The following is a 54,234-nucleotide window of genomic DNA, read 5'->3' on the forward strand; positions in this document are numbered from 1 at the left end:
CCCCCTCGACCTGGCTGCTGCTGAGTCCACTCCTGTGGCTCTGCAGGCACCTGCCATCGGTTGATCTGGAATCAACCTGTTCCTTCTGGAACAGAACAAACGATTCAGATCAACTGAATCGGAAAGCCCCCGCCTCACGGCGGGGGCTTTTTGTTGGGCACTGATCAGCGCTATGCCCTAATTCCCTAGCGTTGATGGGTTCCCGAGCTGAGCATGCAGCAGGCGATCGACAGCAGCATCGACGCACAGATGGCCGCTGCCATCGCAGCGAACAACTGGGAGCGGCTGCGCTACATCGGCAACCGCTTTGAACGGGCCGGCTGCTATCGCGAGGCCTGGTCCGTGCTCGCCCAGTCCGTCGAAGCCACCAACCCGCACCGCCTTTCAATCTGGCCGGGCCCCCATCAGAACAGCAGCGGTGTGCTCGTGCTGCCGCGGTCCCGTGACCTGGGTGATGAGCTCAGAGTTCTGCGTTTCATCGGGTCTCTGCAACGCCATGTCAGCCACGTCTGTGCCTTGGTTGAACCACGGCTCGCCCCGCTTGTGCAGCGCAGTTTTCCTGGCGTGAGCTGCTGTGATCCAGACCAGCCGCCACCACTGAATGGGATCAGCCATAGGGCCGCACAGGAACGATTGGCACTTTGGTTTGGTGCGGATGCCGATCAACTCCAAACCAACTTTCAGGCCCTAACGGCGCCACCCCTCGATGGGAACCCACCGCCCCGGGGCATTGGCATCAGCTGGTTTTCCAAATCGAAAAACAAGACACTTCCCTCCGTCGAAGACTGGGTCGATGTGATCCAAGCCATCAAACAACCGATTCAGTCGCTGCAATACCTCGAAAAGCCGGCAAAGATCAGAGCACTCCGCGAACTCAGTGGACAGCGCATTCGGTCATCACAGCCCATTGATCAAATGGAAGATCTGGATGGATTCGCCGGACAGATTCGGTCGGTTCGGGGGGTCATCACCATCAGCAACACCACGGCCCATCTGGCAGGTGCCCTGGGCGTGCCCTGTGTCGTCATCCTCGACAACGGCAGCATCACCAACTGGCCTGATCAGGGCGAACGCACACCGCTCTACCCGCAGACCCGTTTGATTCGTCGTGGCGACGATGACTGGAGCACCACCCTCCGACGCGGCTGGAGAACCTTGAGAAGCATGCTGAAGGAGTCGTGACTCCACAGCCATGCAAAGCTCCTGGACTCCCTCCGACAGGTGATGGCCACCGGCAAACGTGCAACGAGAACGCTGCCCCAACGCATCATCCGCTGGGGACCCTGGAACTATCGCTTCTGGCGGGAGATCGCACGGTGGTGCTACGAGCGCTCTCTACACAACCCGGCCGTCGTTGATCCGGACCAGTTCTTTCCCGCCCATCGGGAACTCCTGGAGAACTACACCGCCATTCGCAGGGAAACCCTGGAGATCGCTCTCTCGGGCCGGCTCCCCGCCAATCACGAGATCATGCAGCAACAGCGAACGCTGTATGAATTCGATCGCAAAATCTGGGGAATGCTCCCCCTGCGCGGTTATGGCTTCAATTACCCGGAGAACCAGCGACAGATCCCAACGCTCAAAGCCTTCCTGACACGTCACCCCGATGTGGTGTCCGCTGCGGTGAGTCTGTTCCCACCAGGCAAGGTTCTGCGTCCACACAAAGGACCGTTTAAGGGGGTCTGGCGGTATCACTTGCCGCTTTACGTCCAGCAGCTCGGCAACGGCAGAACGTCCTGTGAACTCAAGATCAATGGCACCCGCTACGACCTGCAAGAGGGCGAAGGATTCCTCTGGGACGACACCTTCATGCACTCCGCAGTCAACCGTTCCGATCAACCGCGGGTGGTGCTGTTGTTTGACGTGTTTCGAGACGATCAGCCGTTCTGGCTGATCGGTATGAGTTGGCTCTTCCTCTGGGTCGCCCAGCTCTGGCAACGCCTCCAAAACATGCGCGCACGCGCGCTGATGCAGCCATGAATGCCACGGCGCGTGAGCTGATCCAACGGCATCAACTTCAGCCCCATCCAGAAGGAGGTTGGTATCGGGAACTGCACCGGAGTCCGGTTGAGATTGAGCGGGGTGATGGACATCGACGCGCTGCGCTCACCGCCATTGTGTTTCTGCTCTGCGATGGGGAACGAAGCCGCTGGCATCGCGTGAGACAGGCTGATGAAGTGTGGGTGCATTGCACAGGGGCCCCTCTGGCGCTCTGGTCCTGCCACCCGGACACGCTCCAGGTTGAGCACCATCAACTCAGTGGCATGGATCCTGTGCGCATCATTCCAGCTGGCCACTGGCAAGCCGCCCGAAGCAGTGGCGCTTACAGCTTCGTGAGTTGCTGCGTCGGACCAGGCTTTGACTTTGCGGACTTTGACCTGCTGCGCGACCTACCGGACTCCCAGCGGCCGGTGCTTCCCTACCCCGAGTTGGTCTGATCCAGACCAGACGACGGCTTCGTAGCCTCTCTGGCAACGAACGTGGACCATGGGCAGCAGCTTCGGGGATCTTTTTCGCATCAGCACCTTCGGCGAATCCCATGGAGGCGGCGTCGGTGTGATCGTTGAAGGTTGTCCACCGCGCCTGGATCTCGACCTGAACGAAATCCAGAGAGAACTGGATCGACGCCGACCGGGACAAAGTCACATCACCACACCCCGGAAAGAAGCGGATCAGGTGGAAATCCTGAGCGGCCTCCTCGATGGCACGACCACCCTCGGCACGCCCATCGCCATGCTGGTGCGCAACAAAGACCAGCGTCCTGGCGATTACAAGGACATGGCTGTGGCCTTCCGCCCATCCCATGCCGATGCCACATATCAGGCGAAATACGGAGTCCAGGCCAGAAGCGGTGGCGGCCGTGCCTCCGCACGGGAAACCATTGGACGGGTCGCAGCGGGTGCGGTTGCCAAACAACTGCTGTACAAAGCCGCCAAGACCGAAGTCCTCGCCTGGGTCAAGCGCATTCACACCATCGAAGCGGATGGCATCAACCCAAACGAGGTGAGCCTGGAGGACGTCGAAGCGAACATTGTGCGTTGCCCAGACCCAACCGTCGCCGCGGCGATGGTTGAGCGGATCGAGGCCATCGGTCGGGAGGGTGATTCCTGTGGTGGCGTCATTGAGTGTGTGGTGCGCCATCCAGCGATGGGGCTTGGAATGCCCGTCTTCGACAAGCTGGAGGCTGATCTCGCCAAAGCCGTGATGTCGCTTCCCGCCACCAAGGGATTTGAAATCGGCTCAGGGTTCGCCGGAACGCTGCAGAAAGGCAGCGAACACAACGATGCCTTCGTGCCCAGCAGCGATGGACGCCTGCACACCACCACCAACAACTCCGGCGGCATTCAAGGCGGCATCAGCAACGGAGAAGCCATCGTGATCCGCGTCGCGTTCAAACCGACGGCCACCATCCGTAAAGAACAGCAGACCATCGATTCCGAGGGGAAAGCCACCACACTCGCCGGCAAAGGACGCCATGACCCCTGCGTTCTGCCCCGGGCGGTGCCCATGGTCGAAGCCATGGTTGCGCTTGTTCTTGCCGACCATCTCTTGCGGCAACAGGGACAGTGCAGCCTCTGGTGAAGGGAGTCCCCCTTTCAGGACGTCACCGGCTGTTCTGCACCTGCATCGATCGTCGCACTCCTGGTGCGAGAGCGCCGCGTTGATGCAGTCGCTGGCGATGCCTTCTTCACCCTGCGCCGGGGACGATCACTGGCGCTGCGGCTTCGATGGTTCAGGACCAACGTCCATTCCTCATCCGTGAGGCTCGACGGCTTACTGCCGTGGGCATAGGCCAGCTTGGCGGCCTTCTCGATGTCTTTGATCAGGTTGACCCAGGAGGTCGCAAATCGCTTGTCGGACTGCGACTTGGCACCGCTTTCCACCAGGGTCTCAACCACCCCTGCCGCCGTGACCTTCTTGCGGCGCCGATTGAAGATCTCCTTCTGCAACTGAGCGATCAAGGCATCAGCTTTGTCGCTCAGCTTGATGGTGAGCTGCGACATCCCTCAGGGCATAGCTGTCTCATCTGTAGCAGTTCGGACCCAGTTCAACCAGGCCATGGCCTCAGCGGCCGGGGGCCTGCGACTGCTGGAGCAGCTCCAGCAACTCCGGCCGCACACCGGAAGACTGAACCACCGAACGCCCCAGGGCGACAGCGTCATGCCCGGCCTTCAACCAATCCTGGAGATCAGCCGGAGCCAGGCCACCTGCTGCAATCACAAACGGCAAGGGGCCAAGCGGTGATCGCAGACGCGACCAGTATTCCCGCCCAAGGGTCGCCGCAGGGAACAGCTTGACCAGTCGACATCCCACCTGAATCGCCTGAATCACCTCCGTGGGAGAGAACACACCGGGAACCACAAGCACCCCTCGGGATCTCGCTTCCGCCTGGAGATCAGGGTCCCAGCAAGGGGACATGGCATAGGGCAGATCAAGCTGCTCGAGATCATCAAGGGCGCGACGATCCACCACCGAGGCAGCACCCAGCGATAAGGACGGACAGCGGTCGCGGATGGAGACCAAAAGATGGCACCAACCTGGGTGAGGGGACCAGGCGAGTTCCAGGTGGCGCAGCCCTGCCGCTTCAAGGGTGGCCAACTGATCCAAAAGAGCAGATCTGAGCGCAGGATCCGACTGGTCGAGGTCAACCGGGCTTGGGCGAACGACCAAAAGAAATGGCTGGACCCTCAGGGAGGCAATCAACCTCTCCTGACGATCCAGCCAACGATCTCGTGCTGATTCAGATTCAGACGTATTCGGCAACGCGGGCGTCACGCTTAATCAGAAGCTCCTGGAACTCCTCTGCATCCACCGTCTCACGCTCGACGAGCATCTCGGCGAGTTCATCGAGAACACCACGGTTGTCCTGAAGAACTTTGGTGGCACGCTTGTAGGCCACATCAACCAGATCAGAGACTTCCTGATCGATGGTGGCAGCCGTGTCTTCGGAGAAGTCGCGCTCAGCCGCGATGTCACGGCCCAGGAACATTCCCCCTTGAGCACGGCCAAGGGCCACGGGTCCAAGGACGTCGCTCATCCCGAAACGCGTGATCATCTGCCGGGCCGTCGACGCCACCTGCTGCAGATCATTGGACGCACCGGTGGTGACTTCGTCTTCTCCGTAGATGATTTCCTCAGCAACGCGACCGCCGAGGGCAACGGCCATCTGGTTTTGGAGGTAGGCCCTGGAGTACAGCCCAGACTCCATCCGTTCCTCACTCGGTGTGAAGAAGGTCAGACCACCGGCATTGCCGCGGGGAATGATTGAAATCTTCTGAACAGGGTCGTAGTCAGGCATCAGCGCTCCAACGATGGCGTGGCCAGCCTCGTGGTAGGCGACAAGGCGCTTGCGCCGCTCGCTCATGACCCGATCCTTCTTCTCGGGACCCACCATGATCCGCTCGATCGCATCGCTGATTTCGTCGTTGCTGACCTCAGTCAGTTCGCGACGTGCCGCCAGGATGGCGGCTTCGTTGAGAAGGTTGGCCAGATCGGCACCGGTGTAGCCAGGGGTGCGACGGGCCACTTTGTCGAGGTCGACATCCTTGGCCAGGGTCTTGCCACGGGCATGGACACCAAGGATCTGAAGACGACCGGCGTAGTCGGGACGATCGACCGTGACTTGGCGGTCAAAACGGCCCGGGCGCATCAGTGCAGCGTCCAGAACATCAGGACGGTTGGTGGCCGCAATGATGATGATGCCGGTGTTGCCCTCGAAACCATCCATCTCGGTGAGGAGCTGGTTCAAGGTCTGCTCCCGCTCGTCATTGCCGCCGCCTAGACCAGCACCACGCTGCCGACCAACCGCATCGATCTCGTCAATGAAAACGATGCAGGGGGAATTCTTTTTGGCTTGTTCGAACAGGTCGCGGACACGGCTTGCGCCGACACCGACGAACATCTCGACAAATTCAGAACCGGAGATCGAGAAGAAGGGAACCCCTGCTTCTCCTGCCACGGCCTTCGCCAGCAGGGTTTTACCGGTTCCAGGAGGACCAACCAGCAAACAACCCTTGGGAATCTTGGCGCCAACGGCCGTGAAACGGTCTGGGTTTTTGAGGAAGTCGACGACCTCAGTGAGCTCAAGCTTGGCGCCTTCGATTCCAGCCACATCCGAGAAGGTGACTTGGGTCGACGGCTCCATTTGAACCCGAGCTTTGCTCTTGCCAAACTGCATGGCGGGATTACCACCACCGCCACCCTGGGCGCGCCTGAACAAAAAGAACAGACCGCCGAGGAGAAGCAGCGGGAAGATCAAGCTGCCAGCAGCCTGTTGCCAGGCCGGGGTCTGACGTGTGGGCTGAACAGCGATGTCCACGTTGTGCTCGGTCAGCATGCCGAGCAGTTCCTTATCAGGAGCAAGGTTGACATCGGCCCGTCGGCCGTCGTTCTCCACCACCTTGGCGGTACCGCTGTCGGGGGAGATCACCACACGACTGATCTGGTCATCCTGAACGGCTTCGATGAAGTCGCTGTACCGCATCGTGCGGACTTCAGGCTGTGAGCCAGAACCACCCCCGATGAAGGCGGGGGCGATCACAGCGATCGCCAAAACCAACAGGGCGGTTAGGCCGATGTTGCGCCAACGCTTGTTCAAGAGTCGCCTCGCTAGATGAAGGAATGTTAAACCGATCGTCCGGGATCAGGCGGCCCGGAGCACGTCAACAACGCTCTTGAAGGCGAACCACTCAGGAATCTCCTCACCGTTGCGCAGCATTTTGCGGAACTGGGTACCGCTCAGCTTCCGGACGTGCAGTCCGCGGGCCTCGGCATGCTCGGCGGTCACATAGCCCTCTTCCTCCGTGTACACGAGGTTGAGGGAGGGAACGGTCTCCATGGTCAGTTCCGGAGCACATTCCTTGGCGAAGTTCTGGGCGTCATAGGGGCCGTAGAAGTCTTCACCGCTGAGGGAGGACTTACAACCCGCCATGTCCCGGCCGATGATGAAGTGCGTGCATCCGTAATTCCGACGGATGATCATGTGCTGCAACGCCTCACGGGGTCCGGCCATGTGCATGGCATAGGGGAGGTAGGCCCAGCGAATGCTGTCGTTGTTGACCTCCGCTGCCAGGCGTTCATAGGTCTGGAAACGAACCTCTCCGGGAATGTCGTCCTGCTGGGTGGGACCGCAGGTGGGGTGCACCAGCACCACAGCGTTTTCACTCACGTTCTGGGCATGCAGAGCACGCGTGAACAGTTCGTAGTGAGCGCGGTGGATCGGATTACGGCATTGGAATGCCACCACATCTTCACCGGCGGGGAGACCGGCACGAACCTCGGCGGGTGTCTTGCAAGGGAACACACGGTTGGGGAGTTCAAGGCCCTGCAGAGCGCCCCCGAGATAGAAGCGCTTGCGCTCCATCGAAATCATTCGAACCGCAGGATGCTCGAGTGACGTGGTGCCGTAGCAGCCCTTGGCTTCCACAACCTTGTTGGGTTCCCACTTGTCTTCAACCGTGAGCACGGCCAGATCCTGACCGTTGTAGGTGAGCAGAACCTTGTCGCCGACTGCGACGTTGTCCTGATCCGTATCCATCACGATCGGCAGACCGAAGAGATGACCGGCAGCGGTGCGATGACCGCTCACAACCGCGTCGTAGTCCTCTTGATGCATGAAGCCACGGAGGGGTGAGAAACCACCCACCACCAGCAGCTCAACGTCGCAGGCGTTGCGATCGGAACATTCGAGTGTCTTTGTGGCACTGGCCTTGACCGCAGCACGGTCAGCCTCGGGGACCATCAGGTCCACCAGGGTTCCGCCATAAGGCGCAATCACACCGGATCGCTGGGCAGGAGCGGAAACGCTGGCGGACATAGCGCTGCGTGCAAACGGAGAACCGCGCGATTCTCCCAGATGATCTCGCGATCGAAACATCCGGACGCAAAAAAAGAGGGCCCTCAGGCCCTCGTTGAACAATGTCACGACCTCTTCAGAGGCTCTGATTTCAGAGCTCTTCCAGGCGTCCGTACAGGTCACCACTGATCTTGATGTCGATGACCTCGCGACCACCCATGTCGGAGTCGGAGGGCTGAACGGCACTGAAGACGCCGGCGAATTCACCGGTTTCAGGATCAACCTTGGTGATCGACATGCTCATGGTGCCGACACCGTCGATGTAGCGCTTGTTGTTGTCCTTCTCCAGATCTTTCTCATCGCCACCAAGGGCAATCAGACCCTGGGCGTACTGCACACCAGTGGTGAGAGCGCGGCCTTTGGGATCAATGAAGTTGCTGGTGCGGTAGCTGGGGGTCCGGTAGGTGCCTTCGAAGTCGGTGCTCGTCGAAATGGCTGCACCGTCAGCCGTGGCATCAAGGGACTTGCTGGAGAAGGTGAAGGGGAACTCCTCACCACCAGGCACCAGAACAGTGATGGGCTGGAAATCGATTCCACCCTTCTCCTGGAATGCCAGACCGCCATCGGTGACGGTGAGATCTCCGAAGACCTCGTCAAGGCTGGAGGTATAGCGGGTGAGGATTTTGCCCTCGACGAACTGAGCCACCTGACGGCTGTTCTTGGGCTCTTCCTTGGCGTACACCTGGACAGGGTGCATGCAGATGTCGCGGAGCTCGTACTTGCCGCCGACCGTCAGAGGGATCGAGCCGCGAGCCGAGTCGCCCAGGGTCGGGCAATCATTGGCTTTACCGGTGTTCCGAATGTCGTCGTACGTGGTGTTAGCCGCCGCACGCTGCACGGCCTGACTGTCGCCGCTGCAGGCTGTTGTGACCAGGGAAAGACAGAGCGCCAGCACGACGGCCAGCAGGGGACGAATGCGCATGGATAGAGCCGGAAGGCTGGATGAGGTGCGGCAGACAACCGCCCGGTTCGGATCTTACAGGGGGTAAACCGCACCACCGGCTTGCCTTTTGCAGGTCTCAACAACTTGTCGAATCACAGAAGACGATCGGCGCAGGGTCACCACGATCGCCAGCTGCCATCAGCTCCTCGGCATGCCTCCAGGATCAGGATTCCGCCGAGACGGCTGCCGGCACCGGTTGCACGGCCTCCAAAAGGCGGTCGAGCAAACGGTGAGCCATCGCCAGCTTTGGCATCGACTCAATCGCTGTGCAGCCGCTTTCGTCCAACAGCCACCCCCCGTTGTTGATCGAACCGAAACCCTGATCAGAACGGTCGATCGGATTCACCATCAACAGGTCACACCCTTTGGCGACCCGTTTCTGCTCGCCACGGCGAAGCATCTGGGTCTCCTCCCCCGCCAGCGCGGCGAATCCAAGCAGCACCTGACCGGATGGCCGCCGACGGGCCAGTCCCTCCAGCAGATCCGGAACCAGCGTCCAGCCGCTCCCGATGCTGTCGATCAACTGTTGTTTGGGCTGCTTTCCCTGGCCTCCTCCATCGACGCGACGCAGATCCGACACGGCCGCAACCATGGCCACGGCATCGACATCACCCTGGCGTGCCTCCAGGGCCCGTTGCATCTCGGCCGCCGACCGAACGGACTCGCACTCCAGCCCCTCCAACCAGGCCTCCGGACACTGCAGAGGGCCATGAACCAACGCCACCTCAGCGCCACGCATGGCCGCGGCCTGGGCCAGAAGGACGCCCATCAGACCGCTGCTGAGATTGGTGATCAAGCGAGCCGCATCCAAGGCTTCAACCGTTGGGCCTGCACTCACCAGCAGGCGGCGGCCCACACAATCACGCACGATCGATGACGGAGGCTCCCCACGGCTGAACAGGCTGGCGGCGGCGAGAACAATCCGCTCCGGTTCTGCCATCCGACCGGACCCGATGCGGTCACAGGCGAGCAGACCTGAGCTGGGGGCCAGGGGCAAGACACGCGGCCAGCGCTGAATTGTGGCCCAGTTCTGACGAACGGCAGGGTGAGACCACATTCCTGTGTTCATCGCCGCTGCCGCCAGCACAGGTGCTTCGGTTGCCAGGAGCAGGCTGGCCAGGAGACCATCCGCCAGACCCGCACACCAACGGCCGAGGCTGGTGGCACTCAGCGGGGCAACAATCACGATCTCGGCCCACTCCGCCAGCTCGATATGAAGGGGGCGAGGACAGGCCGCTGACCATTCATCGCCGTTTTGATAGCAACGGTGACGACTCAGGCTGGCCAGAGCCACAGGGCTGACCAAACGCGCAGCACTCGGTGTGACCACACAGCGGACCTCCGCACCCGCCTTCACCAGGGCACTGACCAGCAGAGGCGTCTTCACGGCCGCGATGCTGCCGCAGCAGGCGACGAGACAACGCCGTCCTTTCAACGGCGCCGCGACATCAATCCTCATCAAATGGTTCCTGGTCGACCAGGTGCACGTACGGCGCCGTCAGGTCGGGTCGATGGATCGCCAGCGCTCTGAGCAGATGCCAGTCGGACAGGCTGTCGAAGGGGGTGGGGTAATCGTCATCATCCAGTCGACTCGCCAGGACAGCGATGGAGTCCTCGTCGAATTCAGCCAGGCGTTCAGGAGTGATCGACATCGACAGCGACAGCTCAGGTGACTGATCTCTTCCAGTGTGTCCCAATCACAGACCGCTAGCGTTTCCTGCCTGGGGAATTAGCTCAGCTGGTAGAGCGCTGCGATCGCACCGCAGAGGTCAGGGGTTCAAATCCCCTATTCTCCATCGATCCAAGGGGTCTGATGCAGATGCAGGTCAGCCGCAGACGATCGGCCCTGCTCATCAGCCTCGGCATCGTGGTGATCCTTGCAGTGATTGCCAGACCCTCGGCCCTGGTGACCTTCAGTCTTCTGACCCTCGCGAGCGGCTTCAGTGAACGCCGTTCACAACGCCTTTGACACATCATGAGGTAAAAGGGAAGAGTGATTTTTCCTGTTGTCGATGTCGCAATCGAAACGCGAGCAGGTCGTCAGCCACCTGCGTTACATCCGTCAGGAACTTCGCGAGATGCACCAAGGCGTGATGGAAGACGGCCTGCTGCCTGAAGCCGGTGAAGTCCGAGGCGTTATGGCCCAGATGGAAGCCTTGCTGGAACTTCTGGAAGGGAAGTCCTCCCGGAAAAAGGCCGAAGCCAAGTAAGTGCTGCGCTGAACCGACTAGCCAAATCAAGGGGTCCGAGCTTTGCTTCGAGCATCCCCATCACCCAGCCCGGGAGACCCCGGGTTTTTTTATTGTTGTGATCCTGTTCTGATGGCGCGTCGACGTCAGGCCACACGTCTGCAGCGGTCGCTGGGCGAGATCGGAGAACGTCTCGAGCGATGGGCGGACAATCCCTGGCGTCGGCTGTCCGTGTTCACCATCACGCCACTGCTTGGCTTCTTGTTGGGCACGGCGGTGTCCTCCGTGGCGGGCGTTCTCGGCCAGCTGGATCCGGTCATGGCGCTGGTCGTGGTGTTGGGAAGCGAATCGATGATCCGGCTGCGACGCCGACTCAACAGGTCGGTACAGCGGCACCCATCGATCTTGATGATCGGCCTTGACTTCGTCCGCATTGGCTTCCTCTATGGCCTGTTTCTGGAGGCCTTCAAGCTGTTTTAAAACCAGATCAACGCGGGAAGGCAGGTCCTCGAAATCTCCATACCCTGCAAGAAGAGGTCTGCGTTCGAAACGATGGCTCGTGATCATTTCTTTCTGGAACTCGAGCCGCCTTCCGAACAACTACGACACGCCGCCCACGTCGTCATCGTGGGAGGAGGCTTTGCCGGCATCCATGCCTGCAAAGCCCTGGCATCAGCGAATGTCCGGATCACCTTGATCGACAAACGCAACTTCAATCTGTTCCAGCCCCTGCTGTATCAGGTCTCAACCGGTTTGGTGTCCCGCGGTGATGTTGCAACCCCACTCCGGGAACTCGTTGGTCAGCAGCACAACGTGCAAGTTCTGCTGGGTGAGGTGACACAAATCAACCCAGAAGGGAAGCAAATTGTCTTCAACGGCAAGGCTTACAGCTACGACCACCTGGTGCTGGCCACGGGCTCGGGCAGCACGTTTTTCGGCCATGAAAAATGGCGCACATTCGCCCCACCAATGAAGATCCTCGAGCACGCCGAGGAGATTCGTCGACGCCTGTTGATGGCCATTGAACAGGCGGAACAGACCCCGGATCCGCATGCACGTCAGTTTTTGCAGACGGTTGTGATCGTTGGCGCCGGACCCAGTGGTTGCGAAATGGCTGGGGCCGTATCGGAACTGATGCGCTGGGCGCTCAACAATGACTTCAAGCAGCTCGATCCGAGCAAAACGAGAATCGTCCTGGTCGATCCGGGCGATCGCGTGCTGCGGGCCATGCCGGAAGCCCTCTCCAAACAAGCGATGGAGTCGCTCGCGGCAGATGGCATTGAATTTCTGGCGAATGGTCGCGTCCAAACGATGCGACCCGGGGAAGTGATCGTCGGCACTCCGGATGGCGACGTTCGGCTTCAGGCCGCGACCGTGATCTGGACCGCTGGGGTGCGGGCGTCGCATCTGGGCCAGAAGTTGGCCGACACCACAGCCTGCGAGGTGGATCGAGGGGGTCGTGTCGTGGTCAACGACGATTTCTCAATTCCGGGACATCCAGAGATCCGGATTGCAGGAGATCTCTGCAGCTACCGCCACACCAAAGACGGATCTCCCCTCCCGGGCATGGCAGCCCCGGCCAAGCAGGCCGGGACCTTCATCGGCAAGGATCTCGCGGCCATCGTCGCCGGTCGGGCACGGCCGCGGTTTCACTACTTTGATTTCGGCAGCATGGCCGTTCTGGATCGGGCCACAGCGGTTGCTGATCTGCGAGGCCTCAAAGTCTCCGGGGGGGCAGGCTGGTTGCTGTGGGCGGTGGTGCATCTCGTCCTGATCCCCGGCTGGGAAAACAGAATCTCCCTGTCGATCAAATGGTTGTTTGCCCTGTTGTCACAGCGGCGTGCTGCCCTCCTGCTCACGGGCATGCCCAGCCAGCACATTGCCCTGAACGCCGCGGATGCCCATTTCCCGATGCAGAGCGGACGGGGACCCTCGATTGCAGCACCAGACGCCGCCCTGAAGGCAGCGATGAACTACTACTCCCATCAGATGACCGGGCTGCCCCAGACTCAGGAATTGCTGGACACCACTGAGGATTCAGCGGCAGATTCGGCAGCGGCCATCAAATAAAGCAGGGCCATCCGCGTCGGCACACCGTTGCGGACCTGCTCCTCCACCAGGCAAATCTTCAGATCGTCCAACAACTCACCGGTCATTTCGACACCGCGATTGACCGGGCCCGGATGCAGAACAGGAACCGATTTGCCGCAGAGCAGCAAGCGTTGGTGGCTCAGACCGTAATCCCGGTGGTAGCGATCGAGGTCCGTCAGCAGTTGCTGTCCCATCCGTTCTTTCTGCAGGCGCAGTGTCATCACCGCATCCGCTCCGTCAAGGGCTCTTTCCAAGCGTCGCTCGACGGTGATGCGCCCGCGGTGAGGCACAGGATCCACCGACAAACCGGGAGGGGGGGCATCCACAAATGCGGCAAAGGCATCCGGCAGGAGACTGGGGGGACCGCAAAGCACCACCTCAGCCCCGCAGGCCGTAAGGGCCCAGAGGTTGGAGCGTGCGACCCGGGAATGAAGAATGTCCCCGACGATCACGATGCGCTTGCCCTGCAACGCCTCGGGCATGGGGTGCTGAGGCGCGAAATGCCGAGCCAGCGTGAGCAGATCCAGCAATCCCTGACTGGGGTGACTGTGCAGTCCATCGCCGCCATTGAGAACGACGGTGCGCTCTCCCGCCCGCTCGAGATCTTCGGCGAGTTGTTGGGGCACCGCTGTGGAGCGATGACGCACCACCAGCACATCGGCCCCCATGGCGACGTAGGTGCGGGCAGTATCCAAAACGCTTTCGCCCTTGCTCAACGAGCTACTCGACGGCGAAAAACTCATCACATCCGCCGACAGCCGTTTCGCCGCCAGTTCGAAGCTGCTGCGCGTGCGGGTGCTGGGCTCAAAAAACAAGGTGGCAACAAGCCGACCCTGCAGCGCAGGAATCTTGCGAGCACCCGTCACAGGCAGGGCACGAAAGCGCTCAGCCATCTCGAGCACAGCGGCATAGTCCTCGCGAGAAAACGATGCGAGATCCAAGATGTGGCGGTGGGTCCACCCGCTCATGCTGCCGTCCTCTCCTGTGGGAACCATGCCTGAGTGCGAGGAGGCATTCGATCACCGGATGCCCGCCGACTCACACTCCGACTGGATCGCAGATACCAGCGCCAGGGCCTGTCCTGCGCCTTGGTGATGCCGATCCGTGTGGTTGTCACAAGCGTGGGGCAAGCCAAGGTTGCCGGCCGAGGAGCCAGCCACACCTCATGTTCGCCTGTCGTCAGACAACTGTCATCACGGCGATTGAGATCAAAACGCCGGGCCAACAAGCCTGGACCGGCCGCGACGCGCTCAGGCTCACCCGGGAGCGCCACGGCCCTAAGCAACACACCATTGGCCCACTCCGCACGATCGGTCACCACATTCACGCAGTGGTGGATGCCGTAGCTGACATACACGTAAAAGCGACCAGGTTCACCGAACAGCGTTTCGTTCTGCGGCGTCCTGCGCCGATAGCCATGGCAGGCGGGCTCGTCCTGGGAATACGCCTCCGTTTCCACAATCACGCCCCAGAGCAAGTTTCCGTTGGCTTGGCGTTTCACCAAGCGGCAGCCCACCAACTCAGGCCCTACGACCTCGGCAGGGCGACAGAAAAACGAGTGGGGTAGGACGTCAAGACCCGTGGCAGACAATGAGCGCGGCACAACAACGCAACGGGATGGGGAACAGCGAAGAACCAGTCCTGACCCGTCAGGCCCTTCAGGCGAGACGCGATCTGGTCTTTCTCATCCTGGCGGGGCTGTTTCTGGGAACCCTGGGGATGCTGAACATCCTCGGGCTGACCCGCTTCCTCCAGTTGGGTCAGATCGGATCCTGGCCCATCGTGGTGGCGGTGGGAGCCCTGCCTTATCCGATCACCTTTCTCTGCACCGACCTGATCAGTGAACTCTGGGGCGAACGCCGGGCCAACCAACTGGTCTGGATCGGTTTGCTGCTGAACGGCTGGGTGCTGTTGATCCTGTGGTTGGGAGGGATCCTGCCTGGCTTGCCCGGCAGCAGTGATGCCACCTTCCGCACGATTCAGCAACTCAGCTTTGGCTCGATTGGAGCCTCAATGGTGGCGTATCTCACGGCCCAATTCGTCGATGTGCGGGTGTTTCATTTCTGGAAACGTCGCACCAAGGGCAAAGCGCTCTGGTTGCGCAACAACGGTTCAACCCTGGTGAGTCAGCTGGTCGACACCAGCTCCGTGGTGTTAATCAGCCACTACGCCGCCCATGTGCTCCCCGTGAATCCCGACGAAGCCCTGCTTCCTCAGCTCGGGAGCTTCATCGCAGGCGGTTATCTGTTCAAACTGTTGGCGGCCCTGGCTGACACCCTCCCCTTCATCTGGCTCACGGGCTGGCTGCGGCGTTGGCTGGAGGTCCCTGGCGACGGCAGCGAACTTGCGACGGATGGTCTCTGATGAACGGCAGGCAGGGACAGAGCCCGCCATGCTGTCGTCATCCAGCCCCAACCCATGGATCTCGCTCTTTCAGGGTTCAACCTCGGCACCGTTCTGCTCGCCAGCATCGTGTTGTTTCCCCTCGCCTGCCTGTTCTTCGGAACCCGCGGCGGCTACTACAACACCGACCAGTACGACGGCAACGGCACAGCCCATTGAGTTGAAATGAGCGCTTCCGTTCCCGGCCCCGTCGACTCGATTGAATCCATCCGACTCGCCCTACGCAGCTGGCCGGAGGTTGAGACCTATCTGAAGCACTGCAAAGGCGTGATCGTGCCGTTGGGCTCCACGGAGCAGCACGGCCCCACCGGAGCGATCGGTACCGATGCACTCACCGCTGAAGCGGTGGCCCTGGAGGTTGGCAAACGCACGGGAGTGCTGGTGACACCGGCTCAAGCCTTCGGCATGGCCGAACACCACCTCGGCTTCGCCGGAACGATGAGCCTCCAGCCAGCCACCTTGATGGCGGTCATGCATGACCTGGTGCTTTCACTCGCCCGCCATGGATTCGAGCGGGTGTTCGTGATCAACGGCCACGGCGGCAACATCGCCACCACGAAGGCGGCCTTCGCCCAGGCCCATGGGACTGCCGCCAGCCGAGGCTTGCCCGTTGCTCCCCGGCTGCGCTGTCGCCTGTCCAACTGGTTCATGGCCGGGCCCGTGATGCAGCAAGCCCGTGAGCTCTACGGCAACAAAGAGGGGCATCACGCCACCCCCAGCGAAATTGCCGTCACCCTCTGCATGGAACCAAGCCTTCAGAGCAAGCAACGGCCTCTGCCCGACCCAGCACCGGCAGGCCCCATCCACGGACCTGAGGATTTCCGGCAACGCCACCCGGATGGACGGATGGGGTCCCATCCGTCTTTAGCCACAGCCGCCCATGGAGCCAGCCTGCTGGAAACAGCCGCGACCGCTCTAAGCGAAGATCTATCCAGTTTCCTCAAAGCGGCATGAGCCGGATTTCCGCCGACGACGTACGCAAAGTCGCCAAGTTGGCCCGCCTCGACCTCCCTGAGGACAAGATCTCGACCTACACCGGTCAACTGGAATCGATCCTCGAGTACGTCAGTCACCTCGAACAAGTCGACACCGAGGGAGTTCCTGAAACAACACGTGCTGTGGAGGTCACCAACGTCACCAGAGCCGACGGGGTGACGCCCACACCGGTGCGCGAGGACATTCTCAGCCAAGCGCCACAACGGGAAGGTGATTTTTATCGCGTCCCGAAAATCCTGGCTGAGTGATCCGCAAGGAATGACCTAGTGCGGCGTCCAGCGTTTGGGTTCGGTCTTGATGGCCAGTCGGTCCACAAAACCGAGCCAGCGGCGCTGTTGCCAGCGGAATGGCATAAAGCGAGCAACACGGCGCATCTTTCCCCGGCGGCGCTTGTGACTGCGGACGCCAACAAAAATGTCGTAGAGGAAATTGAAACCATCTTTCTGCGTCTCAAAAATTCCCAACCTCTGGGGTGATCCCTTGGCATCCAGCAAAGGCTTGGTGGCTTCGTAGGCCGGCTTGTATTCAAACCAGGGAATCGACGGCCAGAGGTGGTGAACCAGGTGATAGTTCTGGCCCATGATCAGCCAGTTCATCAAACGCCCTGGATAAATCCTGGCGTTTGTCCAACGGTTGCGGGATGCGAAAGGGCGGTGGGGCAAATAGTCGAAGAACAGACCCAACGTCACACCGACCATCAACGCCGGGGCGAACCAGCAATTGAAGATGAACGGCAAAAATTCATAGCGTGCCGCCGCAACAACGGCCAAGACAAACAGACTTCGTTCCAACCCCCACTGCATCAATTCCCAGCGTCTCCAGAGGCGACGCTGAAAGAAAAACCACTCGTGATAGAAAAATCTTGGAGCAATCAGCCACAACGGCCCGAAGGTGCTAACGATGTGATCCGGATCATTCTTCGGATCATTCACATGGGCGTGGTGCTCCAGGTGCACCCGTGTGAACACTGGAAAACTGAACCCCAACAGCAGGGCGGAGCCATGGCCCATGGCCTGGTTGATCCAACGGTTGGGATGGGCGGCGTTGTGGCAGGCGTCGTGAATCACGGTGCCTTCCAGGTGTAAGGCAAGAAAGCCGGTCATCAGCAGAACCGGCAGTGGCCACCCGGCCTGGAACCATCCCCAGATGGTCACCCCCGCCAAAACGTATCCACCCAGGAACAGTCCCACCGTGGGATTCCATGGAGAAGGGGGATCCACGAACTCCCGTGGCACAGATTTCAATCGGGGCTGCCGTACCGGAGCAGAGGCCTGAATCATCTGGGCGATCGGCAGTGCGTACGCAATGGTCCGAAACCAAGGTAAGGAAGGGAATGCCCACCGGGGGACTTGAACCCCCACGACCGAAGCCACTGGTACCTAAAACCAGCGCGTCTACCAATTCCGCCAGGTGGGCTGGCTGCCAGACAACTCTAAAGAGCGATACAGAATGCTGGGAGTGGATGGTTCCAGATGCTGGCAACCCTGAGCGGTGATCTCTGCCTGCTGGTTGGACTCGGGCTGTTGCTGCTGCCTCTTCTGGCGGTGCCCTTGAGCCGCCCACGGGATGGTGTCTGGGGGGCCGTGGTCCTGGTGCTTGGCCTGGTCCTGGTGACCACCAGCGACCGACTGCGGGGTGCCCCCATGCTTGCGGTGCTCTGCAGCGCACTTCTGATTGGACGCCTCGGCGTGGAGGTCAGCCAGTCCCGCTGGAGGGCCCTCAGCGTTGAAGAGCAGCAACAACTGGCCTCGAAGGAGTACTGGACCACCAGCATTCAGCAGCTGATTGCCGCCATCGCCACGCTTGGGGGAGGCGTCAGCTCCGTCGTTCAGCAGCTGAAGCCAGCCAAACCAGCCACGGGCACTGGCAAGAAGTGGGTCCGTCCAGACGACGCAGCGGAGAACAGCACTGAAACACCATTGGCCGAGGCGGAATCCATCACGACGCCGAGCGATCCATCCCCCGATCCCCCGGAAGCAGAGCCCGAAGACTGATAATCCCCAACTGCAGCAGGGAATCCCTTGGCCAAGGAGACGCGCGACGCCGGCGCTGAGCAGCGCCCCTCCTACAAGGAGACACTCAACCTGTTGCAGACCGGCTTCGGGATGCGGGCCAACGCTGTTCAGCGGGAACCGGAGCTGCAATCGTTCTGGGCCGAACAGGGCATCGATCTGAAGCTGGGTCTGGACAACTCCGGACCTGTCTTCACCCTCCACGACGGACCGCCCTACGCCAACGGCGCCCTGCACATGGGCCACGCCCTGAACAAGGTGCTCAAGGACGTCATCAACAAGTACCAGGTGCTGCGCGGCCGACGCGTCCGCTTCGTTCCGGGCTGGGATTGCCACGGCCTGCCGATCGAGCTGAAAGTGCTGCAGTCGATGGATCAGGACCAGCGCAAGGCACTGACGCCGATCAAGCTGCGCAAGAAGGCGGCCGCCTACGCCCGGAAGCAGGTGGATGGCCAGATGAAAGGCTTCCAGCGTTGGGGAATCTGGGCGGACTGGGAGCAGCCATACCTCACCCTTCAGAAGAGCTACGAAGCCGCCCAGATCCGGGTGTTCGGCGAGATGGTGCTCAAGGGCCACATCTATCGGGGCCTGAAGCCGGTGCACTGGAGCCCCAGTTCCCGCACCGCCCTGGCGGAAGCCGAACTCGAGTATCCCGATGGCCACACCAGCCCCAGCGTCTACGCCGCCTTCCCTGCGGTGGAGCTGCCCGTTGGCCTTCGCGACGCCCTCAGCGCCGCGGGACTCGACCTGCCAACGGACGCCTCCGCCCTTGGCAACAGCCTGCAGGTGGCGATCTGGACCACCACCCCCTGGACCCTGCCCGCCAACCTGGCGGTGTCGGTGAATGAGCGGCTGGATTATGCGCTGGCCGATGACGGCACAGGCCGACTGCTGCTCGTGGCCTCCGACTTGGTCGACAGCCTGTCCACAACCCTGGGACTGCCGCTCACAAGCAGGCTGACCGTGAAAGGGGCCGCGCTCACGGGGCTGATCTACCGGCACCCCCTGCTCGACCGCTCCAGTCCGGTCGTGATCGGTGGCGACTACATCACCACCGAATCCGGCACCGGTCTGGTCCACACGGCCCCCGGCCACGGCGTGGATGACTTCCACACCGGTCAGAAGAACGGTTTGCCCGTGCTTTGCCCGGTGGATGAAGCCGGCACGTTGACCGCTGAAGCCGGGCCCTTCGCCGGCCTGAACGTGCTCAAGGACGCCAACCCGGCGATCATCACGGCCCTCGAGGAGGCCGGTGCACTGCTCAAGCAAGAGGCCTATGGCCACCGTTACCCCTACGACTGGCGCACCAAAAAGCCGACCATCTTCCGGGCAACCGAACAGTGGTTCGCCTCCGTGGAAGGGTTCCGGGAGCAGGCCCTGGACGCCATCGACCAAGTGGAGTGGACCCCTGCCTCCGGCCGCAACCGCATTGAAGCGATGGTGAAGGAACGAGGCGACTGGTGCATCTCGCGCCAACGCACCTGGGGGGTGCCGATTCCGGTGTTCTACAACCGCAGCAATGGCGATGTGTTGCTCAACGCCGACACCCTCAGCCACATCCAAGGGCTGATTGCTGAACACGGTGCTGACGTGTGGTGGGAGAAAGACGAAGCCGACCTGCTCCCGCCGGCCTTCGCCGACCAGGCCGCGCAGTGGCGCAAAGGCACCGACACCATGGATGTGTGGTTTGACTCCGGCTCCAGCTGGGCCGCCGTGGCCAGCCAACGGGACAACCTGAGCTATCCAGCGGATCTCTATCTCGAAGGTTCAGATCAGCACCGCGGCTGGTTCCAAAGCTCCTTGCTCACCTCCGTTGCCGTGAACGGCCATGCGCCCTACAAGCGGGTGCTCACCCACGGATTCGCCCTCGACGAAAAGGGCCGAAAGATGAGCAAATCCCTCGGCAATGTCGTCGATCCGATGGTGATCATCGAAGGGGGCAAAAATCAAAAGCAGGAGCCCGCCTACGGCGCCGATGTGCTGCGCCTTTGGGTGAGTTCCGTGGACTATTCCGCCGATGTGCCGATTGGAGCCGGCATCCTGCGACAACTCGCTGACGTCTATCGCAAGGTGCGCAACACCAGCCGCTATCTGCTCGGCAACCTGCACGACTTCAATCCAGCGACGGATGCCATCCCCGTCGCCGACCTCCCACTGCTCGATCGCTGGATGCTGCAGCGCAGTGCCGAGGTGATGGATGAGATCACGGCCGCCTTCGAGAGCTATGAATTTTTCCGTTTTTTCCAGCTGCTGCAGAACTTCTGCGTCACCGACCTCTCGAACTTCTATCTCGACATCGCCAAGGACCGCTTGTATGTGAGCGCTCCCGCGGATCGCCGCCGGCGCAGCTGCCAGACGGTGATGGCTCTCATCATCGAACGGCTGGCGGGGCTGATTGCACCGGTGCTGTGTCACATGGCCGAAGACATCTGGCAAAACCTTCCCTACGCGGTACCCGAGCACTCGGTGTTTCACCGCGGCTGGCCCGACGTTCCGCAGGACTGGCGGGATCCCAGCCTGTCCGCACCGATCCAGCAATTGCGGGACCTGCGCGGGGCCGTGAACCGCGTGCTGGAAGACTGCCGCAGCCGCCAGGAATTGGGTGCCTCCCTCGAAGGTGCCGTCCGCATTGAGGCTCGCAACCCAGAGCTGCAATCAGCCCTGCACTGGCTGGATGCCAACGGCGATGCAGAGGTTGATGGTCTTCGCGATTGGTTGCTGGTCTCGCAACTTCAGCTGGGCGGTGAGCCTTGGGCTGAGGTGCTGGCCAACCAGGACGACGAGATGGCCGTGATTGAAGTGGCCCGCGCCCGTGGCCACAAGTGCGCCCGCTGCTGGCATTACGAAAGCGACATCGGACAGAACGCCGATCACCCCGAGATCTGCGGACGCTGCGTCAGCGTGCTCGAACGCCGCACTCACCAACTGGCCTGAGCCAGCAGTGCCGCGGGATCCATCGGACCCGCGAGCACCTGAGCGTCCTCTGGATTCAGGGGCCCCTGCAACAGTTCGGCCTGCTCGAGGCGCGTGCCCTCCGGCAGAACAGGGGCATCCGGATCGAAATCGGTGGGATGCGTTGTGCTGCTGCTGAAGCCCCGAAAGATCAGCAACTCAAAGGGTTGATCGGCCAGCCGCCCATGGAGCCGCACTACCCGGTCAGGGTGCAGACGACTGCGCTGTTCCAACGCTTCAATCAGCAGATGATCGGCCACGGCGTCAGAACCCACCAGCCACCCGTCCGTAGCGGGGCAGGCGCACCAGCAACCACTGCAGGAAGCCGGCCAGATAGGCCACCAGGGCCACGTAACCGATGAACGCAGCGATGCTCTCGGTCCATTGACCGCCAAACAAGAAACCGAACACAGTGGCGACGGCTTGATGGAGGCCCTGCGGAGCCTCAGTCCACTGCAGACAACGGGTGGCCGCTCCAGCAACACTGAGGTCCTGACCCAAACAGGGCAGGGCTGTCGACGCCAAAACGGTATTGACCAGCGCGAATCCGCTGAGGGCCCATCGCCACAGCCGCACGGTCAGAGGCAAAGGACGCCAGATCGGCAGATCATTGAGTTCTTCATTGATATCCACCCAGAACCAGGCGGAGACCGCCATCAGGATGGGAGCCACCAGAATCACCACGTAGCCGAGCGGTCGGGCATCGGTCAGCAGCAGGAGACCGATCGCCATCAGGCTGGACACCTTCCAGTACTGGTGCAGCAGCCGCTGCATGGAGGCTTCCCGTCGTAAGGAGGCCCAAACCAGCAGCACTGCAGGCAATCCGAGCGCAAAGGTGGCAGCCAGCCGGTAGGTCAGCCAAACCAGTGCGCGATGGGACAGGTCGTTCACTGATGGGCATCAAGTTGCGGCCATTATCGACAGACCGGTCCAGCCGTCCGATTGATAGGGTCCAGCCCATGGCGACGTTCTCACCGTTCAACTGGTTTCGGTCACCCCAAGTCGAACCGTCTTGCCGTACGGCGCTGTCCGTTAATCCGTCCCTGGAAGCCGCCGTTCGGGACGTCAGTGATCAGCTGCGACCGACCCGCCACAGCGATCTGGCCTTGGTGTTCGCATCCACCAGTTACGCGAGTGATCTGCCGCGTCTGCTGCCGCTGCTGCAGCAACGCCTGAAGGCTGACGTCTGGCTGGGTTGTGTCGGCGGTGGTGTCGTCGGGACCAGCCAGGACGGTCGCTGCCAGGAACTGGAACAGAAACCAGCCCTCAGCGTCACCGTGCTCAGCCTGCCTGGAGCAACCATCCAAGCAACGGCTCTCGACACGGCAACCCTGCCGGATCTGGATGGAGCCGCGCAGACCTGGGAAGACTGGGTCGGCATCGATGCCCAACAAAGCCGGAGCCAAATCGTGCTGCTGGATCCCAGCAGCAGTGGGATCAATGATCTGATCAGCGGGTTGGATTACGCCTATCCAGAGGCCGCCAAAATCGGTGGGATCGCAGCACCCCACAACGCACCCCATGGCTCCCTGCTCCTCAACGATCAGGTGGTGAATGGAGCAATCGTCTGCTCAATCGGAGGCGATTGGCTGCTCGACACGGTGGTCGCCCAGGGCTGCCGCCCAATCGGACCCGTGTTTTCGATCGAGCAGGTGCAGCGGAACGTGCTCTTGGAACTGAATGATGGCGAGCGCAAAGCGTCACCGGTTGCCTGCCTGCAACGGGTGCTGGCGGACCTGACGGAGGAGGAACGCGACAGGGCTCGCCATTCCTTGTTCCTCGGCATCGAGCGCCGCAACCTCCGCCTCAGCGCGGATGGGCAGCACGCCAAAGACGACGGGGCCTTTTTGGTCCGAAATCTGATCGGTGTTGACCCCAGCAACGGCGCCGTTGCTGTTGCTGAACGCGTCAGGCCAGGACAGAACATTCAGTTTCAACTCAGAGAAGCGAACGCCTCCAGAGACGAGGCACTGGAGCTCCTCAAGGCCGCCGCAGGGAGTGCCCCACAGTTCGGACTGTTGATGGCCTGTCTCGGCCGGGGTGAAAGCCTCTTTGGCGTCCCCGATGGAGATGTCTCAATCGCCCGACAGGTCATGCCCGATCTCCCCGTGGCCGGGGCCTTCTGCAATGGAGAGATCGGGCCGGTCGGTGGGGCCACTCACCTCCACGGCTACACCGCCTGCTGGGGCTTGCTGCGACCGGTTGACCCGGCCAGCGAATAATCTCCGGCCCCGCCTTTCCGCACTGACGCTTTCTTTGAGCCTTGCGCCAGCACGTCAACCCTCTCAGCCGCTTCTTCCAGCTGCCCTTGCAGCTGCCCGCACCGGACGCGCTGTTCCAACACCCTGATCAGCCGATCCATCTGGACATTGGCTGTGCCAGGGGACGCTGCATCCTCGGCCTGGCGGACGCCAGCCCATCCTGGAATCACCTCGGTGTGGAGATCCGTCGCCCCCTGGTGACCGCCGCAGACCGTGAGGCCCTCAGCCGTGAGCACGGCAATGTGCGTGTTCTGTTCTGCAACGCGAACATCAGCCTCGAAGGATGGATGGCTGCCCTCCCGCAGGACAGGCTGCAGCGGGTCTCGATCCAGTTCCCCGACCCATGGTTCAAACGGCGACACCGCAAGCGACGGGTGCTTCAGCCGGCCCTGCTCCTGGCGATCGCAGCCGCCCTGGAACCCGGCCGAGAGCTGTTTCTTCAGAGCGATGTTCTGGCCGTCATCGAGCCCATGGTGGCGCTCACGGAGCTGAGCAACTGCTTTGAGCGCCCCCTTGACGACGCACGTCCATGGCGCGACAACAATCCCCTCTCGGTCCCAACGGAACGCGAACGGTATGTGCTCGACCAGGGACTACCCGTCTATCGCGTGCTGTACCGGCGCAATCAAATGCAACTGCCGGATCTGGATGATCTGGAACACCGTTGGCAGGAGATCGATAATCCAGCTGACTCCAGTCCTCAGCCAGCCTGATCAATGCCCGCGGTGCAGCAGTCCACTCCGTCCCGATTGCTGCAGTGGCAAGGGCTGATTCAAGCCTCGGCCGAAGGACTGCAACGACTCGAATGGATCGCCGGTCTGACCCTCTGCGCTCTGCTGGGGTATCTGCCGTTGTTCAGCCGCAGCGGGCTGGCCCTGTCCATCACCTGCGTCGGCCTGCTCTGGGTGATCTGGTCGGTCTGCAGCCCACCGAACCGGCTCGGTTCGATTCAGTGGTGGTTATTGGCGTTGCTCGGCATTGCTGTGCTGGCCACTGGGGTGTCCCCGGTGCCACTGGCGGCCAGCAAGGGCTTGCTGAAACTCATCAGCTATCTCGGGGTCTACGCCTTAATCACCAAGCTGTTGCAGACCAAGCCGATCTGGTGGGACCGCATCGTGGCGAGCCTGCTCAGCGGTGCCCTGCTGAGCAGCGTGCTCGCCCTGCGTCAGCTCTATGCCTCGACGGAGGAGCTCGCACGCTGGGCTGACCCCAGCTCGATCAGCGCAGGTGCAATCCGGATCTACGGCCCCTTGGGCAACCCCAACCTGCTCGCTGGATATCTCTTGCCCATCGTGCCCCTCGCGGCGATCGCACTGCTGCGCTGGAGCGGCTGGGGCCATCGTCTGTTCGCCGCCATCACGCTGCTGCTGAGCAGCAGCGCTGTGGTGTTCACCTACAGCCGTGGTGGCTGGCTGGGCCTGCTGGCGGCCCTCGGCTGTCTGGTGCTGCTGCTGATCCTGAATACCACTCGCCAGTGGCCCCCGCTGTGGCGACGGGTCCTGCCCGTGTTGTTGCTGGTGGGTGGCGGCTGCCTGCTGGCCATCGCCGCCACACAGATCGAACCGATTCGTGTCCGCGTCGTCAGCCTGCTCGCCGGCCGTGGAGACAGCTCCAACAATTTCCGCATCAACGTCTGGCTCACAGCCATCGACATGATTCAGGCGCGACCATGGCTTGGGATCGGCCCTGGCAATGCAGCCTTCAACAGCATCTATCCGCTGTACCAACTCCCCAAGTTCAACGCCTTGAGCGCCTATTCGGTTCCATTGGAACTGCTCGTTGAGCTCGGTCTTCCCGGTCTGCTGGCAAGCCTTGGTCTCCTCAGCAGCGCGATCTCAGCGGCACTGCAATCGCTGAACCAGGACCGACGCGTCGCCGGCGTGGCCATCGCCAGCCTCGCCGCCATCACCGGAATGCTGACCCAAGGGGTCACCGACACCATCTTTTACCGCCCGGAAGTGCAACTGACGTTCTGGTTCTGCCTGGCAACGCTCACCGCACGGCCAGAACGGCAGCCGGCACCGTGATGCTGCTCGCAGGATTTGATGCCGGGCAGACCCAAACGCGCTGTCGGATCAGCCGCTGGGATCACGGTGACTGGGATCACGGTGGCTGGACCACCGTGGGAGAGGGCCGCGGACCAGGGGTCTCCCATCTGGATGCAGCGGGCGGCGAAGAGCGTTTTCTGGAGGCCATCCGAGTCAGTGCCAGCACAGCGGGCCATGACCCAAGGGAGCGGCCACTGAGCGCAGCGGTGATCGGGGCCAGCGGAATCGAACACGGCAGTGCCCTGGAACCAAGGGCCGCCGCTTTGATGTCGCAGGTCTTGAACGTGCCGCTGCAGAACGTGGCCGCAACGGGTGATGAGCGCACCGCCCTATGGGGTGCCTTTCCTGATCGAGCCGGCATCGTGCTGATCAGCGGCACCGGCATGATCTGCCTGGGCCGGAACGATCGAGGAGAGGAACACCGCTGCGGTGGCTGGGGCTGGCGTCTCGATGGGGCTGGTGCCGCCTTTGATCTGGGGCATCAGGGTCTGCAGCTCACCCTGCGGATGGCCGACGGCCGATGTCCGGATCATGATCTCCGTCGACAACTCTGGGGGGCTCTGGGCTGCACCACCAGTGCTGAGATCAAGGCGCTGGTCATCCAACCGAACTTCGAACCAGCGGACTTCGCACAACTGGCCCCACACGTGGTCGCCTGTGCCGAGGCGGGTCATCCGGACGCTCGGGCGATTGTGACGCGCTCAGCCCAGGCTCTGGCAGCCTCCGTCCATACGGTGGGTCAAACCCTCCACCTGAGCACCCCTGCGGTGGTGGGCCTTGGTGGAGCACTGGAGCACCTGGTGAGCTTCCGGCAGGCGGTTCACGCTGCCCTACATCCCCTGTTGCCCGGGGCCGAGTGGACGCACTCCGCAGGCGACGCCTGCAGCGGTGCCCTCACCATGGCCAGAGAGCTCAGGCTGCGTTGAGGTGCGTGTCGGCAAGTTCTGCCAGACGACGGGTCCAGGACTCCACAGCCTCGGGATCATCCGCTTCCACCATCACGCGCAACAACGGCTCAGTGCCGCTGGGCCTGACCAGCACCCGTCCCCGATCACCCATCGCCTGCTCCGCCGCACGAACGGCCTCCGCCAACGGGGCACACGTGGACCAGGCCTTACGGCGGGCCAGATCAGGGACGGTGACATTCACCAGCTTCTGAGGGAAAGCCTGAAAACTGCGGTCGAGCCAATCACTCAAGCTGATGGTCTGCTCGTGGCAGAGCGTGGCCACCTGCAGGGCCGTGAGCACACCATCACCGCACAGCCCATGGGAGGCGGCGAGGATGTGACCGGATTGTTCACCGCCGAGCGCGGCGCCGGATTTCACCATGGCGGCATGAACGTGCTGGTCGCCCACCGGAGTGCGATCGAGCACGCCACCCCGCTCCTGCCAGGCCCGCTCAAAACCGAGGTTGGACATCACAGTGGCCACGAGGCGCTGGTCCGGCAAAGCGTGCTGCTGCTGCAGCACGGAGCCCCATAGGAAAAGGGTGTGATCACCATCGAGAATCCGGCCGCGGCCATCGATGGCCAGCATCCGATCCGCATCACCATCAAAGGCAAATCCCATGGCCGCACCACGGTCAACCACGGCCTGACGAAGGGGCTCGAGCTGGGTTGAACCGCAGGCGACATTGATCCGGGAGCCATCCGGTTCACCATGGAGAACCGTGAGATCCGCGCCCAAGGCCCGGAAGGCGTCCGCACCACAGGCCGTCGCCGATCCCCAGCAGAGATCCAGAACGATCGGCACACCATCCAGACGGCGTGGTCCCACAGAGTCAACTAGGGAGTCTCGGTAGCCGCCGAGCAAATCATTCCGTTGATACGCGGCCCCAAATTGAGCCGCAGCGGGCCCCTCACCCGACTCCCCACGCAACCCGGCTTCGATCCGTGCCTGTCGTTCCGCAGACAACTTGGCCCCATCGGAACCAAACACCTTGATGCCGTTGTCCTCAGGGGGGTTATGGCTGGCGGAGACCATCAATCCACCGGCCGCAGAGAACTGGCGGATCAGAAGCGGTACCGCCGGAGTCGGACAGAGCCCGAGGGTCCAGACTTCGCGGCCAGCGGCTGTCAGACCCGCTGTCAGAGCCGCAGCCATCATCGAACCACTGAGACGGGAGTCCATCCCGATCAGGATCGGGCCGTCATCCGGCAGCTCACGGCCGCACCAATAGCCCACTTGAAGGCAGAGAGCCGGGGTTAGCACCTGCCCGACATGGCCTCGGATGCCATCCGTACCAAACCCAGGCGTGCTGGATCCCAGGGACTGGCCAACGAAACGATGGACGGCGCCTTGAACCATGGGTCTCAATCGTGGACTGCAGGTTACGGGCGCTCTGACCGGGGACGACACAGGCGGGGACAGGTGACCTGCCGTACTCCGGGGAGAAGAGCGATCAGCGTGGACAGCGGCAACAGAATGCAGTCATCTCAGCTCCACCGTGAAGGTTCAGCGTGCAAGCAACGTCGGGGCGTGGGGCACTGCTACTCCTCGGAACAACCGTGACCAGCCTGCTGATGATCGGCATGGCACGGCACCTGCTCGCGCAGCGGCAGCGCCCACTCACCCCTGAGACACCCGCGATCGAGCTCTGGCGCAGCTACCGCTGGTCGATCCATCCGGATCGCCGCCGGGAAGCAGCACTGTTAATGGCCGGCCAAGCGGCGGATGATCCCCATCGCCGCCAGCGTCTGCTGGAGGGCCAAGGCTGGGGCGACGATCCTCTGGCCGCTGTGTCGCTGGAGCTGGCCGCCCAGTCCTCGCAGCGCCTCGGTCGACACGCCCAGGCCGATCAAACCTGGGACGCCGTGCTCCAGCGCTTCCCCCGATCACCCTCGGCGGCGGAAGCCTTGCGACAGCAGGCCGCAGATGATCCAGCCATCGGGCTGAAGCTGCTGGCGCAGGACCCTGCACATCCAGCCGCATTAGCCGTGGCCGCAGATCTTGATCCTGCAATCGGCCCCCATCAGGGCGCGCTGCATCTGGCGCGCTGGGGGCCGAGCTGGCCCAACGCCAGCACGCGCATCCGTGCAGCCTGTGCTGACAACACCCCCACCAGCCCAAGCCCACCTGAGCGTCAGCAACTCGCCAAAGCACTGGCCCATTTGGGTGCTGGGGAGACGGCCCTACGGTGTCTCAACGGGGACACAGCCCGAGGAGAGACGGCTCTTGCGATCGGCCGATCCTTGCTCTACGGCACAAAGCGCCAACAACGACAGGGGGAAAGGCTGCTGATCGGCCTCGCCCAGGCCGAACCCTCCAGTGATGCAGCCATGGAAGCGGCTCGCTTATTGAGTGATCCACTGCTGCCCGATCCGGCTCTCCTGAACGCACTGCCACCCGTCCTCTCCGAACGCTCAGCCGCCGTGGCCGCCGGTCGGGTTCGTCTCGCCGATGGAAAGGATGCCGAAACCGTTCTGAACCGCTGGCCCGATGACCCGGCCAGCTGGCAATTGCAGTGGGACCTGGCTCGGGAGGCCTTGCTGGAGCAACGTTGGAGCCTGGCCCAGGACTTACTGGAACAACTTCCCGCACCTGCGCTACCTGGCCCCTTGGAAGGGCGGCGACGGTTTTGGCTGGGGTTCAGCCATCAACGCCAGGGCAATCAATTGCTGGCCGAGCGGAACTGGAGCTGGTTGATCCAGCATCAACCACCTGGGTACTACCGCTGGCGAGCACAGGTGCGGTTGCAGCGGGACGACGCAACGGGAAACGCCGGGACGGATCCCTCTGACTGGCAGCCCCTGGACGACAGTGACAACTTGGTCAACCGGTTATGGCGTCTTGGGCTCATTCCAGAAGCTTGGAGCACATGGCGCAGTCGTCATCGCAAAGCCAACCAAGACCTCAGCCCTCAACAGCGACTGGTGGAAGGGCGTTTACGCATCGCCCAGGGCGACCGTTGGACAGGACTCGATCAACTCTGGCGACTGAGCCTCCGCTGGCGGACGCCAACCTGCCGCGAACGCGCCCAACTGCACCAAAGCCAGTTCCCCAGACCCTTTACCGCAACGTTTGAACAGGCCGCGGCACAGGAACAGGTGTCCCAAAACCTCCTGCTCGCCATCGCCAAACAGGAGTCTCGCTTTGCAGCGGGCGTGGCCTCGATCGCGGGTGCCCAGGGATTGATGCAACTCATGCCGGCCACAGCGGAGGAACTCGCCGGACACCCCTTAAGCCTCGATCAACTGCGGGACATCGAGTTGAACACTCAATTGGCGGCCCGGTATCTCCACCAATTGCTCGAGCTTTGGCAGCAGAATCCCGTGCTGGCCATCGCCAGTTACAACGCCGGCCCAGGCAATGCATCCCGTTGGGCCAGCGAAGAGAGCACCCAGGATCCGGAGCTCTGGATCGAACGGATTCCATTTCCTGAAACCCGCTATTACGTCAAAAAGGTGCTGGCGAACTGGAACGGCTACCGCACACCGCACGGATCAGCCCATTGCGAACAGAAGGGGGCTGGGCAGACGGTGCCCGATCCACAACCCAAGCAGCAACCAGCTCCCTAGACCCACGATGGTGACCAGCGGCGGTGGGACGACACCGATCCGGGCCAGGTCCAACCGTGCCAACAGCAGGGCACTGGACAGAATCAGAACATTCACCAGCAGATTCGTCCGCATCAAGATCAATCCGCAGGTCACCACCACCAGCAGGCTGACCACCAAGGTGACCACACGGCTCGAGGCCATCAGCAACGACACCTGACGCATCAACAGGTCAGGCATGGTGCAAATCACGACCACCAGCCCCACCTGAACCAACTCCAGAGTCCAGAAGAGCAAAGGACCCAGGCCCTGCGTCATCCCGATCTGGGCCTGTTGCAGGCTCCAGTGATTGCCGAGGACCAGGGCAACGCCAAAGAGCACCAGCAGCAGCGGTGCTCGAAATGGCAAGGTCAGCACACGGATCAGAGCCATCAAAAAACGCTAGCCACAACGACGGAACAGCCCTGGCAAAGTGCAGACACCCGGTCGAGATCGATGTCGGAACAACCCGCTCCACCGCTGCTGGGGACAACGCAACGTGTGCTGCTGCTTTTGATGGCAGTGGCCTTGGCGACGGCACTCCTGGTTTTGCGCGGCGGCGTCAACAGTGGATCCCCGATGGAGCAGCTGGCCCGACGCTCTCTGGAGCCCGACCAGGCCCTCAGCAATGGACGCCCGACGATCATTGAGTTCTACGCCGATTGGTGTCAGGCCTGTCGCGAAATGGCGCCCGCCATGCTCGCTCTTGAACAATCCAGCAAAAACAAACTCGACATCGTCCTGGTCAATGTCGACAATCCCCGCTGGGCTGATCTGGTGGATGACTACGACGTCAATGGCATTCCACAGCTGAATTTCTTCGCCGCCGACGGGCAACCCCGAGGCCGTTCGATCGGCGTGAGACGACCGGAGGAACTGACGATCCTGGGGGATGCTCTGATCACGGGACAAGCGTTGCCGCAACTGGCCGGCGTGGGCAACATCAGCGCTGTGAACGAGAGCAACACCACCCGCGACGTCATGGCCGGCCCACGCAGTCACGGATAAGCGCCATGATCGGCGTGTTGCGCTGACCACCTGACATGGATCGCTTCCGAGTCGATCTGATTGCCGCCACGCCCGATCCGCAGCGATGCGTCTATGCGGCGATGCATCAGGACTACAGCGAAGGATTCGTCGCTGGGGATCGCGAAAACTGGCCGGATGAAACACGGGCGGGTGAGATCTGCGTCAAACGGCTGCTGTCAGGGGAACGTGGTCATTACGGGCCCATGGAACATGCCCAGATCGTGCTCAACGTGGGCTGGTTTCCGCATTCGGTGATGCAACAAGCCCGCACCCATCGCGTGGGCGTCAGTTTTGATGTGCAGTCGATGCGTTACACCGGTGATCGCATCTGTCGAGCCGCGAATGGCGAGCTGGACCTCGAGGAGGTTTTTTATCTGCGGCCGGTCGGCGACTACAGCGATCGCCAGGGCAAGAAGTACGCCTACACCGATGAGTTGCGCAGCCGTGATCTTGAGCTCTGCAAGAGCGCCGCAGAACGCTATCGAGACCTACTCAACGCTGGTTTTGCAGAAGAACATGCCCGGGGAATTCTCCCCTTTGACTACCGACAACACTTCGTCGTCAGCTTCAGTCTGCGGGCATTTCTGCACTTCATGGATCTTCGGGCCAAGCTCGACGCTCAGCTGGAGATCCGCCAACTCTGCGATCTGATGTGGCCGCATCTTCAGGCATGGACCCCAGAATTCGCTGCCTGGTACGAGAAGAGCCGTCTGCACAAAGCTCGGCTGGCCCCCTGAGTGGACCGGATCAACCCGTGATCACACCTTGGCCAGGGTCACCCGTTCCGGCTGATGTTGGTATTTACCCTGCCGATCGCTGTAGGTGGTATCGCAGGGATCACCTTCAAAGAAGAGCAACTGACAGATCCCTTCGTCGGCATAGATGCGGCAATCAGCCCCGGAGCTGTTGCTGAATTCAAGGGTGAGATGCCCTTCCCACCCGGCTTCGGCCGGCGTGGTGTTCACAATGATGCCGAGACGTGCGTAGGTGCTTTTCCCCAGGCAAATCACAGTGATATTGGGGGGGACATTGAGCTTTTCGAGCGCTACACCAAGGCCGTAGGAGTGGGCCGGAAGAATGAAATAGCGACCGTCCTCGTCCTCATGAAGTGGGGTCGGCTCCAGATTCGCGGGATTGAACCGCTTGGGGTTCATCACCGTGCCCGGCACATGCCGGAAAATTAGGAATTCCTGTGGAGACAACCTCAAGTCGTAGCCATAGGACGAACAACCGAAACTGAGCACAGGTCGCTGCTTCTGCTCCGGCTCGAGGTGCCGAACAAGCCCTTTCTGAAAGGGAGCGAGCATCCCGGCAGCAGCTTGTTCACTGATCCAGCGGTCGTTTTTGAGCATCAGAAGCCTCGGCGCAACTCGGTGACCTGATCGGCCATCTCCATCACGCTCGATGGAATGGACGGTCCTGTGATGATCACATCCATTGAGCCTGGTCGGTGCTGGAGCGCCTCAATCAGGTCCTGTTCCGGCAGATAGCCCAATCCGACGGCGAGACCCACTTCATCAAGCACCAGCTGGTCCAAATCGCCCTCAAGCAGATGCTGCTGGCACAGCTGCCAAATCTCTTCGATCGCTTCCGCTGCTCCAGGGTGATCACCCTGCTCGACGCACGCAGGAACATCCGGACGCAGCCAGGTCAGACCGCCGCAGATCTGCACACGTCCGGCAGCCCCCTGATCAACGCCACCCTTCAGGAACTGAACAATTAAGACCCGGCTCCCGAGACCAGCCGAACGCACGGCTTGGCTGAGAACGCTGGAAAAACTTCCGCGATAGCTCGCCGTATGCACCTGAAGCTGACCCTCCGCAGCCACCAGATGAAGCGGAACCCGCGGCGGGGGCGGCGCGACAGCACGCGGCAACAAACCAGCCCGCTCCAGAGCGCGATGGTCTTTGGAACGGGGGTCCAGAGAGCGATGGGCGGGAGTCAGGCTTGCGGTCATCAGCGTCGATCGGCTCGGGGCGCTCCCGGCAGACCTTGAATCTAGCGGTGATCCCCATCTCTACAACGACTCAGCCACTATCCATGGTGTGAAGGGCTACCTGCCAGGCTCATGACAGTGATCATCGGCAGCCGCCATGACGGAAGCAGACGCACCACGTCGGGATGGACGCAACGACAGGGCGCTGCGTCCGTTTGCGGTGGAGTGGAATCCGATGGGGTTCGCCCTCAGTTCCCTCGTGGTGCGCACCGGCCGAACGGCCGTTCTCTGCAGCGTCTGCCTCGAAGAGGGTGTGCCTCGCTGGCGCAAGGGTGAAGGCAAGGGATGGCTCAGCGCCGAATACCGGTTGCTACCGGGGTCGACCCCACAACGGCAACGTCGTGAACTGATGAAACTCTCCGGACGCACGCAGGAGATCCAGCGTCTGATCGGCCGCAGTCTTCGCGCCGTGTTGGACATGGACGCCCTCGGAGAACGCACCCTGCTGATCGACTGCGATGTCATCCAAGCCGATGCCGGAACCAGAACCGCCGCCATCACAGGATCCTGGCTGGCACTCCGCAGGGCCTGCGACAGCTTGTTGACGGATGGCGTGCTGACACGCCAACCCGTTCTTGATCAGGTCGCTGCCGTGTCCGTCGGCCTCTTGAGTGGGAGAGCTCTGCTCGACCTGGACTACAGCGAAGACAGCGGCGCCGATGTTGACCTCAATGTCGTGCAGTCCGGAGATGGGCGCTTGCTGGAACTGCAGGGAACCGCCGAAGGTTCCCCCTTCAGCCGCGCACAACTCAATGCCCTTCTGGACCTTGCCGAACCAGGGCTGGAACAGTTGCTCTCCGCACAACGAACGGCCCTGGCCAGCTGATGACCGCCGAAGGTAACCACCGCTACATGGCAGTTCATGGCTGATCCGTAATTTCTCGATATGCAAAGTCGACCGATGCTCAGCACCAGCGGATTCAGTCGCTACTCGCAGCAGTCCGGTCCGGGCAGCCCCCCAGCCCAGGCGGAGAACAGCCACCGGAGCCTGATGGATGTCATCCGTGAGCTGGATGGCGCCAGCACGGAATTGGTGGAGCGCAACAAAACGATCTTTTTCCCTGGCGACCCCGCCGAACGCGTCTACCTGATCCGTCGCGGTGCGGTACGCCTCTCGCGGGTGTACGAATCAGGGGAAGAAATCACCGTGGCCTTGCTCCGCGAAAACAGCCTGTTTGGGGTGCTGTCGCTGTTAACCGGCCACCGTTCTGATCGCTTCTATCACGCCATTGCCTTCACCCGGGTGGAGATGATTACGGCTCCAGCGGCATCGGTCCGCGCCGCCATCGAAGCCGATACCAGCGTGGGCTTGCGCCTGCTTCAGGGCCTGTCCAGTCGGATTCTGCAGACGGAAACCATGATCGAGACCCTGACCCACAGGGATATGTCATCCCGTCTGGTCAGTTTTCTGCTGGTGCTCTGTAGGGATTTCGGTGTTCCAGACACCCAGGGAATCACCATCGACCTGCGCTTATCCCACCAATCGATCGCCGAAGCGATTGGCTCCACACGCGTCACGATCACACGTCTACTGGGAGACTTGCGCCAATCCGGGTTGGTGCAGATTGACCGCAAGAAGATCACCGTCCTCGACCCCATTGCCTTGGCGAAACGGTTCAGCTGAACAAATCCAGCCCTTTCGGTTCCGCCACAGGCCATGAGTGGCTGGTTTCTGATTGTGGCCCTGCTGGTGCTTGGCGGGGTGCTCTCGACCCTGGGTGATCGGTTGGGAAGTCGCGTTGGGAAGGCTCGCCTGAGCCTGTTCAACATGCGACCACGCAGGACCGCTGTGGTGATCACAGTCCTGACGGGCAGCTTGATCAGTGCCCTGTCTCTGGGTCTCCTGCTCCTGGTGAGCCAGCAGCTGAGGGTGGGCCTGTTTGAGCTGGACGCACTGCAGCAGAAGCTGCGCGATGGACGTCGTGACCTCGAGACCGCGAACCGTGAACGCAAGGAAGCGCGCGAAGAGACCCTGCGCATCGACGCCGAACTACGACAAGCACAGAAACGATCCATCACCCTGCGCGCGGAGCTTGAACCGCTTCAGAACGAACGCCGACGGCTGGAAGACGAACGCGATCGCCTGAGCCAGGAGATCACCTCGCGGGATGCCGACATCCAACGCACGGAAGCTGAGCTTCGCCAAGTCCGCAGCCGGATCCAAAGCGGCGAAACCGAACTGAAAGAACTGGAACGGAACCTGGTCGCGCTGCGACGCGGTGCTGTCGTTCTTCGGAGTGGCCAGACCCTCGCCACCGTGACGGTGCGCCTGGACAGTCCGGACCAGGCGAAGGATGTCATCGACCAACTGCTCCAGCAGGCCAATCTTGTGGCCTACAGCCGGGTGCTGCCGGGAGAACAGCCCGAACAACAGATTCTGCTGGTGCCCCGTAGTGATGTCGAACGCCTGCAGACCGTCATCCGGAGGCCAGGCACCTGGGTCATCACCCTGCGATCCGCCACCAACGTGCTCCGCGGAGAAGCGAACGTGTATGCGATTCCAGATGTTCGGCCCAATCGCACGATCACCCAAGCCGGGGATGTCCTGGCCAGCACGATCTTGAACGCCAATGAACGCACCCCCGATCAGGTCCGCACCCGGATCAATCTGCTGCTGGCCTCAGCTTTTGCTGAAGTCCAGCGGCGGGGGAGCCTCACTGAAGGGCTTCAATTTGATGGCGCGGCGCTGTCGGATCTCGGCCAGACCCTGGTGAATCGGCCCGTGGAGACGATCCGTCTGCGTGTCAAAGCCGGGCGAACCAGCGACACAGCTGATCCTGTCCTCGTTCGTGTGGAAACCCAGCCATGAACTGCTGGGCTGGACTGGATCCGGGTCGCTGCAAATGCGGGCTTGTTCTTGTGGACATCGAGCAGCATTGCGTTCGTGACGGCATGGTTGTTCCCCCGGACACCGTGGAGAACATCCTCAGGAACTGGGTCAAAACAGCGGATCTCAAAGGAATCGTGCTCGGTGACGGCACCACAAGCCGCCGCTGGCTGAAGGCGCTCCCCGAGATTGCACCTCTCCACCCGATCGACGAACGCGGCAGCACCCTGCAAGCCCGACAGCGTTACTGGGAGCTTTGGCCCCCACGCAGCTGGAGGCGCCTCATCCCCCTGGGTCTTCAAACCCCTCCGGGCGAACTTGATGCCATTGCAGCCCTCGTGCTGGTTGAGAAGCATCTCGGGATGCGATTTACCTGGAATGAGACCCCCCGTTGATCAAAAGCGGGCGCGCACCGTAAAGACGTAGTCACCGCCAGGCTCCAAGCGATAGTCGCTGCGCACCAGGAATCGAAGCAGCGCGTCTTCAATGAGCGCACGACCCAGGGAAGGCTCAACGGTGAGCTCACCGCGGTCAAAGGCCCAGCTGAACTCCCACTGAAATCCACCAGCTGCCACCTCGCCCTCCAGACACTTGCTGCGAAAGCATTGCCTGAGCACCCGCAGATGGGCCGTTGTGGACGGCAAGGATCCCATCAATCACTGCTGTAGCGGAAGGCATTGAGTCGATTGCCAGCGCGCTCAAGACCCAAACGTTGAATCCGCCCCAACCCATCGAGCACTTCCTCCAACACAGCATCCAGACACGGCTGCTCTGCCTTGCTGAACGGACCCAGCACATGCGAGACCGTTCGAGCTCGCCGTTCAGCGGGATTCTCCGCAGGAGCACCAATGCCGATCCGCAGTCGTGGAAACTCCTGGGTTCCGAGATGCTGAATCGCACTTCGCAATCCGTTGTGTCCCCCTGCGCTTCCCTGGGCCCTCAAGCGGAGACGACCGAGCGGCAGATCCATGTCATCCACCAGCACCAAAAGCTGCTCCGGAGTGAAGCCGAACCAATCCAGGGCCGAGCGAATGGAACGACCGCTGTCGTTCATGTAGGTCTGCGGCATCAGCAAGCGAAGGCGTGAGGCACCGACTCCGACTTCAGCCGCGAGACCGTGGAGCTTGGATTGCTGACGAAACGAAAAACCTTCACGACGGGCCAGGCGTTCAAGAGCCATGAACCCGACGTTGTGCCGTGTTCCATCGTATTTGGCACCGGGATTTCCCAGCCCGACCACCAAACGCAACGTGTCGCTCATGGACGGATCAACCCTGGGCTGGCGGCAAAGGATCCTTGTCAGAAGCCTCTGACTCCAACTGTTCTGGTTCAGCCATGGCTTTATTGATCTCGCGTTCGAATTCCTTCGACGCAGACTGAAAACCCTTGAGAGTCTTGCCCAAGGTTCGGCCCAGCTCGGGCAAACGCTTGGGACCAAACACAAGAAGCGCAACGGCGCCGATCACCGCCATTTCCGGGAGGCCGACGCCGAAGATATTCATCGAGACGCGATCAACCGAGGCCGTTCCAGTTGACGTTGATGCCTTCAAGGATCAACGACTTGTTGTACAGCTGGAGGATGACCAGGAGGAAAACAAGAAAGAGAGCCATGAAGATGCCCATCACGGGCGTTGTTCCCCAGCCGGGAACGACCTTGCCGTACTCGGAGTTAAGCGGGCGGAGGAGGTCTCCCAGACGGGTGCGTTGAGCCATGGCGACGCTTGGGTCTCGGGTGGTTTGAAGTGCAGATACTGTAGGGCGAGACTCCGGTGAGGGGTCGTTCTTGTCGAGAGATGTGATGGAAACCAGCTCCCCCGCTCTATCCGTGGCCATCGGGGTCCTGACCGTGCTGATGGGCCTCACAGGCTTTGGCGTGTATCAAGCCTTCGGTCCGCCCTCGAAAGCACTCGACGATCCTTTCGATGATCACGAGGACTGAATCAGCCGCAGCTCAGCAAGCTCTCCAGGAGCCAGGCTGACCGTGGCAACAGGGGACGACTCGGACGGGTGCAGCACACTCCAGCCGTTTCCAGGGGTCCAGAGGCACCGCGCTGCGCCGGGGTTCAGCAAACGAACCGCAATGCCGTCCTTATCCGGCCGGACATGGATCGGAATCAGCACCCGCGGAAGTGGTGGCAAGAGCTGCTGACCATCCGAACTCAGCTCGAGAGCATGGAGACGCCCCGGCTCGCGGAAAGCGATTGCCGCTTGGGGAACACCAGCCGAGTTCCAATCGCCCTGAACCGGCATCAGCCCCATTCTCTGACGGATCCAACCTTGATCCGCGCCAGGGTCAGGCCATGTCGGACCGCGCATCAACGACACTCCGAGATGGCCTTCTCCACCGTCAACGCCCTGCGGACCATCCAGCAAGATCGCCACTCCTCCCCCGGGCGCAGCGACCTGAGACGACAGCCATGAGGTCACCGGCACTTCCCAACGGGCCTGCTCACCAGGGTTGATACAACGGGCAGGCCGCTCAATCACCCCACCACTGGTGTCCGCCGCCAGACGGCAAGCAGGCTCCGCCAGAGGGACCTCGAGGCGAAGCAACTCATGCCGTTGGCGCCAGTGCATGCTCACGCTGAGCTCGACCCAACGGCAATCGGCCCCCAGGCGCAGATCGAGCCGTCCTGAACTCTCCCCAGCCTGGAAGCGCCAGCAAACATGGGTCAGCAGAGGGCCTTGGTCCAAGAGCTCCGGCGCCCCAAGCCATTCCAGATGCAGGCGATGCTCGCGGTAATCCGCAGCCAGGTCCCAGGCATCCCAGAACTCACCTCGGTCGCGGTAGCGCTGAAGCCGAAGGGGTGCCGCAAGCTGTGGCCGCCCCGTTGCATCCCAAAGCTGCTCGAGGCCATCAGCACCCAACTCAACTGAAAGGTGTCCATTGCTGATCTTCCAGCGCCCCGAGGCCAAGGCATCGAGGCGCACCGGGTGACGCAGGACAGCGGACTCTGAAGTCAGACCCGAGCGGCATCGAGCGGCGGCACGCACGGCCACCGCAACGGCTCCACGCTGCAACGGCAGCTGGACGAGGGTCCCACCGGAGTGAAGATCCTGGGTCGGGAGCTTGAACCCTGACACCAGCCATTCCCCTCGGGGCAATCGCACGCACGTCGACCAGCGGGCCAGGGGCTGCAAACCCAGCCAGACCCAGTCTTGCCCCCGCTGCTGCGACGACGACCGTCCGGCCAGAAGACGCTTGAGCTGCCGATCACGCCAATCACGGGCACGACGCCTGGCCATCCGCCAGATCGGCTCAGCCTGATCGAACACCTCGGGAATCGATGTGCCAGGAAGGATGTCGTGGAATTGCTGAAACAGCAGGGGCCGCCAATCCGCCAACGCGTCATCCACCTCCCCGAGCAAGGCCGACACCAGATCAGCCTCACGCAAGAGGCGCTCCAATGTGCGGTTATGGCGCTTCTGATCCGGCCGACTGGTGGCACAACCGCGGTGCAGGTCGAGGTAGAGCTCGTCCTGCCAGATCGGCAGACCGGAGGCCAAAACCTCTAATTCCGCCAGGAAATCGCGGATGGGGCCCGACTGACGCGGCAGGGCCTGAGGATGAGCATCCCAGCTGCGCATCTGCCCCAGCATTTCCGCCGTGGGACCGCCCCCATGGTCACCCACACCAGGGATCCACAGCGCCGTCTCCACCCCCGTGGCCTGCGACCAGGAGCGCTGTTCCTGAAGCATCTCGAGGGGATCACACCCCCTGCCGATCGGCGGGAGCATCAACGCGAGCAGTTCAGTCCCACCGCGGCTTCGCCAACGGAACAGGCGGTGGGGAAAGGGTGTGGTGGCATTCCAGGCCAACTTGTGGGTACAGAACCAGCGCACACCGGTTTGCTGAGCGACCGCCGGAAGGCCAGCCGCGAACCCAAAGCTGTCGGGGAGCCAGCAGAGCTCATGGGACCACTCAGGGAACATCGCCCGGCTCGCCTGCTGGCCAAGGGCAAATTGCTGCCACAGCGACGCCGTGCTGACGAGCACGCAATCGGTCTCGACCCACGGACCATTAATGGGTTCCCAGCGCCCGGCCCGGCTCGCCGCCTGGATCTCCGCGAACAGACTGGGCCGATGGCGCTGCACCCAGGCATAAAGGGCCGGCGTGGAATGCGCGAAATGCAACTCCGGATGCCGTGCCATCAGGTCCAACGCTGAGCGGAACGTTCGCTCAGCGGCCTGCCAGGTGTCGGCGACGGGCCAAAGCCAGGCCAGATCGAGATGGGCATGCCCAATCCAATGGATTCGCCCCGGCACCGCGCCGCTGGATCTCAGCAGAGCGTCGACCGCCGCTGTCGCATCCGGCATCAGCGGGTCCAACCGAGACCACTTGGTCGGCAAGTCCCCACCGGACTCGAGGTGCAGCATCAGCGCCTCAGGCAGCTGGGAGCGATCCGGATCGGAGTCGTGCTGCGTTGGCTCGAGCTGCAACTCACTCGTTATCAGCGCACCGTCGTCATGAAGGGGGCTGCAGAGCTCAAGCTGCAGATGCAACGTCGGTCGCCCTGGCGTCGACGGCGGAAGCGGCCAGCGACAGGAGGTGTCGAAGAGATCTCCTTCGTGCACCAGAACACCATCGACCCAGAGACGCATCGCCTCCGCCCACCAACTCATGCAGAGCCGTGCCGTGCTGTGCCGGAGACCGCTCCATTCCTCTGGCCACGCGAGCCAGTGCTCCAGACGCAACCATTGCCGACCCCTCGGCCAGATCAGTAATCCGCGCTCAGCCCAGTCAGGACGGTGCTTCGCACCCCAGGGCTCCTCGAGGAAAGGACCGGGATCGAGTCCCCCTGAACGCCTCCATGCCGCCCGCAAATCGCGTCGACTGCGACTGCGAAACGTTTCAATCCACGCCGATCGCCCCGCCTCAAGGGGGGCCTTGCCTGTGGTTTCCCTGTCATGCCCCATAGGATGATCGCTGTCACAGACGCCGGTCGGTCTCCATGCTCGCCCTCAAGATCTCCGTTTATTCGGTCGTCTTCTTCTTCCTCGGCATCTTCGTGTTCGGCTTCCTGGCGAGCGACCCAAGCCGGACTCCCAGCCGGAAGGACCTGGAAGACTGAAATTTTCGTTCTGATCGGTCCGCGCCAGACACTGGTCTGCAGCCCGTCTGATCCGAAGCTGAGAAGTGTCAGGATCGCTCTCCCTGGCAGGACATTCCCGTGGCATCCCGGCTCTCTCACTGTCTGGCCGGGATGCTGGGTTCAGGCCTTGTCGTTGCTGTCCAGGGCAATGCCGTTGCTGCGGAGCAATCGGGAAACATCGCGTTTCCTCAGCAGCTGCAACTGACGGCTGATCGCCAATACCAAGACAGCCGAAATCAGGTCACCGTTGCCGAAGGCAATGTGCGGGCCCAACTCGGTTCCGCCGTGCTCCTGGCCGATCGAATCGAGTTCGACAGCGCATTTCGCACCTTTCACGCGACAGGTGGTGTCCGCCTGCAACGGTCGGGGCAATCCTTCCAAGCCTCGCGACTTCGTTACAACCTCGCACTCGATGAAGGGGTGCTGGAGGACGTCTACGGCGTGATCGACCTCGAAGGCATGGATGCCGAAGCCGTCGAGGAAACAGCGTCAGATGACCCTGCACCGGCAGCGATCCAACCAATGGCCTGCCCGCCATTGCTATCACCCCCTCCCGATTGGCAGCCCCATCCCTGGGCTGTGACCGCCTGGGGCGGCCAAATGATCGATGCAGCCTTTGGCGACACCTTCCTGTTCAACGGTCGGATGCGACCGGAAGCCGTCATGGGCGTCAGCCTGCAAAAACGGATCTTCCGTGCCGGCCCCCTGGCGATCGAAATGGAGGCCGATCTGTTCAGTCACATCGCCAAACAACAAGCGGGAGGCGAACACAATCAATCCCGGCCTTACGCCCAATTGCCGGCCCAGACATTCGGAGAGGGCATTCTTGGACTTGGAGCACGGGTTTGGCTTCAACCCTGGCTGAATGTGAGTTTTGTCGAAGGCATTAGTTACAACAGCAGTGTCAGCCTGTATGAGAAAACTTTCAGAGAAAATTATTCACAACTCCTCAATTATCTCGGCTTCGAAGTGGAAGCCGCCGTCTCACCTGACCTATCCCTTGTCGGCCGGATTCATCACCGATCCGGAGCCTTCGGCACATTCAATGGCGTCACGGAAGGCAGCAATGCTTACTTACTTGGGCTCCGCTATCGCTGGGGCCAAGACAGTGCTGAACCCACACCAGCCCTGATGCCCCCTCCCGAGGGTTGTGAGATCCCCCCCGGTGCCACCAGCATTCGCCCCTCATCGCTGGCTGAACGGCTGGAGTCCATCACCCTCGGCGATGGCGGCACCAGCCCTGTCCATGTCCATCCACCACAACCGGAATCAAAGCCCGAATCCGCACGACCTCCAGCGGAGCAGAAAGCGGAACGCGAGCGTCAAGTCGCAGCCATCGATCAACGCGTTGACGATGTCTCTTATCAAGGCGCATTCAGCATCGAACGTCGCAGTGGCATCCCGGTCCAACGGCTCAATTCCGATGTGCGTGATGAAAATCGCTTCGGTGTGGTCCAGGTTCCCCAGCTCAAACGCCTGGGCAAACGGCAACTGCTCAATGGCACGATCAGCCGTTGGCGGGTTCAAGCCTCACGCGTGACGTTTACAGCCGATGGCTGGCGTGCCGACCGCATGGGCTTCAGCAATGACCCTTTCACACCCGCACAGACACGCATTGATGCGGAAGATGTCGTGGCGCGGGAGCAGGACAACGGCGATCTGCTGATCTCTGCCCGTCGCAACCGTCTGATCGTCGAAGAAAGCCTGCCGATTCCCGTCACCCGGCGTCAATTAATTCAGAAGGAAGAAGAAGTCGACAATCGCTGGGTTGTCAGTGTGGACAACAAGGACCGAGACGGCCTGTTCGTTGGCAGAACCCTCAGGCCGTTGTCCCTTGGGGCGAACACGGAACTTGCGCTGGAACCGCAGTTCATGGTGCAACGCGCCATCGATGGAACAACGAATGCCGGCGATCTGTTTGGTCTCGACGCCAAATTGGGAGGCCGTTTTGGTGCCTACAAACTCGACGCCAAAGCAGAGATCGGAAGTTTCGATCCCGACAACCTGCTCGGGAACAGCCGCTTCTGGGGCACCTTTGGTCGGGACATCGACCTCGGCTCCCTGGGCACCGTTCGCGCCAACTTGTTTGCAGCGCACCGCTACAGAACCTGGAACGGATCGCTCGGTGAATCCAACATTCAGTCGGCCTACGGGGCCTATGCCGAACAACGCGGCGACTGGAAGCAAGGCCAGTCCAGCCACCGCTACCTGGTCCGAGGAGCCGTCGGGAACTACACGGCAGACCACCACCGCAAGGACCGTCTCGAAGAGGCTGGTCGCGCAACCCTGTTCGCCTCACTCACCAGCCGTTTCCCTCTCATCAGTGGAGAACCGGCAGAACTCACCCCACAAGCGGCATACCGCTACTCGCCCGAACCGATCATTCCCGGGCTCTCACTGAACACCAATATCAACAGCTCCATTGCCGCATACAGCACGGGAACCCACCAAAAGACCTTGAGCTTCAGCGGTGGACCGACCTTCACCCTCGGAACCTTCAGTCGCCCCTTTCTTGACTTCACCCAGGTTTCGATCATCGCCGGGGGCACCTTGCGGGGTGGAGCAAGCCCATTCGAATTTGATCGCGCGGTTGACCTCGGCACCCTTGGCTTCGGGATCACACAACAGATCGTGGGCCCTCTTCTGCTGAGCACCGGCGTCAACTTCAATGTGGACCCGGGATCCAGCCAATACGGCGAGATCATCAATTCCAATGTTGAACTGCGTTGGCAACGCCGCAGCTACGACCTGGGCGTCTACTTCAATCCCTACGAAGGGATCGGCGGCGTCCGTTTCCGCCTGAACGACTTTGATTTCAGTGGCCGTGGCGTGCCATTTGTTCCCTACGACCCGTTCCACGGGCAGACGCGCAACACCTCACTGCAGCGCTGAAGAGCACCCTGATCACTCCCCGCCGCCAATGATCAGATCACTGCCGGTGAGGTCGGCTCCGGCGTACCGAATGCCATCGGTCCGGACTCCAGGTGCATAGGCATTAATCACCACCGCATCACTGAGATCCGCGTCACGGAGATCCACATCCGTGAGTTCGGCATTGGTGAGATTCACCTCGCGCAGATCGCAGTCCTGCAACCGCGCACCCGACAGGTCAGCTCCTTCCAGATTGCTCCCTCGCAACCGCGCACCCCGCAGATCGGCTTCCCGTAGGTCAACACCGATCAAATGCATTCCGCTGAGGTCGAGTCCACGCAAATCACAACCGCGGCAGGCACGCTGATGCTCCAGCTGGGACCGGGCCTCTCGGTCAGCGCGCGGCAGCTCAAACGCAACAGCCTCCCCGGCTTGCAGCGGTAACACCACAGCCGCAAACCAGGGGACCAAAAGCAAAGCGCGACGCATGACGAAGCTCCCGATGTCTCTGTCATAGACACAGGAGACCCATCTCGCCTACGCCGATGCCCTGAATCCGTTCAGATACGGCAAGCGGTCGCGCAGAGCACTGAGCTCCGCATCGCGCGAGATCAGCTGAGAGGTGGCATCCCACCGCCCCGTGGTCAACATCTGGCGAGGCCCTTCAGCCAGGGCAACCGGCTGGGTGTCCTGAGCTGATGAGAGGGTCAGAGCCTCAAGATCGAGGGTCCATGGGCCCTCTGGTGCTGCGATCACCGTCTGCTGGAGCCGTTGGACGTCCTCAGGTGAGGCCGTCACGCAGGGAATCCCCAAGGCCAGGCAGTTGCCATAAAAGATCTCTGCAAAGCTGACGCCCACCACGGCACGAATCCCCCAGCGCATCAAGGCCTGCGGGGCATGCTCACGGCTGGAGCCGCAGCCGAAGTTGCCGTTCACAACAAGAATTGAGGCCCCCTGAAAAGCCGCCTGATCAAAGGGGTGGGCACCGTTCAGTTCAAGTCGATCATCGGCGAACACTTGATCACCGAGGGCCTCAAAACTGACGCACTTCAGAAATCGGGCCGGAATGATCCGATCGGTATCGATGTCTTCACCCTGAACAACCAGAGCACGGCCCTTGATCAGCTGAATCGAACCCGTCGGGAAACTGGAGGCAGGCATCAGGACGCGGCGTGGAGGGGCAGTTGGCGGACATCGGTGACGCGACCGTGGACGGCGGCCGCTGCCACCATCGCTGGACTCATCAGCAGGGTGCGACCCGTGGCTGATCCCTGGCGTCCCTTGAAATTCCGGTTGCTGGAACTAGCGCTGATCTGACGCCCCTCCAGTCGGTCCGGGTTCATCGCCAGGCACATCGAACAGCCGGGCTCACGCCATTCAAAGCCTGCATTCAAGAAGATTGTGTGCAGTCCTTCGGCTTCAGCAGCTTTCTGCACCTGCTCTGATCCCGGCACAACAAAGGCCTTGATCCCCTCGGCGACATGGCGACCACGGGCAATCGCCGCCGCCGCCTGCAGATCACTGAGCCGGCCATTGGTGCAGCTGCCGATGAAGCAGACATCAACGGGGACCCCATCAATCGGGCTGCCGGGCTGCAGGTCCATGTAGCGGTAAGCCTCTTCTGCGATCGGACGATCACCAGGATCCAAGGCATCCAGTGCAGGAACCGATTCGTCCACGCCGAGGCCCTGACCTGGGGTGATGCCCCAGGTCACCGTTGGAGCGATCGCCGCAGCGTCAAACACCACCTCGTCATCAAAGACAGCATCCTCCGTGGTGGCCAGGCTTCTCCACCAGGCAACGGCCCGCTCCCAGTCCTCTCCGGCCGGGCTGGAGGGACGTCCAGCCAGGTAGTCGAACGTGACCTGATCAGGATTGACATAACCGCAACGCGCCCCACCCTCGATCGCCATGTTGCAGAGGGTCATGCGTTCCTCCATCGACAGCGCCTCAATCGCCGCACCGGCGAATTCATAGGCAAAGCCGACGCCACCCTTCACGCCAAGGATGCGGATGATGTGAAGGATCAAATCCTTGGCGTACACACCGGCCGAGAGACGTCCATCCACACGAATCCGACGAACCTTGAGCTTGTTCATCGCCAAGCTTTGACTGGCGAGAACGTCACGCACCTGGCTGGTGCCGATGCCAAAGGCGATGGCACCGAAGGCGCCATGGGTGGAGGTATGGGAATCGCCGCAGGCCACCGTCATACCCGGCTGAGTCAGTCCGAGCTCAGGCGCAATCACGTGGACGATTCCCTGGCGCCCACTGCCGATGCCATTGAGCTCGATGCCGTACTCGGCACAGTTCCGCTCCAGGGTGCTGAGCATTTCTTCCGCCAGCGGATCCGCAAAGGGACGGGCCTGGGAGGTGGTGGGCACGATGTGATCCACCGTGGCAACCGTGCGCTCAGGACAGCGCACGGACAACCCCTTGTCCTTTAGGGCGGAGAAAGCCTGGGGGCTCGTGACCTCATGGATCAGATGCAGACCCACGAACAGTTGGGTGGACCCACCGGGCAATTCCGCCACCCGATGCAGGTCCCACACCTTGTCGTAGAGAGTGCCGGAACTCAAGCGCTCAGCTGCAGGGAGTGTTGACCCTACGTCCGGGCCAGCAACCGCAAGCGCAGACGATCCAGTGCGCGGATCACGCTGAGCTGCTGAATCGCAGCACGACCGCGGCGATCGCCGAACCGCTGCGCAGCGGCCTCGGTCCCGTCTGGGCCCGCCACGGCGAGATGCACGAGGCCCACCGGTTTCTCCGGCGACCCTCCATCGGGTCCGGCCACCCCACTGATGGCAATCCCCCAGTCGCAGACGAAACGCTCTCGAACAGCCTCGGCCATGGCGATGACCACAGGATCAGAAACAGCCCCATGGGCCTCCAGGGCCGCGACAGGAACCCCAAGAATCGAGGCTTTGATTCGGTTGCTGTAGGCGATCACACCACCGCCAAAAACATCGGAGGCACCGGGCACGGCCGTGAGCGCTGCGCCCAGCCCACCACCGGTACAGGATTCCGCCACAGCAACGGTTTCGCCGGCGGACCGCAACAACTCCAGCACCACGCCAGCCAGGCTGTCCCCATCAACGCCGTAACACTGCTGACCGGTACGACGACGGAGCTCCTGCTCCATCGGATCGAGAAGTGCCACAGCGGCCTCAGCATTGTCGGCGCGGGCCGTGACACGCAGGGTCACATCACCCAGAGCCGCATAGGGAGCCACGGTGGGATTGGGGCTGTCGATCAGATCGGCCACCTGCTCCGCCAGCGTTGATTCACCCACACCCGTGAAGCGCAGGACACGGCTGCGAAATGCACCACGACTGCCGCCGTTGTCCTGGAACCAGGGCGCTGCCGTGGCCTGCCACATGGCCTTCATTTCCGAGGGGACCCCTGGGAAGGTGAGGATCGTGAACCCGGGCCGCGGGGACCAGATCATGCCCGGGGCCGAGCCCACCGGATTAGGAAGAACGTCGGCACCGACAGGCAAGAGGGCTTGACGGCGATTGCTGGCCGCCACGGATCGCCCACCGGCGGACAAGCGGCGCTCGATCTCCTCCCAGAGTTCAGGCCGCTCCACCAAGGGCGTGTCAAAGGCCTCCGCCAACGCCTCCGTGGTGAGGTCGTCAGGTGTTGGGCCCAGTCCCCCCGTGGTCACGAGGAAGCGGCTGCGATCAGCCGCTTCCTGCACCGCTGCGATCAGACGCGACGTGTTGTCTCCGACAACCGTCTGGCGGTAATGGGGCAGACCGAGGGCCGCAAGCTCCTGCGCGATCCAGCGGGCATTGCCATTAAGGATGTCGCCGAGCAGCAGCTCCGTGCCAACGCAGAGAATCTCAACCCCTTCAGCCATGACGGTCGCCACAGGCCAAATCAGAGTTGGAGGACGATGGCGAGGGAATCGTCTGGTCGAGTGCGCGCTCCGTCTGGAGTTGACGTCGGCTGATCACGACGGTGGCGACGAGAATCGACGTCGCCAGACCCAACCAGAGGAAACGCATCTCCGCATTGGCCACCACGAGCGCCAGCGATGCGAGCCACTGGGTGAAGACGTAAATCAGCAGCACCGTTCGGCGATGGCTGAAGCCTGCTCGGAGCAAACGGTGATGCAGATGGCGGCGGTCGGGATAAAAGGGAGACCGCCCCGCCCGCAACCGCCCCATGATCACGGCGGACATGTCAGCGACAGGCAAAGACAGAATCAGCAGGGGCAACAGCAAGCTGACGGTGGTGAGCCCTTTGGCCGGCCCCACAATGCTGATGGCGGCCAGGGTGAAGCCAAGGAAATAGGACCCACCGTCGCCCATGAAGATCCGGGCGGGGTTGAAGTTGTGCCGCAGAAAACCAAGACAGCATCCGGCGAGTGCAGCCGCAAGAAAGCCTGCCGCGACTTGATGGAGTGAAAAGCTGACAGACACCAGGCCGATGGCAGCAATCCCTGCGACTCCTGCGGCGAGACCATCCAGACCATCCAGCCAATTGATGGCATTGGTGATGCCAACAAGCCAGATCACCGTTGCCAGCAGGCTGAGACTGTCCGGCAAGCTGATCGCTCCCGCTGAGCTGGTGAGCCAGGGCAGATCAATCGCACCAATGCGAACTCCCTGTGTCCAGATCACGGCCGAAACCGCCACCTGTCCCGCCAACCGAGGCCATGGCGACAAGGCAAACAGATCATCGGCCAGCCCGATCAAAAAGAAGCAGAGGGATCCGGCCAACGTGCTCCAGATCAGTTGATCGCGCTCAGGAGCCAGAACACCGAAGCCACCCATCGCCCATACCGTCGACAGCGCGGCTGCAAAGCCAACCACCATCGCGATCCCGCCGAGACGGACCATCGGCGTGCTGTGCTGCTTCCGGCCATCGGGCTGATCAAACAGACCCACCCGCAGTCCAAACCGACGGACGAGGGGCACCAAGCCCATGGTGATCCCGGAGGCCAGCAGACAGCTGACCACGGCCACAGCGACGGGGCTGTCAGCGACTGTCACGCAGACTCCTGGATCACAGAGAAACCCAGTGATGGGGTTAATTCGTCAATCCTAGGAAGCCCGCGGACGCCGATCCAGCACTCGACAATCAGACCAGGGCAGGTTGCTTGGACGCTGCATAGAGGGGAAAGCGCTTGCACAGGGCGGCGACCCGCTCCAGGCAACGTTGCTGGATGGCATCGTCCTCTGGATTCTGCAGACGATCAGCGATCACATCAGCCACCTCGCGGAAGGCCTCGACATCGAATCCACGCGTCGTGAGCGCTGCGGTGCCCAGACGCAGACCGCTGGTCACGAATGGAGATTCAGGATCAAAGGGAACGGTGTTCTTGTTGGCTGTGATGTGGACATCACTCACCAGCAGATCGGCAACCTTGCCGGTCATCCCGATCGAACGCAGATCCAACAGCACAACGTGGTTGTCGGTCCCGCCGCTGACGACATCAATGCCGCGGGCGATCAGGCGCTCCGCAAGGGCGGCGGCATTCGCGACAACCTGGTGGCTGTAGGCCTTGAAGGTCGGTTGCAAGGCTTCACCAAACGCCACCGCTTTCGCCGCAATCACATGTTCCAGCGGTCCTCCCTGACTGCCGGGGAACACAGCCTTATCAAATTTCTTGGCGAAGTCAGCATCACGGCAGAGGATCAGGCCACCACGGGGACCCCGCAGAGTTTTGTGGGTGGTGGTGGTGACCACGTCGCAGTGGGGGACTGGGCTGGGGTGAACACCGGCGGCGACCAGACCGGCGATGTGGGCCATATCCGCCATCAGGAACGCACCCACCTCATCGGCAATGGCGCGGAAGGCCTGGAAATCGATCGTGCGCGGGTAGGCCGAATAACCGCAGACAATCAGCTTCGGCTTGTGCTCCAGAGCCAACTGACGAATGGCCTCCATGTCGAGACGCTGGGTCTCGCGGTCCACGCCGTACTGGACCACGTTGAACCATTTGCCACTCACATTGACCGGCGAACCGTGGGTGAGGTGGCCTCCATGGGACAGGTCAAGGCCCATGATCGTGTCGCCGGGCTGGAGTAGAGCCAGGAAGACAGCGAAGTTGGCCTGCGCACCACTGTGGGGCTGCACGTTGGCCCAGGCCGCTCCGAACAACTCCTTGGCACGGGAGATCGCCAGGTCCTCGATGGCGTCAACGTGCTCACAGCCCCCGTAATAACGCTTGCTGGGAAGGCCCTCGGCATATTTGTTGGTCAGCACCGACCCCTGGGCCTGCATCACGGCCTGCGAGGTGAAGTTCTCGCTGGCAATCAGCTCCAGATGCGTCTCCTGTCGCTGACGCTCCTGCTCGATGTAACCGGCGATGACCGGATCCGCAGCCGCCAGGTCAGCATCGATTGCACGGTCGGAGTGCTGGCTCATGGAGTGGAGTGAACAACCTTGATTCGAATCGTAAGAAACGGCACCCGAGCCCTTCGGAACCAACCAAAAAAAAACTGCCCTGAAGGGCAGTTAACAAGCGCGCCTGGAGAGATTCGAACTCCCGACCCTCTGATCCGTAGTCAGATGCTCTAATCCGCTGAGCTACAAGCGCTGGCGTGGAACTATCAGACCTCATCGAGGGTCCACTCGTCAACCAGAGCACAGCCACGGCAGGATCAAGGTCACCTTCCTGAGCCCGCGATGCCGATCCGCTGGTATGGCCCTGCCGATCCCAATGACCCGACGTACCGGCATTTCGAACGGATCGTGAATCTCTGCCTCCACGGTGGAGTGTTTGCCGCCGTGAATAGCGGAGCCTGGTTTCTGCAACAAATGCGTCAGCCTCTGCCGGAGGGGACACTGCCCTGGATCACAGGGACATGGTTCAGCCTGCTGGCGATTCAGCTCGTGGTCGTGATTGCCCGCCGACCCAACACAGACGCCACTGAAACCAACGTCTGACGGCAGCATGGAGGGGTCGAATCCAGACCCGCGGCATGTCCTTGTCAGCACCTGACCTCAACGAGCTCGAAGCCGCACTCGCCGATCGGCTGTTCATTCAAATCAGCGGTTGGCATCTGTACCTGGGAGACGCTGACCTGGCTCGCGTTCTCGCGATCGAGTGCAGCGCCAGGATCGACCAGACCCCAGCGGTGGCCGCCCGTCAGGCGATCGAAGCGGTGAAAGTCAACGTGGCTGGTGGAGCCAGTCAATTGCCTCTCTCCCGACTGATGCCCCCGGCTCAACTCAGCGACCTCGAAGAGATTCTCGAGCCTTACTGCGGATAAGGTTTCCTCGCAACGCCACAGTTGGTGTGCTGATCATCGAAGTCACCAACGCCCGCGATGTCGTCCGTCAGCGGATCGGTCGCCTCGGCGAACGCCTGATCGGCCGCGTCGTGGACCCAGAGGCCCAGGTCGAAAAGGCACTCATCCAGGAATTGGAAACAGCGTTCCGTGAATTCGGCATCGAAGCGCGGATCGTCTCCGTCCAAGGGCCCCAACTGATTGGACGCCAGCGGATCGAACTGCCGATTCAGGTCCGTGAGGAGCGCGACGTGCGAGTCAACGACGCCTGACGCGTCGAAGCAAGGCATCACCGATCTGCTCCACCTCAGGGATCCGCAGCATGACGCCCATCCAGCCAAAGAGCACCAGGCCGATCACCCCAGAACCGACCACCTGAACCAGCAGACCGACGAGGCCAACCGGCCAGGTCACCCAATGGGAGATCCCCCAGCTGACCAGGCCAGACAACACTGCAGCGGCTGTCAATTTGGCGGCATCACCGGACCAGTCCGCCAAGGGGAGATCCTGCAAACGACGCTGCAACAGCAACAGCAGAGCGCCACAGGTCAGCGTGTTGATCGCGACCGTGGCCAACACCAGACCGGGTGCTCCGAAGTTGAGCGGCGACTGCGGCCCCCAGGGGGTCGGGCCGCCGACCAGCAGCCAATCAAACAGCACATTGAGGCCAATGCCGGCCACCGATAAACGGAACGGTGTGGTGCCATCGCCCAAGGCATAAAACACACGCACCAGAACATCTCGACCCAAATAGGCCGGCATGCCGAGGCCGTAGGCCATCAGCAATGCCGTCACCAGTTGTGACGCCTGGGCATCAAACGCTCCGCGTTCGTACACCAGGGCCACAATCGGCCCCCCCAAGGCAATGAACAGCACCCCGAGGGGCAGCATCGACGCCGTTGAGAGCATCATTCCCTGACGGATGCGGGCGATCAACTGAGGACGATCCGCGGGTGCCGTGAGCCGGGCGAAGGTCGGCAGCAGGGGCACCAACAAAGCATTGGAAATCAGACCCAATGGGGTCTGAATTAAGAGGTTGGCGTAGCCGAGACCTGCCGCGGCGCCAATGATCCCCGACGCGAAGAACAGATCGGTGAACACATTGATCTGCAGCATTCCCGAAGACAACGTGGCGGGCCCCATCACTCGCCACACCTCGCGAACGCCTGGATGCCGCCAGTCCCAAACCAGCTTGAAGCGCATCAGACCCTGACGCGCCAACGCCGGCAACTGAATCAACCACTGCAACAGCGCACCCACAAGGGTGGAAGCAGCGAGCACCACACCACCGGTCATCGCCGCCGCCGGCAGGGCAATTCCAGCGCCGAGCTGCCACCACAGCAGCCCGACACCAAGAACCAATGCCGCACTGGACATCAGCGGAGAAATGGCTGGAATCCAGAACTCATCGGCGGCATTGAGGGAGCCGAAACCCAACCCGATCAGTCCGGCCAGCAATGCCATCGGTGCCATCACCTGGAGCTGCACCACCGCAATTCGATGCAACTCCGGGGTCAATCCAGGACCAACAAGCGTGATCAACGGGTCCGCTGCAACCACCAGGAGGGCAGTCACCACAAGGAGAATGGCGCTGACACTGGTGTTGAGCGCCGAGAGGATATGGGCGCTCTCCTGGCGTGGCCGACGACTCAGCACACTCACCATGGCGCTGTGAAATGGACCGTTGATTCCGCCCAACAGAATCAGCAGGAAACCAGGCAGCACGTAGGCGTAGTTGTAGGCGTCATAGGCCGCACCCACCCCGAAGGCGGCCGCGATCACCAACTGCCGCACCAGACCGCCGAATTTGCTGAGCAATGTCCCCAGGGTGACCACCAGTGCGATGCCTTTCAGTGATCGCGCCATGGAGGAGTCGGTCGAGACCGACGCATTGTGAACGGGGTCAGCCGGCAGCATGGGCCCACCTCACCAAGCTCCATGACCGGCCTTCCGCCCCTGGGCACCCCCCTGATGGAGTTCGAGCCCCTCATCGATGGGGTGTTGCGCAAGCGCTACAAGCGATTTTTGGCCGATGTTGAATTGGCCGATGGCGAGATCGTGACAGCCCATTGCGCCAACACCGGCCCGATGACCGGCGTTCTGCACCCAGGAGGACGTGTCCGGCTGCGCTACGCCCCCTCTCCAAAACGCAAGCTGGCCTGGACCTGGGAGCAAGCGGACGTTCCGGGAGCCGATGGAACACCCTGTTGGGTTGGCGTGAACACCGGGCTGCCCAACCGATTGATCCGAGCCGCCATCGAAGCGGGCTGTCTGCAAGAACACCTCGGCCCAATCAGCACGATTCGGCCCGAGGTCGCCTACGGCGAAAACCGCCGCAGTCGCATCGACCTGCTGCTCACCCCAACGGAGGACAACCCCGATCAACGTCCGATTTACCTGGAGGTCAAAAACACCACCTGGAGCTCCGGAACAACGGCACTGTTCCCGGACACCGTGACGGAACGCGGCCAGAAGCATCTCATCGAGCTGATGGGCGTTCTGCCAGAGGCCCGTGGTGTTCTGGTGCCCTGCTTAAGCAGGGCTGACATGCTCGACTTCGCGCCGGGCGATGAGGCTGACCCGCGCTACGGACAGCTGTTCCGAGAAGCCAGACAGGCCGGGGTGGAGGTCATCCCCTGCTGCTTCGCCTTTGAAGCCGCACAGATCCGCTGGCAAGGAGTCCGCCCGGTCCGGGCCTGAACAGGGGCAATCCCGATTTTTGTATCAAGTGGAACATTGCCCCCCCTGCCCTAAGCGAGACCCTACGTGGGTGAAAGCCCTATGCAGAAAACGCATAGGTGGATTCTTTCGCCTTAGCAGTTACGCCGCTCCTTATGACCACTGCTGTTAGACAAATCTCACAACGAAGGCGATCGCGTCTTCAAGAAG

At 61.9% G+C, this 54,234-nt stretch carries 61 protein-coding genes and 3 tRNA genes (1 of these 64 only partly in view); 34 read left to right on the plus strand and 30 right to left on the minus strand.

Annotation, left to right across the window (positions count from 1 at the left end):
- Window positions 1-213 precede the first annotated feature (213 nt).
- Genes ACGVKB_RS09570 through aroC form a run of 4 tightly spaced genes read left to right on the plus strand, consistent with a single transcriptional unit; the run spans window position 214 to window position 3,582 of the window.
- Window positions 214-1,182 (plus strand): hypothetical protein, encoded by a 969-nt coding sequence (locus ACGVKB_RS09570; RefSeq protein ID WP_392351498.1) that lies wholly within the window; start codon window positions 214-216, stop codon window positions 1,180-1,182.
- 42 nt (window positions 1,183-1,224) lie between these two features.
- Window positions 1,225-1,980 carry an aspartyl/asparaginyl beta-hydroxylase domain-containing protein gene (locus ACGVKB_RS09575; protein WP_392351500.1) on the plus strand — a complete coding sequence of 252 codons (756 nt, stop codon included), beginning with the start codon at window positions 1,225-1,227 and terminating at the stop codon, window positions 1,978-1,980.
- Window positions 1,977-2,438, plus strand: a complete 462-nt coding sequence (locus ACGVKB_RS09580) for a cupin domain-containing protein (RefSeq protein WP_392351502.1) — start codon at window positions 1,977-1,979, stop codon at window positions 2,436-2,438. Before ACGVKB_RS09575 ends, ACGVKB_RS09580 begins: the two co-directional genes overlap by 4 nt.
- Window positions 2,439-2,487: 49 nt before the next feature.
- Window positions 2,488-3,582 (plus strand): chorismate synthase, encoded by a 1,095-nt coding sequence (aroC, locus tag ACGVKB_RS09585; protein ID WP_392351504.1) that lies wholly within the window; start codon window positions 2,488-2,490, stop codon window positions 3,580-3,582.
- Window positions 3,583-3,596: 14 nt separating this feature from the next.
- On the opposite strand, the gene ACGVKB_RS09590 is transcribed toward aroC, so the two are convergent.
- The 7 genes from ACGVKB_RS09590 to ACGVKB_RS09620 form a co-directional block, all read right to left on the minus strand.
- The gene (locus ACGVKB_RS09590) at window positions 3,597-4,004 is read right to left on the minus strand and encodes a hypothetical protein (protein ID WP_392351506.1); all 408 of its coding nucleotides are present in this window, start codon (window positions 4,002-4,004) and stop codon (window positions 3,597-3,599) included.
- Between the two features lie 61 nt (window positions 4,005-4,065).
- Window positions 4,066-4,608 (minus strand): bifunctional 4-hydroxy-2-oxoglutarate aldolase/2-dehydro-3-deoxy-phosphogluconate aldolase, encoded by a 543-nt coding sequence (locus tag ACGVKB_RS09595; protein WP_392351508.1) that lies wholly within the window; start codon window positions 4,606-4,608, stop codon window positions 4,066-4,068.
- A gap of 139 nt (window positions 4,609-4,747) precedes the next feature.
- On the minus strand, window positions 4,748-6,598 hold the full coding sequence (gene ftsH / locus ACGVKB_RS09600; RefSeq protein WP_392351510.1) for an ATP-dependent zinc metalloprotease FtsH: 1,851 nt from the start codon (window positions 6,596-6,598) through the stop codon (window positions 4,748-4,750).
- A gap of 45 nt (window positions 6,599-6,643) precedes the next feature.
- Entirely contained in the window at window positions 6,644-7,816 is a 1,173-nt protein-coding gene (sat, locus tag ACGVKB_RS09605; protein ID WP_392351512.1) for a sulfate adenylyltransferase, read from the minus strand.
- 130 nt (window positions 7,817-7,946) lie between these two features.
- Window positions 7,947-8,777: a photosystem II manganese-stabilizing polypeptide gene (locus ACGVKB_RS09610; protein WP_392351514.1), complete on the minus strand. Its 831-nt coding sequence runs from the start codon at window positions 8,775-8,777 to the stop codon at window positions 7,947-7,949.
- A gap of 184 nt (window positions 8,778-8,961) precedes the next feature.
- Window positions 8,962-10,257 (minus strand): bifunctional phosphopantothenoylcysteine decarboxylase/phosphopantothenate--cysteine ligase CoaBC, encoded by a 1,296-nt coding sequence (coaBC, locus tag ACGVKB_RS09615; RefSeq protein ID WP_392351516.1) that lies wholly within the window; start codon window positions 10,255-10,257, stop codon window positions 8,962-8,964.
- Entirely contained in the window at window positions 10,247-10,450 is a 204-nt protein-coding gene (locus ACGVKB_RS09620) for a DUF2555 domain-containing protein (protein WP_392351518.1), read from the minus strand. Before ACGVKB_RS09620 ends, coaBC begins: the two co-directional genes overlap by 11 nt.
- A gap of 71 nt (window positions 10,451-10,521) precedes the next feature.
- On the opposite strand from ACGVKB_RS09620, the gene ACGVKB_RS09625 reads away from it, so the two are divergent.
- The 5 genes from ACGVKB_RS09625 to ACGVKB_RS09645 all read left to right on the plus strand — a co-directional run bounded on the left by ACGVKB_RS09625 (window position 10,522) and on the right by ACGVKB_RS09645 (window position 13,057).
- Window positions 10,522-10,594 (plus strand) — tRNA-Ala (locus ACGVKB_RS09625).
- Between the two features lie 17 nt (window positions 10,595-10,611).
- A complete protein-coding gene (locus ACGVKB_RS09630; RefSeq protein ID WP_392351520.1) occupies window positions 10,612-10,767 on the plus strand; it encodes a hypothetical protein in 156 nt (51 codons plus the stop codon).
- 43 nt (window positions 10,768-10,810) lie between these two features.
- On the plus strand, window positions 10,811-11,008 hold the full coding sequence (locus ACGVKB_RS09635; protein ID WP_392351522.1) for a hypothetical protein: 198 nt from the start codon (window positions 10,811-10,813) through the stop codon (window positions 11,006-11,008).
- Between the two features lie 111 nt (window positions 11,009-11,119).
- On the plus strand, window positions 11,120-11,467 hold the full coding sequence (locus tag ACGVKB_RS09640; protein WP_392351524.1) for a DUF565 domain-containing protein: 348 nt from the start codon (window positions 11,120-11,122) through the stop codon (window positions 11,465-11,467).
- Between the two features lie 72 nt (window positions 11,468-11,539).
- On the plus strand, window positions 11,540-13,057 hold the full coding sequence (locus tag ACGVKB_RS09645) for an NAD(P)/FAD-dependent oxidoreductase (RefSeq protein WP_392351526.1): 1,518 nt from the start codon (window positions 11,540-11,542) through the stop codon (window positions 13,055-13,057).
- On the opposite strand, the gene ACGVKB_RS09650 is transcribed toward ACGVKB_RS09645, so the two are convergent.
- Both ACGVKB_RS09650 and ACGVKB_RS09655 read right to left on the minus strand, forming a co-directional pair.
- Entirely contained in the window at window positions 12,997-14,046 is a 1,050-nt protein-coding gene (locus tag ACGVKB_RS09650) for an aspartate carbamoyltransferase catalytic subunit (protein WP_392351577.1), read from the minus strand. The two genes, ACGVKB_RS09645 and ACGVKB_RS09650, sit on opposite strands and share 61 nt — an antisense overlap.
- Window positions 14,043-14,681 carry a DNA-3-methyladenine glycosylase gene (locus ACGVKB_RS09655; RefSeq protein ID WP_392351528.1) on the minus strand — a complete coding sequence of 213 codons (639 nt, stop codon included), beginning with the start codon at window positions 14,679-14,681 and terminating at the stop codon, window positions 14,043-14,045. Before ACGVKB_RS09655 ends, ACGVKB_RS09650 begins: the two co-directional genes overlap by 4 nt.
- A 14-nt stretch (window positions 14,682-14,695) precedes the next feature.
- Between ACGVKB_RS09655 and ACGVKB_RS09660 the strand changes: the two genes are divergently transcribed.
- The 4 genes from ACGVKB_RS09660 to gatC are packed head-to-tail and all read left to right on the plus strand — an operon-like array spanning window position 14,696 to window position 16,725.
- Window positions 14,696-15,442 carry a queuosine precursor transporter gene (locus ACGVKB_RS09660; RefSeq protein ID WP_392351578.1) on the plus strand — a complete coding sequence of 249 codons (747 nt, stop codon included), beginning with the start codon at window positions 14,696-14,698 and terminating at the stop codon, window positions 15,440-15,442.
- 54 nt (window positions 15,443-15,496) lie between these two features.
- The gene (locus tag ACGVKB_RS09665) at window positions 15,497-15,640 is read left to right on the plus strand and encodes a hypothetical protein (protein ID WP_392351530.1); all 144 of its coding nucleotides are present in this window, start codon (window positions 15,497-15,499) and stop codon (window positions 15,638-15,640) included.
- Between the two features lie 6 nt (window positions 15,641-15,646).
- Complete coding sequence (locus tag ACGVKB_RS09670) at window positions 15,647-16,435, plus strand: creatininase family protein (RefSeq protein ID WP_392351532.1); 789 nt, start codon at window positions 15,647-15,649, stop codon at window positions 16,433-16,435.
- Window positions 16,432-16,725 (plus strand): Asp-tRNA(Asn)/Glu-tRNA(Gln) amidotransferase subunit GatC, encoded by a 294-nt coding sequence (gene gatC, locus ACGVKB_RS09675; protein WP_392351534.1) that lies wholly within the window; start codon window positions 16,432-16,434, stop codon window positions 16,723-16,725. Before ACGVKB_RS09670 ends, gatC begins: the two co-directional genes overlap by 4 nt.
- A gap of 15 nt (window positions 16,726-16,740) precedes the next feature.
- Here the strand turns inward: gatC and crtR are convergent, their stop codons facing one another.
- Together crtR and ACGVKB_RS09685 are read right to left on the minus strand one after the other, a co-directional pair.
- Window positions 16,741-17,757: a beta-carotene hydroxylase gene (gene crtR / locus ACGVKB_RS09680; RefSeq protein WP_392351536.1), complete on the minus strand. Its 1,017-nt coding sequence runs from the start codon at window positions 17,755-17,757 to the stop codon at window positions 16,741-16,743.
- Between the two features lie 54 nt (window positions 17,758-17,811).
- Window positions 17,812-17,893: transfer RNA gene (locus ACGVKB_RS09685), tRNA-Leu, on the minus strand.
- A gap of 56 nt (window positions 17,894-17,949) precedes the next feature.
- Here ACGVKB_RS09685 and ACGVKB_RS09690 point away from each other — a divergent pair.
- The gene (locus ACGVKB_RS09690; protein WP_392351537.1) at window positions 17,950-18,471 is read left to right on the plus strand and encodes a Ycf66 family protein; all 522 of its coding nucleotides are present in this window, start codon (window positions 17,950-17,952) and stop codon (window positions 18,469-18,471) included.
- A gap of 27 nt (window positions 18,472-18,498) precedes the next feature.
- A complete protein-coding gene (gene ileS, locus ACGVKB_RS09695) occupies window positions 18,499-21,423 on the plus strand; it encodes an isoleucine--tRNA ligase (RefSeq protein WP_392351538.1) in 2,925 nt (974 codons plus the stop codon).
- On the opposite strand, the gene ACGVKB_RS09700 is transcribed toward ileS, so the two are convergent.
- Both ACGVKB_RS09700 and ACGVKB_RS09705 read right to left on the minus strand, forming a co-directional pair.
- Window positions 21,408-21,701, minus strand: a complete 294-nt coding sequence (locus ACGVKB_RS09700) for a hypothetical protein (RefSeq protein WP_392351539.1) — start codon at window positions 21,699-21,701, stop codon at window positions 21,408-21,410. The genes ileS and ACGVKB_RS09700 overlap by 16 nt on opposite strands.
- Window positions 21,702-21,705: 4 nt before the next feature.
- Complete coding sequence (locus ACGVKB_RS09705; protein ID WP_392351540.1) at window positions 21,706-22,332, minus strand: DUF3177 family protein; 627 nt, start codon at window positions 22,330-22,332, stop codon at window positions 21,706-21,708.
- A gap of 68 nt (window positions 22,333-22,400) precedes the next feature.
- Between ACGVKB_RS09705 and ACGVKB_RS09710 the strand changes: the two genes are divergently transcribed.
- From ACGVKB_RS09710 to ACGVKB_RS09725, 4 genes are read left to right on the plus strand one after another with little or no spacing between them, the layout of a single operon-like run.
- A complete protein-coding gene (locus tag ACGVKB_RS09710) occupies window positions 22,401-23,663 on the plus strand; it encodes an FIST N-terminal domain-containing protein (RefSeq protein WP_392351541.1) in 1,263 nt (420 codons plus the stop codon).
- A 41-nt stretch (window positions 23,664-23,704) separates the two neighbouring features.
- Window positions 23,705-24,415: a tRNA (guanosine(46)-N7)-methyltransferase TrmB gene (gene trmB / locus ACGVKB_RS09715; RefSeq protein WP_392351542.1), complete on the plus strand. Its 711-nt coding sequence runs from the start codon at window positions 23,705-23,707 to the stop codon at window positions 24,413-24,415.
- 3 nt (window positions 24,416-24,418) lie between these two features.
- On the plus strand, window positions 24,419-25,729 hold the full coding sequence (locus tag ACGVKB_RS09720) for an IctB family putative bicarbonate transporter (RefSeq protein WP_392351543.1): 1,311 nt from the start codon (window positions 24,419-24,421) through the stop codon (window positions 25,727-25,729).
- Complete coding sequence (locus ACGVKB_RS09725; protein ID WP_392351544.1) at window positions 25,729-26,676, plus strand: BadF/BadG/BcrA/BcrD ATPase family protein; 948 nt, start codon at window positions 25,729-25,731, stop codon at window positions 26,674-26,676. The genes ACGVKB_RS09720 and ACGVKB_RS09725 overlap by 1 nt, the downstream gene beginning before the upstream one ends.
- Here the strand turns inward: ACGVKB_RS09725 and glmM are convergent.
- Window positions 26,663-28,057, minus strand: a complete 1,395-nt coding sequence (glmM, locus tag ACGVKB_RS09730) for a phosphoglucosamine mutase (protein ID WP_392351545.1) — start codon at window positions 28,055-28,057, stop codon at window positions 26,663-26,665. The two genes, ACGVKB_RS09725 and glmM, sit on opposite strands and share 14 nt — an antisense overlap.
- A gap of 200 nt (window positions 28,058-28,257) precedes the next feature.
- Here glmM and ACGVKB_RS09735 point away from each other — a divergent pair, with 200 nt between their 5' ends.
- Window positions 28,258-30,267, plus strand: coding sequence for a transglycosylase SLT domain-containing protein (locus tag ACGVKB_RS09735; protein WP_392351546.1), 2,010 nt, complete (start codon window positions 28,258-28,260; stop codon window positions 30,265-30,267).
- Here ACGVKB_RS09735 and ACGVKB_RS09740 read toward each other — a convergent pair.
- Window positions 30,193-30,678, minus strand: a complete 486-nt coding sequence (locus tag ACGVKB_RS09740) for a hypothetical protein (RefSeq protein ID WP_392346216.1) — start codon at window positions 30,676-30,678, stop codon at window positions 30,193-30,195. The two genes, ACGVKB_RS09735 and ACGVKB_RS09740, sit on opposite strands and share 75 nt — an antisense overlap.
- A gap of 63 nt (window positions 30,679-30,741) precedes the next feature.
- Here ACGVKB_RS09740 and ACGVKB_RS09745 point away from each other — a divergent pair, with 63 nt between their 5' ends.
- Window positions 30,742-31,293 carry a thioredoxin domain-containing protein gene (locus ACGVKB_RS09745; RefSeq protein ID WP_392351547.1) on the plus strand — a complete coding sequence of 184 codons (552 nt, stop codon included), beginning with the start codon at window positions 30,742-30,744 and terminating at the stop codon, window positions 31,291-31,293.
- A gap of 35 nt (window positions 31,294-31,328) precedes the next feature.
- A complete protein-coding gene (gene thyX / locus ACGVKB_RS09750; RefSeq protein ID WP_392346220.1) occupies window positions 31,329-32,051 on the plus strand; it encodes an FAD-dependent thymidylate synthase in 723 nt (240 codons plus the stop codon).
- 21 nt (window positions 32,052-32,072) lie between these two features.
- Here thyX and dcd read toward each other — a convergent pair whose 3' ends face one another.
- Together dcd and ACGVKB_RS09760 are read right to left on the minus strand one after the other, a co-directional pair.
- Complete coding sequence (gene dcd, locus ACGVKB_RS09755; protein ID WP_392351548.1) at window positions 32,073-32,666, minus strand: dCTP deaminase; 594 nt, start codon at window positions 32,664-32,666, stop codon at window positions 32,073-32,075.
- Entirely contained in the window at window positions 32,666-33,271 is a 606-nt protein-coding gene (locus tag ACGVKB_RS09760) for a cob(I)yrinic acid a,c-diamide adenosyltransferase (protein WP_392351549.1), read from the minus strand. Before ACGVKB_RS09760 ends, dcd begins: the two co-directional genes overlap by 1 nt.
- A gap of 136 nt (window positions 33,272-33,407) precedes the next feature.
- Here ACGVKB_RS09760 and rph point away from each other — a divergent pair, with 136 nt between their 5' ends.
- From rph to ACGVKB_RS09780, 4 genes are all read left to right on the plus strand, one after another.
- Window positions 33,408-34,136, plus strand: a complete 729-nt coding sequence (gene rph, locus ACGVKB_RS09765; protein WP_392351550.1) for a ribonuclease PH — start codon at window positions 33,408-33,410, stop codon at window positions 34,134-34,136.
- Between the two features lie 75 nt (window positions 34,137-34,211).
- Window positions 34,212-34,934 (plus strand): global nitrogen regulator NtcA, encoded by a 723-nt coding sequence (gene ntcA / locus ACGVKB_RS09770; protein ID WP_392351551.1) that lies wholly within the window; start codon window positions 34,212-34,214, stop codon window positions 34,932-34,934.
- A 33-nt stretch (window positions 34,935-34,967) separates the two neighbouring features.
- Window positions 34,968-36,119 carry a DUF3084 domain-containing protein gene (locus ACGVKB_RS09775; RefSeq protein WP_392351552.1) on the plus strand — a complete coding sequence of 384 codons (1,152 nt, stop codon included), beginning with the start codon at window positions 34,968-34,970 and terminating at the stop codon, window positions 36,117-36,119.
- Window positions 36,116-36,532 (plus strand): resolvase, encoded by a 417-nt coding sequence (locus tag ACGVKB_RS09780; protein ID WP_392351553.1) that lies wholly within the window; start codon window positions 36,116-36,118, stop codon window positions 36,530-36,532. The genes ACGVKB_RS09775 and ACGVKB_RS09780 overlap by 4 nt, the downstream gene beginning before the upstream one ends.
- On the opposite strand, the gene ACGVKB_RS09785 is transcribed toward ACGVKB_RS09780, so the two are convergent.
- The 4 genes from ACGVKB_RS09785 to psbH are packed head-to-tail and all read right to left on the minus strand — an operon-like array spanning window position 36,533 to window position 37,850.
- Window positions 36,533-36,790, minus strand: coding sequence for a DUF3146 family protein (locus ACGVKB_RS09785; RefSeq protein ID WP_392351554.1), 258 nt, complete (start codon window positions 36,788-36,790; stop codon window positions 36,533-36,535).
- Entirely contained in the window at window positions 36,790-37,398 is a 609-nt protein-coding gene (gene pth / locus ACGVKB_RS09790) for an aminoacyl-tRNA hydrolase (protein ID WP_392351555.1), read from the minus strand. The genes ACGVKB_RS09785 and pth overlap by 1 nt, the downstream gene beginning before the upstream one ends.
- A gap of 7 nt (window positions 37,399-37,405) precedes the next feature.
- Complete coding sequence (locus ACGVKB_RS09795) at window positions 37,406-37,639, minus strand: TatA/E family twin arginine-targeting protein translocase (RefSeq protein WP_392351556.1); 234 nt, start codon at window positions 37,637-37,639, stop codon at window positions 37,406-37,408.
- 10 nt (window positions 37,640-37,649) lie between these two features.
- The gene (psbH, locus tag ACGVKB_RS09800; protein ID WP_007099746.1) at window positions 37,650-37,850 is read right to left on the minus strand and encodes a photosystem II reaction center phosphoprotein PsbH; all 201 of its coding nucleotides are present in this window, start codon (window positions 37,848-37,850) and stop codon (window positions 37,650-37,652) included.
- Between the two features lie 85 nt (window positions 37,851-37,935).
- On the opposite strand from psbH, the gene psbN reads away from it, so the two are divergent.
- Window positions 37,936-38,076 (plus strand): photosystem II reaction center protein PsbN, encoded by a 141-nt coding sequence (gene psbN, locus ACGVKB_RS09805; protein WP_392351557.1) that lies wholly within the window; start codon window positions 37,936-37,938, stop codon window positions 38,074-38,076.
- Here psbN and ACGVKB_RS09810 read toward each other — a convergent pair.
- Window positions 38,064-41,054: an alpha-mannosidase gene (locus ACGVKB_RS09810; RefSeq protein ID WP_392351558.1), complete on the minus strand. Its 2,991-nt coding sequence runs from the start codon at window positions 41,052-41,054 to the stop codon at window positions 38,064-38,066. The genes psbN and ACGVKB_RS09810 overlap by 13 nt on opposite strands.
- Before the next feature lie 35 nt (window positions 41,055-41,089).
- Here ACGVKB_RS09810 and ACGVKB_RS09815 point away from each other — a divergent pair, with 35 nt between their 5' ends.
- The gene (locus tag ACGVKB_RS09815) at window positions 41,090-41,209 is read left to right on the plus strand and encodes a photosystem II reaction center protein I (protein ID WP_006042333.1); all 120 of its coding nucleotides are present in this window, start codon (window positions 41,090-41,092) and stop codon (window positions 41,207-41,209) included.
- Window positions 41,210-41,341: 132 nt separating this feature from the next.
- Complete coding sequence (locus ACGVKB_RS09820) at window positions 41,342-44,122, plus strand: DUF3769 domain-containing protein (RefSeq protein ID WP_392351579.1); 2,781 nt, start codon at window positions 41,342-41,344, stop codon at window positions 44,120-44,122.
- A gap of 12 nt (window positions 44,123-44,134) precedes the next feature.
- On the opposite strand, the gene ACGVKB_RS09825 is transcribed toward ACGVKB_RS09820, so the two are convergent.
- The 7 genes from ACGVKB_RS09825 to ACGVKB_RS09855 form a co-directional block, all read right to left on the minus strand.
- Window positions 44,135-44,590: a pentapeptide repeat-containing protein gene (locus ACGVKB_RS09825; protein ID WP_392351559.1), complete on the minus strand. Its 456-nt coding sequence runs from the start codon at window positions 44,588-44,590 to the stop codon at window positions 44,135-44,137.
- Between the two features lie 48 nt (window positions 44,591-44,638).
- Window positions 44,639-45,262, minus strand: a complete 624-nt coding sequence (locus tag ACGVKB_RS09830) for a 3-isopropylmalate dehydratase small subunit (RefSeq protein WP_392351560.1) — start codon at window positions 45,260-45,262, stop codon at window positions 44,639-44,641.
- Window positions 45,262-46,680: a 3-isopropylmalate dehydratase large subunit gene (gene leuC, locus ACGVKB_RS09835; RefSeq protein WP_392351561.1), complete on the minus strand. Its 1,419-nt coding sequence runs from the start codon at window positions 46,678-46,680 to the stop codon at window positions 45,262-45,264. Before leuC ends, ACGVKB_RS09830 begins: the two co-directional genes overlap by 1 nt.
- 26 nt (window positions 46,681-46,706) lie before the next feature.
- The gene (locus tag ACGVKB_RS09840) at window positions 46,707-47,963 is read right to left on the minus strand and encodes a competence/damage-inducible protein A (RefSeq protein WP_392351562.1); all 1,257 of its coding nucleotides are present in this window, start codon (window positions 47,961-47,963) and stop codon (window positions 46,707-46,709) included.
- A complete protein-coding gene (locus ACGVKB_RS09845; RefSeq protein ID WP_392351563.1) occupies window positions 47,956-49,101 on the minus strand; it encodes a glycosyltransferase family 4 protein in 1,146 nt (381 codons plus the stop codon). The genes ACGVKB_RS09840 and ACGVKB_RS09845 overlap by 8 nt, the downstream gene beginning before the upstream one ends.
- Before the next feature lie 88 nt (window positions 49,102-49,189).
- Complete coding sequence (glyA, locus tag ACGVKB_RS09850) at window positions 49,190-50,479, minus strand: serine hydroxymethyltransferase (RefSeq protein WP_392351564.1); 1,290 nt, start codon at window positions 50,477-50,479, stop codon at window positions 49,190-49,192.
- A gap of 98 nt (window positions 50,480-50,577) precedes the next feature.
- A tRNA-Arg gene (locus ACGVKB_RS09855) sits at window positions 50,578-50,651 on the minus strand.
- A gap of 89 nt (window positions 50,652-50,740) precedes the next feature.
- On the opposite strand from ACGVKB_RS09855, the gene ACGVKB_RS09860 reads away from it, so the two are divergent.
- From ACGVKB_RS09860 to ACGVKB_RS09870, 3 genes are read left to right on the plus strand one after another with little or no spacing between them, the layout of a single operon-like run.
- Complete coding sequence (locus ACGVKB_RS09860; protein ID WP_392351565.1) at window positions 50,741-51,001, plus strand: hypothetical protein; 261 nt, start codon at window positions 50,741-50,743, stop codon at window positions 50,999-51,001.
- Window positions 51,002-51,036: 35 nt separating this feature from the next.
- The gene (locus ACGVKB_RS09865; RefSeq protein ID WP_392351566.1) at window positions 51,037-51,327 is read left to right on the plus strand and encodes a DUF3181 family protein; all 291 of its coding nucleotides are present in this window, start codon (window positions 51,037-51,039) and stop codon (window positions 51,325-51,327) included.
- A gap of 26 nt (window positions 51,328-51,353) precedes the next feature.
- Complete coding sequence (locus ACGVKB_RS09870) at window positions 51,354-51,617, plus strand: cytochrome-c oxidase (RefSeq protein ID WP_392351567.1); 264 nt, start codon at window positions 51,354-51,356, stop codon at window positions 51,615-51,617.
- Here the strand turns inward: ACGVKB_RS09870 and murJ are convergent.
- Window positions 51,604-53,211, minus strand: coding sequence for a murein biosynthesis integral membrane protein MurJ (gene murJ, locus ACGVKB_RS09875; protein ID WP_392351568.1), 1,608 nt, complete (start codon window positions 53,209-53,211; stop codon window positions 51,604-51,606). The two genes, ACGVKB_RS09870 and murJ, sit on opposite strands and share 14 nt — an antisense overlap.
- 72 nt (window positions 53,212-53,283) lie before the next feature.
- Between murJ and sfsA the strand changes: the two genes are divergently transcribed.
- Window positions 53,284-54,045 carry a DNA/RNA nuclease SfsA gene (gene sfsA, locus ACGVKB_RS09880; RefSeq protein ID WP_392351569.1) on the plus strand — a complete coding sequence of 254 codons (762 nt, stop codon included), beginning with the start codon at window positions 53,284-53,286 and terminating at the stop codon, window positions 54,043-54,045.
- A gap of 134 nt (window positions 54,046-54,179) precedes the next feature.
- On the plus strand, window positions 54,180-54,234 hold the 5' portion of the coding sequence (locus ACGVKB_RS09885) for an ammonium transporter (RefSeq protein ID WP_392351570.1). It continues 1,412 nt past the right edge of the window; only the first 55 of its 1,467 coding nucleotides appear in the window; its start codon is at window positions 54,180-54,182; its stop codon lies beyond the right edge, outside the window.

Origin of the sequence: Parasynechococcus sp. (assembly GCF_042954325.1) — a bacterium.
In the GTDB taxonomy this organism is placed as follows: Bacteria; Cyanobacteriota; Cyanobacteriia; order PCC-6307; family Cyanobiaceae; genus Parasynechococcus.

Coding starts and splice junctions, on each gene's coding strand:
- ACGVKB_RS09570 (WP_392351498.1), top strand. CDS start 214: ATGCAGCAGGCGATCGACAGCAGCATCGACGCACAGATGGCCGCTGCC.
- ACGVKB_RS09575 (WP_392351500.1), top strand. CDS start 1,225: ATGGCCACCGGCAAACGTGCAACGAGAACGCTGCCCCAACGCATCATC.
- ACGVKB_RS09580 (WP_392351502.1), top strand. CDS start 1,977: ATGAATGCCACGGCGCGTGAGCTGATCCAACGGCATCAACTTCAGCCC.
- aroC (WP_392351504.1), top strand. CDS start 2,488: ATGGGCAGCAGCTTCGGGGATCTTTTTCGCATCAGCACCTTCGGCGAA.
- ACGVKB_RS09590 (WP_392351506.1), bottom strand. CDS start 4,004: ATGTCGCAGCTCACCATCAAGCTGAGCGACAAAGCTGATGCCTTGATC.
- sat (WP_392351512.1), bottom strand. CDS start 7,816: ATGTCCGCCAGCGTTTCCGCTCCTGCCCAGCGATCCGGTGTGATTGCG.
- ACGVKB_RS09610 (WP_392351514.1), bottom strand. CDS start 8,777: ATGCGCATTCGTCCCCTGCTGGCCGTCGTGCTGGCGCTCTGTCTTTCC.
- coaBC (WP_392351516.1), bottom strand. CDS start 10,257: ATGAGGATTGATGTCGCGGCGCCGTTGAAAGGACGGCGTTGTCTCGTC.
- ACGVKB_RS09620 (WP_392351518.1), bottom strand. CDS start 10,450: ATGTCGATCACTCCTGAACGCCTGGCTGAATTCGACGAGGACTCCATC.
- ACGVKB_RS09630 (WP_392351520.1), top strand. CDS start 10,612: ATGCAGATGCAGGTCAGCCGCAGACGATCGGCCCTGCTCATCAGCCTC.
- ACGVKB_RS09635 (WP_392351522.1), top strand. CDS start 10,811: ATGTCGCAATCGAAACGCGAGCAGGTCGTCAGCCACCTGCGTTACATC.
- ACGVKB_RS09640 (WP_392351524.1), top strand. CDS start 11,120: ATGGCGCGTCGACGTCAGGCCACACGTCTGCAGCGGTCGCTGGGCGAG.
- ACGVKB_RS09645 (WP_392351526.1), top strand. CDS start 11,540: ATGGCTCGTGATCATTTCTTTCTGGAACTCGAGCCGCCTTCCGAACAA.
- ACGVKB_RS09650 (WP_392351577.1), bottom strand. CDS start 14,046: ATGAGCGGGTGGACCCACCGCCACATCTTGGATCTCGCATCGTTTTCT.
- ACGVKB_RS09660 (WP_392351578.1), top strand. CDS start 14,696: ATGGGGAACAGCGAAGAACCAGTCCTGACCCGTCAGGCCCTTCAGGCG.
- ACGVKB_RS09665 (WP_392351530.1), top strand. CDS start 15,497: ATGGATCTCGCTCTTTCAGGGTTCAACCTCGGCACCGTTCTGCTCGCC.
- ACGVKB_RS09670 (WP_392351532.1), top strand. CDS start 15,647: ATGAGCGCTTCCGTTCCCGGCCCCGTCGACTCGATTGAATCCATCCGA.
- gatC (WP_392351534.1), top strand. CDS start 16,432: ATGAGCCGGATTTCCGCCGACGACGTACGCAAAGTCGCCAAGTTGGCC.
- crtR (WP_392351536.1), bottom strand. CDS start 17,757: ATGATTCAGGCCTCTGCTCCGGTACGGCAGCCCCGATTGAAATCTGTG.
- ACGVKB_RS09690 (WP_392351537.1), top strand. CDS start 17,950: ATGCTGGCAACCCTGAGCGGTGATCTCTGCCTGCTGGTTGGACTCGGG.
- ACGVKB_RS09710 (WP_392351541.1), top strand. CDS start 22,401: ATGGCGACGTTCTCACCGTTCAACTGGTTTCGGTCACCCCAAGTCGAA.
- ACGVKB_RS09720 (WP_392351543.1), top strand. CDS start 24,419: ATGCCCGCGGTGCAGCAGTCCACTCCGTCCCGATTGCTGCAGTGGCAA.
- ACGVKB_RS09725 (WP_392351544.1), top strand. CDS start 25,729: ATGCTGCTCGCAGGATTTGATGCCGGGCAGACCCAAACGCGCTGTCGG.
- glmM (WP_392351545.1), bottom strand. CDS start 28,057: ATGGTTCAAGGCGCCGTCCATCGTTTCGTTGGCCAGTCCCTGGGATCC.
- ACGVKB_RS09740 (WP_392346216.1), bottom strand. CDS start 30,678: ATGGCTCTGATCCGTGTGCTGACCTTGCCATTTCGAGCACCGCTGCTG.
- ACGVKB_RS09745 (WP_392351547.1), top strand. CDS start 30,742: ATGTCGGAACAACCCGCTCCACCGCTGCTGGGGACAACGCAACGTGTG.
- thyX (WP_392346220.1), top strand. CDS start 31,329: ATGGATCGCTTCCGAGTCGATCTGATTGCCGCCACGCCCGATCCGCAG.
- dcd (WP_392351548.1), bottom strand. CDS start 32,666: ATGCTCAAAAACGACCGCTGGATCAGTGAACAAGCTGCTGCCGGGATG.
- ACGVKB_RS09760 (WP_392351549.1), bottom strand. CDS start 33,271: ATGACCGCAAGCCTGACTCCCGCCCATCGCTCTCTGGACCCCCGTTCC.
- rph (WP_392351550.1), top strand. CDS start 33,408: ATGACGGAAGCAGACGCACCACGTCGGGATGGACGCAACGACAGGGCG.
- ntcA (WP_392351551.1), top strand. CDS start 34,212: ATGCTCAGCACCAGCGGATTCAGTCGCTACTCGCAGCAGTCCGGTCCG.
- ACGVKB_RS09775 (WP_392351552.1), top strand. CDS start 34,968: ATGAGTGGCTGGTTTCTGATTGTGGCCCTGCTGGTGCTTGGCGGGGTG.
- ACGVKB_RS09780 (WP_392351553.1), top strand. CDS start 36,116: ATGAACTGCTGGGCTGGACTGGATCCGGGTCGCTGCAAATGCGGGCTT.
- ACGVKB_RS09785 (WP_392351554.1), bottom strand. CDS start 36,790: ATGGGATCCTTGCCGTCCACAACGGCCCATCTGCGGGTGCTCAGGCAA.
- pth (WP_392351555.1), bottom strand. CDS start 37,398: ATGAGCGACACGTTGCGTTTGGTGGTCGGGCTGGGAAATCCCGGTGCC.
- ACGVKB_RS09795 (WP_392351556.1), bottom strand. CDS start 37,639: ATGAATATCTTCGGCGTCGGCCTCCCGGAAATGGCGGTGATCGGCGCC.
- psbH (WP_007099746.1), bottom strand. CDS start 37,850: ATGGCTCAACGCACCCGTCTGGGAGACCTCCTCCGCCCGCTTAACTCC.
- psbN (WP_392351557.1), top strand. CDS start 37,936: ATGGAAACCAGCTCCCCCGCTCTATCCGTGGCCATCGGGGTCCTGACC.
- ACGVKB_RS09810 (WP_392351558.1), bottom strand. CDS start 41,054: ATGGGGCATGACAGGGAAACCACAGGCAAGGCCCCCCTTGAGGCGGGG.
- ACGVKB_RS09815 (WP_006042333.1), top strand. CDS start 41,090: ATGCTCGCCCTCAAGATCTCCGTTTATTCGGTCGTCTTCTTCTTCCTC.
- ACGVKB_RS09820 (WP_392351579.1), top strand. CDS start 41,342: ATGCTGGGTTCAGGCCTTGTCGTTGCTGTCCAGGGCAATGCCGTTGCT.
- ACGVKB_RS09825 (WP_392351559.1), bottom strand. CDS start 44,590: ATGCGTCGCGCTTTGCTTTTGGTCCCCTGGTTTGCGGCTGTGGTGTTA.
- ACGVKB_RS09830 (WP_392351560.1), bottom strand. CDS start 45,262: ATGCCTGCCTCCAGTTTCCCGACGGGTTCGATTCAGCTGATCAAGGGC.
- ACGVKB_RS09840 (WP_392351562.1), bottom strand. CDS start 47,963: ATGGCTGAAGGGGTTGAGATTCTCTGCGTTGGCACGGAGCTGCTGCTC.
- glyA (WP_392351564.1), bottom strand. CDS start 50,479: ATGAGCCAGCACTCCGACCGTGCAATCGATGCTGACCTGGCGGCTGCG.
- ACGVKB_RS09860 (WP_392351565.1), top strand. CDS start 50,741: ATGCCGATCCGCTGGTATGGCCCTGCCGATCCCAATGACCCGACGTAC.
- ACGVKB_RS09865 (WP_392351566.1), top strand. CDS start 51,037: ATGTCCTTGTCAGCACCTGACCTCAACGAGCTCGAAGCCGCACTCGCC.
- murJ (WP_392351568.1), bottom strand. CDS start 53,211: ATGGCGCGATCACTGAAAGGCATCGCACTGGTGGTCACCCTGGGGACA.
- sfsA (WP_392351569.1), top strand. CDS start 53,284: ATGACCGGCCTTCCGCCCCTGGGCACCCCCCTGATGGAGTTCGAGCCC.